Here is a 57,357-nt window from a genome sequence, read left to right as displayed (position 1 = left end):
GTTGAGGTTCATACAGGCAATGACGTCATACTCGGCCGGACGCAGCAGGATCTGTTGCAGGAAGGCATCGGCGATGACGTCCTTGACCACGATGGTCTTGCCGGTCTTCGGGTTCTTGAAGGAGCACCAGGGGCCGCCGTCGATGAGCTGGGCATCGTACTCTTTCTGGGCCAGGGCATAACCCCAATCCTTGAAGGCACCCTCGGTGAACTTCATGATGTTGCCCTTGTGCACCAGGGTCACGGAGTCGCGATCGTTGTCGATGGCGTACTCGATGGCGGCACGGACCAGACGCTCGGTACCGGCCTTGGACATGGGCTTGATGCCGATGCCACAGGACTCGGGGAAGCGAATTTTCTTCACGCCCATCTCGTTTTGCAGGAAAGCGATCACCTTCTTGGCTTCATCGCTGTCCGCCTTCCACTCGATGCCGGCGTAGATGTCTTCGGCGTTCTCGCGGAAGATCACCATGTCGGTCAGCTCGGGGTGCTTGACCGGGCTCGGGGTCCCTTCGTAGTAACGGACCGGGCGCAGGCAGACGTAGAGATCCAGCTCCTGGCGCAGGGCCACGTTGAGGGAGCGAATACCGCCGCCGACCGGGGTGGTCAGCGGGCCCTTGATGGCCACGCAGTATTCACGAATGAAATCCAGGGTTTCGGCCGGCAGCCAGGCACCTTCGCCATAGACATGAGTCGACTTCTCGCCGGTATAGATCTCCATCCAGGCGATCTTGCGCTCGCCTTTGTAGGCTTTCTCGACCGCAGCATTCACCACATTCAACATGGCCGGGGTCACGTCCACACCGATACCATCCCCTTCGATAAACGGAATGATGGGGTTGTGGGGAACCTGCAGCTTGCCGCTGGCATCGACTGTGATTTTCTGGCCCTGGGTCGGGATAACTACTTTGCTTTCCATCGGCATCTCCTAACTTCCGTTTGTTATCAATCTGATCGTTGCGCGCGGCCATCTTAAGCCCATCCATTTGCATAATCAAATAGCGGGCATGCATGTCAGACCATAGTCGGGGAGTGGATCACAGTGCGCCTGAGGATCCCCTCCTCCCTCGCCGCCCTCAGGTCCTGACGAGGCGCAGGCCCCGTCCATCCGGGCCTCTTCATCTAGTGATGACAGCGTCTCCCTGCCCTCGCCGCCCCGAAGGCGCCACTCCCCCAAATCCCGTTCGCCTTTACATCGTCGTAACCCCTTTGGCGAGGCAAGGCGCGCCGGGGGACAGGCTGCCGGATCCGGACTAGGCTCTTTGCCAGTGATCGGGGCGCCCGGGGCGTGGCCGGTCATGAAGAGAGCACGACAACAAGGAGAACACCATGTTTATCGTCACCAACCGGATGGTCAACGAGCAGGGCAAGACCCCCAGCGAGATCTTTGGCGAAAAACCCGCAGAGGGCCCCAACGAACTGCGCCTCGCCGAGGCCCGGCGTCAGGGCAAGCAGTGGCAGCTGGACCTGCTGCCGGATCAGATCACCGCCGAGATGGCCGCCAGCGTCGGCCTTGACCCCGACCTCCCCCACCCGGCCAGCGCCTATGTGGCGCGCAAGCTGCTGGAGCGCTGCGCCGGGACCGGCAGCACGGCCAAACAGAAGCTCAAGACCGGCAAACACCTGCTGCTGTTCGTACACGGCTTCAACAACGATCTTGACGATGTGCTGGAGCGAGCCGTGGGGCTCGAGGCCCGGTACGGCGTCGAGGTGCTCTGCTTCAGCTGGCCCGCCAATGGCGGCGGCGCCCGGGGCGTGCTGAGCTACAAGAGCGACAAGCGCGATGCCCTGGCCTCGGCCGGGGCCCTTGACCGGGTGCTGGAGAAGATGAAGGGGCTGCTCGACGAGTTCAACGGCCAGTATGTGACGCAGCTGGAAGAGAAGGCCCAGAAGAAGTTCGCAGACAACGGCGAGGCCTGGGATCGCTACTTTGCCAAGGAGGTAAACAAGCGATGCCCCTTCACCATCAACCTGCTGCTGCACAGCATGGGCAACTACCTGTTCAAGCACCTGCTGGGCAGCACCACCTACCACGCCAACCAGCTGCTGTTCGACAACATCATCATGGCCGCCGCCGACACCAACAACGAGCTTCACGCCCAGTGGGTCGATCGCATCCAGTGTCGCAACCGCCTCTACATCACCATCAATGAGCGCGATGGTGCCCTGATGGCATCGCGCATGAAGATGGGGGAGCAGCAAAAGGCGAGGCTCGGCCACTACACCCGGCGGCTGGATGCCAGAACGGCCACCTACGTGGACGTGACCAATCAGCCCCATGTGGGGGACTCTCACGCCTACTTCGAAGGGGATGCCCTCGCCAACGAGAAGGTGCTGCGCTTCTTCCACACCGTCTTCAACGGCGGCACCGGCGAGAGCGCGGAGCTGTTCGATGCGGCCCCTCTATCGCCTCTAGCCACTGCGCAAAAAAACCACCGCCCCGAACAGGGCGGTGGTTTTTCATTATGCGCTCACTTGGTGGCCACAAGGCCGCCAGGGGCTAGTGTTCTGCCGCTTCCGGCTGGGGCGCTTCGCTGCGCTCCCGTTGCAGTTCATCGACCCTGGCCTGCCATCTGTCCTGGGCCTGTTTTTGCCCCTGGGACTCGAATTCCTGGCGCATGGTGTCGATTTTTTGGTCAAGTTTTTCCATCAGGATGTCTCCTTACATCTCGGGTTACACACTGGCTGACGGCACTGTTTGGCCAACCTGCTCACCCGATTGGACACCAGGTTTTCCCCAATTGTCCAACAAAATAAACGATTGATTATGCAAAAACCAATCTAGAAAATGGGTTAAAGCTCCTTATGAAACCCCATAAGCCACCCTGAAAACGCCTGATAAAAGCACTGTTTTTGCCATTGATATCAATACCTTGATATTTATAACTTGCTCAATGACTCCCTTGAGATCGGCATGACGAGGATATGCACATTTTTTTTCACAAAAACTCCCCGCTCTCCGCAATGCTGTTCACTTAAGAGAATTTGAGTTCCAGTCCACGTAGTATCAGGACAAAAAATCGAGGGAGGCATGATGCCTCCCTCTTTCTATTGCAAGCCCCGCTGGATAAAGGCTGGAGGAAGATCGACTGGACACAGCCTTGCCCCCTCAACTCAAATCCAATTTATGAATAATCAGTCAAAAAAGTGCTTATCTGAACAGCATTGCCCGCTCTCCGGGCTTTGCGACCGGAAAGGCCCCCTTGTCCATCCAAAAATGCGATAGGTTATGACGCAACCCATCTCTTTAATGGATAGATAATCCCCAACCCCGGCCCTGCGGCTTGCCAGCCCGACCACCAGCAGGTTCGCTTGTTACCCATCCGGGCATATCCCGCCCCACTCCCGCCCCGATAAAATGGGGCCGCACCGCGCCTGCTGAGCGGGTTGTTGCCGCCCTCATCCCCTCTCGTCGGAGTCATGACATGGATCTCTTCTGGTGGTTTGCCCTGCCCGTCGCCGCAGGCACCTTCTATGGGTGCTATTTCTGGAACCAGCGCCATGCCCAGCCCGACTGGCTGCGTCTGCCTACCCGCGCCGACTACCTGCACCAGCATCCCGAATGCGCCATCGACGATGAACTGGGGGCGCGCTGCTGCGCCTGCGGCTCCGACAAGGTGCTGGGCCACCCCCAGACCGGCTGGCCTGATCATCGCTTTCGCCACACCTGCCTCGCCTGCGGCAAGGCGCTCTTTCGCACCGAAGAGCCCCCTATATAAGTATCCACATTCGCCCTTTTTGTATGGCGATGTATGGCGATGGCAGATGCTGACACCCGCAAAGCAGCAAAGAGCACATGCTCGGGACAGGGAGATGGCGCAGGCGTCTTGACAGGGAGAGCGCCTACCAGGTCAGAATGGGTTGTCGTTTGTGACCCTCTTTCGTACTATTGCCCGCCACTGCAAACCCCCTTTTCCGGCCCGGGCGTCATGCACGGCGCGGGCCCACAAACGGATAGCGATCCCATGACATCTCTGACCCACTGCTCGGTGCTGGCGATGACGCTGGTTGCACTGCCCGCCCTCGCCTCCGGTGACGGTGACGGGTGCGGCTTCTGGCTCACCGACTGCCCTCTCCCTACCTATCCGCTCTATCTCAACGAGAACGACACCCGGGGCAACCTGCTGATGCTGCTGGGGGATGCACAGCATCACCCCCTCCCCTTCACCCTGCCGGCGGATCCGCTGAACGAGCGCAGCCAGCCGCTGTTCTACCTCACCCGCCTCCCCCAGCCGGAGGAGGTGGAGGACCCGGCGCTGCGCGAGCAGCTCGGCAGCCGGCTGGCCGCCTACGACCCGTCCCTCCCACCGCTGCTCGAGCACTACGCGGGCCACGACTCCCTCTACGGCCACGCCATCTCCAACTCCCTCTCCTCGGTCAGCGCGTTTCTGGACGCCCTCGAGCAGAGCGAGGTGCCCGCCCCGGAGCGCACGTCGCTGCTGCGAAGCCGTCTGCTGATCCTGGGACAACAGGAGAGCCCGGCCCCCGCTACCGAAATGAGCGATGCTGCCCTGGAGTGGCAGGGGTATCTGCAGGCCGCCCGGCACTTCTACGAGAGCCGCTTCGAGGAGGCCCGCGCAGGCTTTGCCGCCTTGCAGCAGGCCAAGGCCCCCTGGGTGGCCGAGAGCGCGACCTACATGGTGATGCGCACGGAGATCAACCTCGCGATGAAGGAGGCGAAGGACGAATACGGCGATCAGGACGTGACCAGGAGCGACAAGGAGGCCCTTCGCCGCGCCATGGCCCAGGGTCAGGCCTATCTGGCGGCCTACCCGCAAGGGCGCTACGCCAGCTCGACCAGAGGACTGTTCAGACGCATCCAGTGGATGGCCGGTGATCTCGGCGCCCTGCGGGATGCCTATGACGAGGCCATGGCAACCCGCCAGCCCTTGCCGGCGCTGGAGGCCCTGGTCAACGAGATCGATCTCACCCTGCTCAGTGGCGATGCCTATCGCCATCAGGCGGCCTATCAGGACTCGGCCCAGCCGGCGCTGCTGTTCGTCAATGCCCTGCGGGGTCTCAGACCGACCTATGAGCGGCCGCGGGACTGGCAAGATGCCCAGCTGGACGACGCCATCGCGCACCTGCAAAAAACCGGTCACCAGGCGCAGGCGGCCTATCTCAAGGCCTACGCCCTCTTTTTGGACAAGCAGTTCGAGCAGGTGCTGGCCCTGCCCTCCCCCGGGCAGGAGGACGCCACCCTGGCATTCAGCCACCAGATGCTGCGCATCTGGGCCTGGCAGGGCATGAAGGCCTTCGACAAGGCCGAGCAGGCCCTGATGGCGCTGGTGGCCTCCCCCCTGGGTCAGGCCCAGCAGGCGTTCGTGGAGAACGTGCTGGCGGATCACTGGGTGCGCACCGGCAACACGGCCGCCATCTTCCAGCCGGGCAGCCCCATCACCCAGCTGCGCATCCGCGCGGCCGTGCTCAAGCAGGAGGCCGAACCCGCCCTGTTGCGCCAGCAAGCCAGTCAGGGCCCGAGCGCCGCGGAGCGGCAGATTGCGCTCCATACCCTGCTGGTACGGGATCTCATCGCCAGCGACCCGGCCACCTTCTTGCAGGATGTGGCCCTCATCCCCGCCGATTACAAGGAGGCGACCCCTCCCGCCGACGCGCCCTGGGAACCCGTGCCCAACGGGGATGTGCGCCTCTCGGCGTTCCAGTGGCGCGGAGAGGGGACGCCCCAGGGCTACCACTGCCGGGATCTGGCCCAGACCCTTGGCACCCTGGTGCAGCGCCCCGACGATGGTCATGCCCTCAACTGCTTCGGGGAGTATCTGCGCAGCCGGGATCCCCATATCGACCTGTGGCAGGATCGCGAGATGATCTGGGGGCTGGCGCAAGACGAGCGCCCCACGTTCCCGAGTCGCCTCGCCCTCTATCAGGCCGTGATTGCCAACCCCAAGGCGGAGCCCGAAGACAAGAGCTATGCCCTCTATCGCGCCATCCAGTGCTATGCCCCCTCCGGCTACAACAGCTGCGACAGCCAGGAGATCCCCAAACGCACCCGGCAGGCCTGGTTCAACACCCTCAAGCAGCGCTATGGCAACTCGGTGTGGGCCAGATCCCTCAAATACTACTGGTGAGCCATGAGCAGACCCCCTGAACGCGCCCTGCTGGCGCTGCTGCTGACGGCCCTGGCCACCCCCCTTGAGGCCAGTGTCGATGCCAGCGCCTATCACGGGTTCTGGCTCTGGTCCGCCACCCGCCACCAGCCGGTACTGGAACAGGCCAGCACCCTCTATCTGCATCAGGGGGAGATCCTGGACAGGCCCGGCGGTCCCCGCTTCGTCAAGCTGGGGCGGGTTCCCTCTCCCCTCAAGGCCGGGCAGGTCTGGCTGGTGGTGCGTGTCAACGCCCTCCCCCTCTCCCCCGCCCACGAGCAGGTGCTGGTGCGCCTCTACGAGGGGTGGCGCGCGGCCGGGGCCAGGGTGGCGGGCATCCAGATCGACTTCGATGCGGCGACCCGCCAGCTCGATCGCTATGGCAACGCCCTGCAACAACTGCGGCGTGCCCTGCCTCCCGGGTGCAAGCTCAGCGTGACGGGGCTGCTCGACTGGGCGAAAACGGGGGACGTGGCAGAGCTCAATCGCCTGCCCGTGGACGAGCTGGTGATCCAGACCTATCAGGGCACGCGCACGGTGCCGGGCTATCAGGCCTATCTGCCCGCCATGGCTCACCTGACCATCCCGTTCAAGGTCGGGCTGGTGCAGGATGGGGAGTGGGATCCCGCCTGGCAGACAACACTGGCCGCCTCCCCCCACTACCGGGGCGAGGTGGTCTTCCTGCTCAACCGCCCGGCGCCGATCCCGGGGACCAGCCCCCCTGTTCCCCGGCATGACGCCCACTGAGATGCGGGTGAACCCTATCGGGGACAGGGGCAAGGGCGTGCCCGCGGCAAGCAGCAGTGGCAGACCCAGATCCGGCTGGTGGCATCCACACCGGGCGAGATGCCGTGCGAGAGGAACGCCGCCCGGGCCACCACGTCGGTCAAGCCCGCCATCGTGCTGCGCGCCGCGCGCCGTCACAAACAGGGAGAGAAACAAGGATGACGTTTGTCGAGATGAACCCCGCCCACCTGCCGCTGGCCCTGCTGCTGGAGGCCGATCCCGCCGCGTCGCGCATCGCCGCCTACCTGCCCGGGGCCTGGGGCTTTGCCGCCCTGGCGGACAACGAGGTCGTGGGGGCCTGCGTGGCGGGCCTGGTGGGGGAGCAAACCGCCGAGATATTCAACATCGCCGTTGCCCCCAACTGCCAGCAGCAGGGCATCGGCTCCGGCCTGCTGCGCTTCGTGCTGGCGAACCTGACCGGGAAGGGGATAGGCCGTGTCGAACTCGGTACCGGCAGCTTCGGCCACCAGCTCACCTATTACCAGCGCCACGGCTTTCGCGTCCATGCCGTCGTGAAGGATCACTTCCTCATCCACTATCCCGAGCCCCTGATGGAGCACGGCATCCAGCACAAGGACATGCTGCGCCTCTCCCTCGCACTGGCGCCGGACATCGCCACCCCCTGACCCGAGAGGCAAGCCCCGCTCTCCCCCTGATGGCCGCCCCCTGTGGTACACTCCGCCATCCCCTGTTTTTGGTAGGCATGCGATGAAATCAGCCCGTCCCCGTCTCTCCCTCTCCGCCCGCCCTGACGCAGGCAGCACGGCCAGCGGGCCCACTACGGTGCGCCCATCCCAACGCCGGGAGGCCCGGCACCCAGGGAGGGTCAACGAGCGCAAACCGGCCCCCGCCCCGGCGGATCGCAAGCTGCTGCTCCTGAACAAGCCCTACATGGTGCTCTGCCAGTTCACCGACGAAGGGGGCCGCGAGACCCTCAAGGATTACATCACCGAGCCCGGCATCTATGCCGCGGGCAGGCTGGATCGAGACAGCGAAGGGCTCTTGCTGCTCACCAACGACGGCAAGTTGCAGGCACGCCTCACCCAGCCGGGAGAGAAGACCCCCAAGACCTACTGGGTGCAGGTGGAAGGCATCCCGAGCGAGGAGAAACTGGCGGCCCTTCGCGCCGGTGTGGAGCTCAACGACGGCATGACCCTGCCCGCCGGGGCGCGCATCATGGATGACCCTGCGGTGTGGCCACGCAATCCGCCCATACGCGAGCGCAGGGAGATCCCCACCTGCTGGCTCGAGATAACAATCGTGGAGGGGCGCAACCGCCAGGTGCGGCGCATGACCGCCCACATCGGCCACCCCACCTTGCGCCTCATCCGCTACGCCATCGGGGAGTGGACCCTCGATGGTCTGGCGCCGGGAGAGAGCCGCGCCCTGCCCGCTCCCGAGCTGGCCCCCGCGCCACGACCAGCCTCCACGCAAGGCAAACCACGGGCATCCGCCGCAGCCGGGGGCACTGGCCGCAGTGCCCCCGGCACCGCCCGGCCAACAGATCAGGAGCCACCCCTGGGGCGGGACCGCCGCGGGGCAGACCCGCGCCCCGGCAATCGCAGCGGCGGGCGCACCACCGCCCGCCGTCCGGCTCGCCCCAAGCCCTCTGAATGAAGGCGACAGCGGATCTGCATCGAGCGCCCCTGCCGGGGCACAGACAACAAGACAAGGAGTCCTTATGAGCGATCACCCACCGCTGCCCACCCGCCTCACCGTGGCCGCCCTGGTGCACTGGCAGGGGCGTTTCTTGCTGGTGGAAGAGGAGATTGCGGGCAAGCGCCGCTTCAACCAGCCCGCCGGCCACGTGGAGCCGGGAGAAGATCTCATCCAGGCGGCCTGCCGCGAGCTGAAGGAGGAGACGGGACTCACCGCCGCCCCCACCGGCTGGCTCGGGGTCTACCTCTTCAAACCGGCGGACAGCGAGGCCACCTTTGTGCGCACCGCCGTCATCTTCGACCTTGAAAAGTCGCCCGGTCAGCACCATCCAGAGGATCCCGACGGTGACGTACTGGCCTGTCACTGGCTCAGCCTGGAGGAGATTGCCGAGTGCAAGCCCGCCCTGCGAAGCCCCCTGGTGTGGCAGTGCATTCAGGACTATCTGGCAGGCACCAGGCTGCCGCTGTCGGCCCTCAAGGCCTTCATCTGAGAGCCTGCCCACGCTCTTACTGCGAGACCGTGATCAAGGCTCATGTGCTGCTCGGAATCCTCACGTATATCTATACGTTCCGGTTCCTGCGCTGCTCTTTACCTTGCTGACGGCCTCTCGTGACAGATCGTGAACAGGCTATGCGGGACCGTTTGGCGCCATTTTTTCATCATGGCGCCGACAAATAGAAAAACGATTTCCCGCCGCCGGGCTTCCAAGGGGAACGGCGGCAGGGAGATGTGACCGGGGGCGCAAAACTCTGGTAGAATACGCCCCGTTTAAACGAACTGGTAACTTCGACTAATGACAGACAACAGCCAAATCAAGGTGATCGTCGGCATGTCCGGCGGCGTGGATTCTTCCGTCTCGGCCTACCTGCTCCAGCAGCAGGGCTATCAGGTCGAAGGCTTGTTCATGAAGAACTGGGAAGAAGACGACACGGACGAGTACTGCTCTGCCGCCCAGGATTTGGCTGATGCCAAGGCCGTCTGCGACAAGCTGGGGATGAAACTCCACACCATCAACTTCGCCGCCGAATACTGGGACAACGTCTTCGAACACTTCCTGGAAGAGTACAAGGCGGGTCGCACCCCGAACCCGGACATCCTGTGCAACAAGGAGATCAAGTTCAAGGCGTTCCTGGAGTTTGCCGCCGAAGAGCTGGGGGCCACCTACATCGCCACCGGCCACTATGTGCGCCGTGACGACAGCACCGGCCGCCCGCGCCTGCTGCGCGGCCTCGATACCAACAAGGATCAGAGCTACTTCCTCTATACCCTGAGCGAAGCCCAGGTGGGTCAGAGCCTGTTCCCGGTCGGGGATCTGGAAAAACCCGAGGTGCGCCGCATCGCCGAGCAGCTGGATCTCATCACCGCCAAGAAGAAAGACTCCACCGGCATCTGCTTCATCGGTGAGCGCAAGTTCAAGGACTTCCTGGCCAAGTTCCTGCCCGCCCAGCCCGGCCCCATCGAAACCGTGGACGGCAAGATCATCGGCGAGCATCAGGGGCTGATGTACCACACCCTGGGCCAGCGCAAGGGGCTTGGCATCGGCGGTCGCAAAGATGCCACCGAAGAGGCCTGGTACGTGGTGGACAAAGAGGTGGAGCGCAACACGCTCGTGGTGGCGCAAGGGGAACACCCCCGCCTCTACTCCGACGGCCTGGTCGCGAGCCAGCTGCACTGGGTGGATCGCACCCCCATTCGCGCGCCGCGCCGCTGCACCGTCAAGACCCGTTACCGTCAGGAAGACATCCCCTGCCTGATCCAGCCCATCGACGATGAGACCATCCGGGTCATCTTCGACGAGAAACAGGCTGCGGTGACCCCGGGCCAGTCCGCCGTCTTCTACGACGGGGAAGTGTGTCTGGGCGGCGGCATCATCGAACAACGTTTCAGCCATCCGGTCTAAGGGCTGGGCGCTCACGAGCGTCCGCGCTGTATTCCCTTCTCCCCTCGCGGGAGAAGGGTTGGGGATGAGGGGGCAACCACCCTCACCCTGACCCTCTCCCTGAGGGAGAGGGGACAAAGAAAAACAGTACCAGGCAGCGATACATGATTGGCAACGTCCAGGCCGGATCATGGCATCGGCCGGTGAAAGAACAGAACAGGGCCGTGAAGATATGAGCGACAAATTCCAAGACAGAACCATGGCCTTCGCAGGCATCTGCCAGGCCGCCTATCTGGTGCAGAAAGTGGCCCGTGACGGCTCCTGCGACGAAGCCTCCCTGCGCGAGAGCCTGCAAAGCATTCTGGTCACCAACCCCACGCAGCCGCTGGAAGTGTTCGGCAGCCACCTGGCCATTCGCGACGGCTATCGCGCCCTGGTGGAACAGCTGGGGGCCGACGGCAGCCAGAAGAATGCCGAGCTGACCCGCTACGTGGTGAGCCTGATCGCGCTGGAGCGCAAGCTCGCCAAGCGCAAGGACATCCTCAACATGCTGGGGGAGCGGATCAGCCAGATCGGCCGCCAGCAACAGCATTTCGATCTGCTCGACGAGCAGATCCTGGCCAACATGGCGAGCATCTACAGCGACCTTATCAGCCCCATCGGGCCGCGCATCCAGGTGGCGGGCACCCCGCTCTTCCTGCAGCAGCCCCTGGTGCAGCACAAGGTGCGCGCCCTGCTGCTCGCAGGCATCCGCGCCGTGGTGCTGTGGCGCCAGCTCGGCGGCAGCCGTACCCAGATCATCTTCGCCCGCAAGAAGATGGTGGAACTGGCCAAACGATTTTAACCCCCACACCAATCATCAGGAGTTCACCCCATGGAGCTGTCCGCGCTGACTGCCGTTTCCCCGATTGACGGTCGTTATGGCGACAAGGCCGATGCCCTGCGCCCTATCTTCTCCGAATTCGGTCTGCTGCGTTTTCGCGTCGAAGTCGAGGTGCGCTGGTTGCAAAAACTGGCCAGCCACGCCGGGATCCCGGAAGTCCCTGCCCTGAGCGAGGCAGCCAATGCCGTGCTTGACGGCATCGTCAGCAACTTCAACGAGCAGGATGCCGCCCGCATCAAACAGATAGAGCGCACCACCAACCATGATGTGAAAGCGGTGGAGTACTTCCTGAAAGAGAAGGTGGAAGTGAACCCGGAGCTGGCCGCCGTCAGCGAATTCATTCACTTCGCCTGCACCTCGGAAGACATCAACAACAACTCCCACGGCCTGATGCTGAAGACCGCCCGGGAAGAGGTGATCAAGCCTTATTGCGAAAAGCTCATCGGCGAGATCAAGCGCCTGGCCGTCGAGTACCGCGACATGCCGCTGCTGTCACGCACCCACGGTCAGCCGGCGACCCCGAGCACCATGGGCAAGGAGATGGCCAACGTCGCCTACCGTCTGGAGCGCCAGCTCAAGCAAATCATGGCGGTGGAGCTGCTGGGCAAGATCAACGGTGCCGTGGGCAACTACAACGCCCACATCAGCGCCTACCCGGATGTGGACTGGCACCAGTTCTCCGAGGAGTTCGTCACCTCTCTCGGCCTGACCTGGAACCCCTACACCACCCAGATCGAGCCCCACGACTATATCGCCGAGCTGTTCGACGCCCTGGCCCGCTTCAACACCATCCTGATCGACTTTGACCGTGACGTCTGGGGTTACATCTCCCTGGGTCACTTCAAGCAGCGCACCATCGCCGGCGAAATCGGCTCCTCCACCATGCCCCACAAGGTCAACCCCATCGACTTCGAGAACTCCGAAGGCAATCTGGGTCTGGCCAACGCCGTGTTCCAGCACCTGGCGAGCAAACTGCCCATCTCCCGCTGGCAGCGTGATCTCACCGACTCGACCGTGCTGCGCAACCTGGGTGTGGCGGTGGGTTACTCCCTGATTGCCTATCAGGCGACCCTGAAGGGCATCTCCAAGCTGGAAGCCAACGCGGACGCCATGGCCGCCGATCTGGACGCCAACTGGGAAGTGCTGGCGGAACCCATCCAGACCGTGATGCGCCGCTACGGCATCGAGAAGCCCTACGAGAAGCTCAAAGAGCTGACCCGTGGTCGCCGCGTCGACGCCGAAGGGATGCGCACCTTCATCGACACCCTGGAGTTGCCGGAAGCGGTCAAGGTCGAGCTGAAGAAGCTGACCCCGGCCAACTACATCGGCGACGCCCAGCGTCTGGTCGATCTGCTGAAATAAGTGATGTAACCGAACCGGCGGGGGCTCTGTCATGACGGCAGGGCCCCCGTTGATTTTGGCCCATTTGATATGATCACCCTCTATCGGGCCATTTCAGAGCCCTTGCCCAAGCCCGCCTTGGGCAAGCCCTCTCACAAGATACGAGAAGCACCATGTACCAACTCAATCTGGATATCGCTCACTTCCTCGAGCACTACTGGCAGAAGCGCCCGCTCCTCATCAAGGGCGGTTTCACCGACTTTCAGGATCCCATCAGCCCGGACGAGCTGGCAGGTCTGGCCATGGAAGAGGTGATTGAGTCGCGCCTGGTCACCCGCTTCAACAACAAGTGGGAGGCGGCCCACGGCCCCTTCGAATCCTACGATCACCTGGGGGAAGAGAACTGGACCGTGTTGGTGCAGGCGTGCAACCACTGGGTACCCGAGGTGCACGAGCTGGCGGTGCCGTTCCAGTTCATCCCGGGCTGGCGCTTTGACGATGTGATGGTGAGCTTCTCCACCCCTCACGGCGGTGTCGGCCCCCACATCGACAACTACGATGTCTTCATCACCCAGGGTCAGGGCAAGCGCCACTGGCGGGTCGGCGATGCCAAGCCCTTGAACGAGTTCGCCGCCCACGCGGCCCTGCTGCACTGCGAGCCGTTCGAGGCGATCATCGACGTCATCATGGAGCCGGGCGACATCCTCTACATCCCGCCCGGATTCCCCCACGAGGGCTACGCCATCGAGCCCTCCCTGAACTTCTCGGTGGGTTTCCGCGCACCGGACGCCAAGGCCCTTGTCTCCTCCTTTGCCGATCACCTGATCGACAACGAGATCCGCACCGAACGTTACGGCGACCCGGACCTCCAGCCCCGCGCCCGCCACGGGGAGATCCAGCCCCATGAGCTGCACCGCCTGCGGGAGCTGATGCAACAGGCCCTCGACGACGAGACCCTGTTCAAGGAGTGGTTCGGCACCATGATCTCCGAGGCCAAGCACGATCTGGACGTCAATCCGGTGGAGCCGGACTACAGCGCCGACGAGGTGGCCGACCTGCTGAGCCAGGGGGAGCCCGCCATCAAGGTGCCGGGGTTGCGCAGCGTCTGGTTCAGCGGCGAGAGCCGCACCTGCTACATCGACGGCGAAGCCTGGACCCTGCCAAGCGAGGATCCGGCCGCCATCGCACTCCTGTGCGACAAGGACATCATCACCCAGGACGCGCTGGTGGAACTGGCCGATCAGGCGGGCTTCCTGCAACTGCTGACCCGGCTGGTCAACCGCGGCTACTGGTTCTTCGGCTGATCCAGAGGGCTGCCGCCCCTCCCGGCGTGCCGGGAGGGGCGGCGTTTTTTTCCGCTGTAGGCCTACCGGCTCCAGCCTTGCGTTGCTTCGTCCTGACGCCGCGGGAGGGAGTGACTACACTGGATGACGGCCAACGGCATCGGGCCGGATCGCCCCCGCAATGGGGCCCTGTTGTTTGTCATTTAACAACATGGGATCGGGCAGGATGCGGGGCCAGAAATGGGAACCAAATGGCCTCAGTTGCGGAAAATCAATTATTTTAGCCCCTAAAATGAGCTGTGATCGAAAACGTTATCTTTCAAATTGAGGCCGTTTTCGCTCAAAACGTTGTTTCTGGATCATAAAAAGTATCCAAAAACTGGTGTATATTGCACGGCGGAAATTCCTTAACCATGAAGACTGACATGAAAAAGACCAAAATCGTCTGCACCATCGGTCCCAAGACCGAATCCAAAGAAATGCTGGGCAAGATGCTGGATGCCGGCATGAACGTCATGCGCCTGAACTTCTCCCACGGCGACTACGCCGAACACGGTGGTCGCATCAGCAACCTGCGCGCTGTCATGGCCGAAACCGGCAAGCACGCAGCCATCCTGCTGGACACCAAGGGTCCGGAAATCCGCACCATCAAGCTCGAAGGCGGCAACGACGTCTCCCTGGTCGCCGGCCAGACCTTCACCTTCACCACCGACCAGACCGTGGTGGGCAACAAAGACAAAGTCGCCGTCACCTATGCCGGTTTTGCCAGCGACCTGCGCGTCGGCAACCGCATCCTGGTTGACGACGGCCTGATTGGCCTGGACGTCATCGAAATCACCGAGCGCGAAGTGATCTGTAAAGTGCTCAACAACGGTGACCTGGGCGAGAACAAGGGCATCAACCTGCCGGGCGTCTCCATCAAGCTGCCGGCCCTGGCCGAGAAAGACAAGCGCGACCTCATCTTCGGTTGCGAGCAAGGCGTTGATTTCGTTGCCGCCTCCTTCATTCGCAAGAAAGAAGACGTGCTGGAAATCCGTGAGCACCTGAAAGCCCACGGCGGCGAGAACATCCAGATCATCTCCAAGATCGAAAACCAGGAAGGCCTGGACAACTTCGACGAGATCCTGGCTGTCTCCGACGGCATCATGGTTGCCCGTGGCGACATGGGTGTCGAGATCCCGGTAGAAGAAGTGATCTTCGCCCAGAAGATGATCATCGAGAAGTGCAACAAAGCCCGCAAAGTGGTCATCACCGCCACCCAGATGCTGGACTCCATGATCAAGAACCCGCGTCCGACCCGCGCCGAAGCCGGCGACGTGGCCAACGCCATCCTGGACGGTACCGACGCAGTCATGCTGTCCGGTGAGTCCGCCAAGGGCAAGTACCCGCTGGAAGCCGTGACCATCATGGCCACCATCTGCGAGCGTACCGATGCCGTGATGCCGTCCAACCTGTCTGCTGCCAACGACAGCAACAAGCTGCGCATCACCGAAGCGGTCTGCAAAGGCGCGGTAGAGACCTCCGAGAAGCTGGACGCCCCGCTGATCGTGGTTGCCACCGAAGGCGGCAAGTCTGCCAAGGCCATCCGCAAGTACTTCCCGAAAGCCTGGATCCTGGCCATCACCACCAACAAGAAGACCGCTGCCCAGCTGGTGCTGACCAAGGGTGTGGTTGCTCACGTGGTTGACTCCATCGCCTCCACCGACGACTTCTATCGCATCGGCAAAGAAGCCGCGCTGGAAATCGGCATGGGCGTGAAGGGTGACGTGGTTGTCATGGTCTCCGGTGCCCTGGTACCGAGCGGTACCACCAACACCGCCTCCGTTCACGTACTGTAATCAGTCCTGAACCGATGAAAGCGGCGCCTGCGGGCGCCGTTTTTTTTTATCTCTCCCCCTGCTGCCCCTCTTGCGCCGGTGCTAGAATCCACGCGGATTTTACCCTGGTGGAAAATCCCCCGAACATCGCATAATCACCCGGACGCTTTATGCTCTCAACACGCTTCAAAAGAGCCTCGGCCACCCTGCTGCCGCTGCTCTGTTTACTCATTACCTTCTGGACCCCGAGCACCCTGGCGCAGGATCTGCCCCAGCGCGCCACCGTGCAGCGGGCGCTCGACGCCCTCGGCAAATCGGACACCCCCACGGCCAGCCAGCAGGCGGACCAGAAGTTCCTGACTGACACCCTCTCCCTCCTCGACAGCATCGACAAGGAGAAGAGCAAGGCCAAAACCCAGAGCGAACGCCTGCGCACCCTGCCGGCAGAGCTCAAGGAGATCGGCGCCAAGCTCGACGCCCTGACCCAGGGCAAGAGCCCGGAGCAGCTCAAGAGCGAATACGCCACCATGAGCCTGGCGGAGCTCGATGCCCGCCAACCCGAGATCATGGCCAACATGCAGGCGGCCCAGGAGGCCCTTGGCACCATCGGCAGCCAGATCACCAACCTGCAGACCCTGCCGGAGCGGGCCCAGGCCAGCATGAGCCGCGCCTATCAGCGCAGCCAGGAGATCCGCACCCGCCTCAACGCCGGGGACGGGGTGAGCAGCGCCGAGAAAATGAAGCTTAATGCCGAACTGGCCCTGCTGGATCTGCAACTGGCCAACCTGCAAAAGGAGCTGGACAACCGCACCAGCATGCAGGATCTGGTGGTCAAGCAACGGGACTACCAGAGTGCCCGTCTTGCCAGTGAAGAGCAGAAACTGCAGGCATTGCAGGAGCAGAGCAGCGCCAAGCGCCTGGGGGATACCGAGAAGACCGCCGAAGAGACCGGCGAACTGGTGGCCGCCGAAGACAACCCCCTGGTGCAAAAAGAGCAGGAGCTCAACTACCAGCTCAGCCAGCAACTCATCAGCTCCACCAACAGCCTCAACACCCTGGCCCAGAAGAACCTGCAGGCGAAGAGCATGCTGGAGCGCGGCACCCAGACCGAGCGCAACCTCAACGAACAGGTGCAGATGCTCAAGGGCAACCTGCTGCTCTCGCGCATCCTCTATCAGCTCTACCAGCAACTGGAAGCGGCCCCCTCCACCCTGGTGAAGAACCTGGAGGAGCAGATCGCCGACCTGCATCTGGCCCAGTTCGAACTGAGCCAGCAGCGTGACCAGCTGTTCCAGAAGAACCAGTATCTGGACAACCTCATTGCCAGCAGCGGCGAGACGGTGAGCGACGAAGACAGGGCCAGCCTTGCCAAGCTCATCGACACCCGCATCGGCCTGCTGGATCAGCTCAACCGCCAGATGGATGCCCAGCTCACCAACGCCATCAGCCTGCAACTGACCCAGCAGCAGCTGACCCGGGTCTATGCCTCCATCGAGTTCACCCTGCAGCAGCACATCTTCTGGGTGAGCAGCAACAAGCCCATCGATGCCAAGTGGTTCATCACCTGGCCGGCCCAGGCCTTCAAGCAGGCCTCCGACTGGGTGCTGAAACCGGACTGGAGCGGCTGGGGCGACATGCTGCTGGCGGTCTCCCTGCTCTCCCTGCCGCTGCTGCTGGTGGGCGGCCTGCTGCTGTGGAAGCGCGGCACCCTGCTCGAGCGCCAGAAGAAGATCGTCAAGGATCTGGGACGTTTTCGTCAGGACAGCCAGTGGCACACCCCCCGAGCCCTGCTGTTCACCGTGCTGCAACGCCTGCCGGGCACCCTCTTCATCCTGGCCGCCGGCCTGCTGCTCGCCTATTGCGGCCTGCTGAGCCCGAGACTCATCTTCCAGATCACCCTGAACCTGGCCCTCGGCTACCTGGTGTTCAGTGTCTACCTGTCGGTGATGCGACCGGGGGGCATCGGCGAGACCCACTTCCGCATGCCGCGGGACGAGCTGCAGGCCAAGCGCAACAGCATGCGCTACCTCTGGCTGCCCCTGCTGCCCCTCATCATGCTGTCGACCAAGGCGGTGGTGGAGCCCTCCTCCCTTGGCAACGACGTCATCGGCCAGGGCATGACCATGCTGCTGCTGGGGCTGACCGCCTACCTGGTGCTGCCCATCTCCCGCGCCCGCATCAAGGGCGAGGCGAGCATGTTGCAGACCCTGACCGCCGTCGCCCTGGCGCTGGCGCCGGTGGCCCTGATGGTGCTGGCAGCCCTTGGCTACTACTACACGGCCCTGAAACTCACCGGCAGGCTCATCGAGTCCTTCTACCTCATCATCATCTGGGGTCTGGTCTATCGCACCGCCCTGCGCGGTCTTGAGCTGGCGGCCCGTCGTCTGGCCTATCGCCGCGCGGTCGCCAAGCGGGAACACAAGACCCAGGAGGATGCGGAAGGGGGCGAAGCCATCGAAGAGCAGCCCATGGATCTGGAAGAGGTCAGCCAGCAGTCCCTGCGTCTGACCCGCATCATGCTGCTGCTGGTGTTCGGCGTCGCCTTCTACTGGCTCTGGTCTGATCTGGTGGCGGTCTTCACCTACCTCGACAGCGTGGTGCTGTGGCACAAGAGCGAGGGGACCGGGGCCAACGCCGTGCTCTATCCCATCAGCCTGAGCGACGTGCTGACCGGCCTCTTCGTGTTTGGTGCGGCTCTGTCGCTGGCCCGCAACCTGCCGGGCCTGCTGGAGGTGCTGGTGCTCTCCAAGCTGCGCCTCGCCCAGGGCACGGCCTACGCCTTCACCACCATGCTCAACTACGCCCTGATCGGGGTGGGCAGCCTGACGGCGCTGGCCATGCTCGGGGTCCAGTGGGAGAAGCTGCAGTGGCTGGCCGCCGGTCTCTCGGTCGGTATCGGTTTCGGCATGCAGCAGATCGTCTCCAACTTCATCTCAGGCATCATCATTCTGTTCGAGCGCCCGGTGCGGATCGGCGACACCGTCACCATCGGCACCATCTCGGGCACGGTCAACAAGATCAGGATCCGCTCCACCACCCTCACCGACTTCGACCGCAAGGAGGTGATCATCCCGAACCAGCAGCTGATGATAGAGCGGCTCATCAACTGGTCCCTGTCCGACACCGTCACCCGGGTCATCGCCCGGGTCGGGGTGGCCTATGGCTCGGATCTGGATCTGACCCGCAAGCTGTTGATGCAGGCCGCCATGGAGAACAGCCGGGTGCTGAAAGACCCGGCCCCCATCGTCTACTTCCTCACCTTCGGGCCCAGCACCCTGGATCACGAGCTGCGCTTCTTCGTGAGCGAGCTGGGGGATCGCAACCCGGCCATCGACGAGCTGAACCGCCGCATCGACGTGCTGTTCCGCGAGCATGGCATCGAGATCGCGTTCAACCAGATGGACGTCTACATCAAGAACATGCAGGGAGACGAACAGAAGGTGGAATCCCGCCCGGCGCTGCCGCCGGCAGGGAACCAGCCCGTCTGATCCCGCCCGCTTCACAGGCCCCGTCACGGGGCCTGTTTTTTTCTGCCCGCCCCCCGCCTTGGAAAGCGCAGATCGCCCCCAATATAGGGAAGACAACGGACTGTCTGCATGAGGAACCCAATGGACTCGCTCTACGCCGTGGTGCTCTTTGCCATCTCGGCATCGGTCACCCCCGGCCCCAACAACATCATGGTGATGAGCGCCGGCGCCAGCGTCGGGATACGCAAGAGCCTGCCCCTGCTCATGGGGATCTGCGTCGGCTTCACCCTGATGCTGTTGCTGGTGGGGCTGGGCTTTGGCCAGCTCTTTACCCGCTTCCCCCAACTCCACATGTTCATCAAGTGCGCGGGCACCCTCTATCTGCTCTATCTTGCCTGGCTCATCGCCCGCCCGACGGACGGGATGGCTGACAGCAACGGGACCCGCCCGTTCGGCTTTTTCAAGGGTGCCCTGTTCCAGTGGGTCAATGCCAAGGCCTGGGTGGTCGCCACCGGTGCCATCGCCGCCTTCACCAGCGCGGGAAGCGACCCCTTTGAGCAGCACCTCGTCATCGCCCTGACCTTCTTCATCGTCTCTTTCCCCTGCGTCGGACTCTGGCTCCTGTGCGGTTCCCTGCTCAAGCGCTGGCTGGCAAACGATCTTGCCCGTCGCCGCTTCAACCAGGTGATGGCAGCCCTGCTGGTACTGTCAGTGGTGCCCGTCATTCGCGAGATCCTGATCCCCGCCTGAGACGCCGGGACTCCCCTTTCCCTTGACCCGACGGATGGCCGTCGCAAAGGAGATGCAATGCAACAAGTGGTCTATGTGGCCAACCCGGTGAGCGGGTTGATCCATGTGTTTCGCCTCGAGGCAGGCACCCTCGCCCCGCTGCAGGAAGTGCAGACCGGCGGCGAGGTGCAGCCCCTGGTCATCAGCCCGGACCGGCGCTGGCTCCATGCGGGGGTGCGCCCCGATTTTCGGGTGCTGAGCTTCCCCATCTCCGCCGATGGGCGGCTCGGGGCCCCGACCTCGGCGCCGCTGCTCGGCAGCGCCTCCCACACCTGCACGGACGACAGCGGCCGCCTCTTCTTTGCCGCCTCCTACGCCTTCAACCACGTCACCGTCTCCCGCCAGGATCAGGCGGGCCGGATGCAGCCCCCTCACCAGCGTCTCGACGACCTGATGGCGGCCCACTCGGTCACCTGGCTTGCGGGGCAAAACGGGGAGCAGGAGCTGCTGGTGGCCTGCCTGAAAGAGGACAGGGTGCGCCGCTTTGCCCTGGTGGACGAGAGGCTGGTTCCCCACCCGTTGGGGGACATTCACACCGCACCCGGCGCCGGGCCCCGCCATCTGGCACTGCACCCGGACAACGGCGATCTCTATTGCCTCAACGAGCTCGATGCCACCCTCAATCGCTACCACAGGGAGGCGGATGGACAGATAGTGGCGCGCGAGAGCCTGGACATGCTGCCCCCAGGCTATGAGGGGGAGCGCTGGGGCGCCGACCTGCACCTGACCCCGGATGGACGTTTTCTCTACACCAGCGAACGGGCCAGCAGCCTGCTCACCCTGTTCGGCGTCTCCCCCCAGGATGGCGCCCTCACCCCCCTCGGCCACTTCCCGACCGAGGCCTGTCCCCGGGGCTTTGCCATCGACCACAGCGGCCACTGGCTCATCGCGACCGGGCAGCAATCCCACGAGGTGGCGCTGCATGCCATCGACCCCGAAAGCGGCCAGCTCACCCCGGGCCCACGGAGCGAGGTGGGCAAGGGGGCCATGTGGGTGAGGGTGCTCGCCCTCCCCTGAGATGGCGAAAAACGGGCATAAAAAAAGCCATGGCACTGCCATGGCCTGCGTGAGCCGGCCCCCTCAGGAGCCGGTCACCTCCTTCAGGAAACCGGTGAAACGCTGCCAGGACTTGGCATCGGCATCGGCGCGGTAGTTGTCCGAGCCAAAGACGCTGAACGCGTGGGGAGCGCCGCTGTAGCTGGTCGCCTCGTGCTTCACCCCGGCGCTCTCCAGCTCGGCCACCAGCGCCGCAAACTGACCCAGAGAGACCGCCTCGTCGGCGCTGCCGTGCTGGACAAGCAACTGTCCCTTCACCTCTTTGTAGTCCTGCCCGGCCGGGGTCTCCAGCCCGCCGTGTACGCTCACCACCCCCTTGAGATCCGCCCCGCTGCGGGCCAGCTCCAGTACGGCGGCGCCGCCAAAGCAGTAACCGAGGGCCACCGCATTGTCGAGCCGCCCCCCCTGCCTGCCCGCCTCCGCCAATCCCCCTTGCAGCAGGGTGCGCATCCTGGTCCTGTCCTGATAGAGGGCCCCGGTGAGGCGTTTCTTGTCTTCCACCGTGCCCGGCCTGACCCCGGCACCGAACAAATCGACGGCAAAGACACTGTAGCCCAGGGCCACCAGCATCTCGGCCCGCTTGATCTCGTAACCGTTGAGCCCGTCCCAGTCGTGCACCAGCACCACCAGAGGGGCCTCCTTGTCGGCACCCGCCAGGTAATAGCCCTCGAACGGCTTGCCTTCGACCTCGTAGCGCACCGCACCGGCCTCGGCCGCGCCGCTCCCCATCAGCCCCAGCAGGGCCAGGATCCATGCCCTCTTCATCCTTTCATCCTCTCCCGTCAATGGTGCCCCTGAGTGTAGCCGCTTCACATGGGAGCCCGGGTTCAGTGGTACGCAGGCAAAAAAAGAGAGGCCACCCGAAGGTGGCCTCTTTTTCATCATCTCAACGTACAGCAAGCCAGGCGCTTAATCCTTGGCGCTCTCCATGGCACCCGTTTCGGAGTGCTGGGGCAGGATGAGGTTGAGCAGGATCGCCGCCACCGAGGCCAGCCCCACGCCCGCCAGGGCGAAGTCACCGATCTTCATCTCCAGGGCGCCGACACCCACGGTCAGGGTCACCGCCACGATGGCGATGTTGCGGGACAGCCCCAGATCCACCTTGGACTCCACCAGGGTCTTGAGACCGATGGCGGCGATGGATCCGAACAGCAGCAGCATGATGCCGCCCATCACCGGCATGGGGATGGAGGTGAGCAGGGCGTTGAACTTGCCGAAGAAGGCCAGAATGATGGCAAACACCGCGGCCCAGGTCATGGTGACCGGGTTGAAGTTGCGGGTGATCATCACGGCGCCGGTCACTTCCGCATAGGTGGTGACGGGGGGGCCACCGATGAAACCGGCGAAGCAAACGCCGATGCCGTCACCGGCCAGGGTACGGTGCAGGCCCGGATCCTTGGTGTAGTCCTTGCCGGTCACCCCGCCGATGGCCAGCACGCCGCCGATGTGCTCGATGCAGGGGGCGATGGCCACCGGCAGCATGAAGAGGGCTGCGGCCCAGTTGATCTCCGGGGTCTCGAAGTGGGGCAGCGCCAGCCAGGGGGCGTTGACCATCCCATCGAAACTCACCTGGCCCATCAGCACGGCAGAGACATAACCGGCGATGACACCGCACAGGATGGGGATGAGCTTGATCCAGCCCTTGCAGAACACGGCGGCAATCAGGGTGACCGCCAGGGAGATGCCCGCCAGAGTCAGCGCCGTGGTGGCAGGCACCACCTGCTCACCGCCGGCACGGCCCATGGCCATGTTGCAGGCTACCTGAGCCACCGACAGGCCGATCACCATGATGACGGGACCGATAACCACGGGGGGCAGCAGCTTGTGCACGAAGCCCATGCCCCGGGCGCGGATGATGGCCGCCAGGATGAAGTACATGAAGCCGGCGGCAAACAGGCCGAACATGGTGGAGGGCAGGCCCCAGGTCTGGGTGGCATAGATGATGGGGGCGATGAAGGCGAAGCTGGAGCCGAGGAAGATCGGCACCTGGCGACGGGTGCAGAGCTGGAACAACAGGGTGCCTACACCGGCGCCAAGCAGGGCCATGGAGGGGTTCAGTCCGGTGAGCAGGGGCACCAGCACCATGGCACCGAAGGCGACAAACAGAATTTGCAGCCCGGCGACGCTTTGCTTGACCAAGGAAAACATGGGTATCCTTAATTTTTTGATAACTGACAGGGATAATTGACACTTTTCAGTCATCACAAGACTTTTTCAAGGCAGCTAACGGGCCAAACGGCGTCATTTGTTGCCTTTTACTGCTTGGGGAGGGCATGAAACTGGCTTTTTAGGCGGGATTCGCTGCTACAAGCATCGAGGAAGCGATTTTACGCACTTTTATGGCCAACGCCAATCGTTTTTCCGGCGAGTTGACATGACAAGGCTTTCAACTGGTCGACGCAGATATCGCCCCAACCCCCTCTCTATACTCGAAGGCGTGACCCCACACCGACAAGGAGTTCCCCATGTCACTGCCCTCGTTCAAACCCAGCCAGCGCCGGCTGCTGCTGGGTTCGGCCATCGCCCTGGCCCTGTTCGCCACCCCGCTGAGCTATGACTTCGACCACCACCAATGGCAGGCAAACCAGGCCCATGCCAAGTCCTGCTTCATTGCCGGTACCCGCATCCTGATGGCCGATGGCAGCGAACGCCCCATCGAGACCCTGCGGGTCGGCGATCGGGTGCGGGACAGGCACGGGCAGAGCAACCGCATCCAGGCCATCGAGCGGGTGGCGCTGGGGGGGCGCAGGCTCTACGGGCTCAATCATCTGCCCCCCTTCTTTACCGCCGAGCACCCCTTCCTCACCACCCAGGGCTGGGCGGCCATCGCACCGGCCATGACCCGCACCGAAAACCCGGCCCTCGCCGTGCTGCCGCTCTTTACCGGCATGCACCTGCTGGGTTGGTCAGAGGGGGGCCGCGCGGGCAACCTGGCGCTGGCGCCGCACCCTGTCGAACTGCCGGTGGCCTCCCTCTTCTGGGTTGATGCCCCGCCCGCCACGGCGCTGTTCAACCTGATCCTCGATGGCAGCCACAGCTATGTGGCCAATGGGCTGATCGTGCACAACAAAGGGGGGGATGGCGGCGGCAACAGTGGTAGCGGAGGCGGCAACAGCGGCGGTGGGGGCAGCAACAGCGGCGGCGGAGGCAGCAACAGCAGCGGTGGGGGCAGCGGTGGGGGCAATAGTAGCCACAGTGGAAACAATAGCGGAAATGGAGGCGATAGTAGCCATAACGGAAACAATGGCGGGGACGACAGCGGCCACGGCGGCGATGACCGTGGTCAGGGCGAACATGCCGGTGGCGACCAGCACGCTGGCGGCGATCGCCACGGCGGTGGCGACAAACATGCAGGCGGGGAGCGTCATGCCGGTGGCCGGGTGGACGACAACGGTGTGGACGCCGTCGACGCCAATGGCAACAAGCTTCGAGGCGATGGCAGCGTGGACGACAACGGTGTGGACGCCGTCGATGCCAACGGTAACAAGCTAAGGGGCGACGGCAGCGTGGACGACAACGGCGTGGACGCCGTCGATGCCAATGGCAACAAGCTTCGAGGCGATGGCAGCGTGGACGACAACGGTGTGGACGCCGTCGATGCCAATGGCAACAAGCTTCGGGGCGATGGCAGCGTGGACGACAACGGCGTGGACGCCGTCGATGCCAGTGGCAACAAGCTTCGGGGCGACGGCAGCGTCGATGACCGCCTGGTGCCCCCGCCCGCTCAATAGGTGTCAGCGTCCTGCCCCGCACACACAGCAGGGCGGAAAACAGAGAGGGTGGCCTGGGCCACCCTCTCTTTTTCTATGGCATTGTCATGCCCGCGACACATGCGGGCAGGTCGCACCTCAGACCCGGCGATAGGGCAGGTAGACCGGCTCCCACATATGGCTCAGGATGTGCTCTTGCAGATCCTGACCGATGAGCGGGTGGGAGGGATCCCGGCGCACGATGTCCTTGAGCACCGCGGTCGCCACGTGCACCGAGATGTTGCGTAGCTCGCTGATCCTCGGGTAGACGGTGCCCCGGGCGAGATCCGCCTCGCTCACGCACTCCGCGAGCGCAAAGGCGGCGGTGGTGAAGATGTCCGGGCTTATCTCGCGGATCTGGCTGACGATGGCCGCCAGCCCCACGCCGGGGAAGATGAAGACGTTGTTGCCCTGACCGATGCGATAATCCTGCCCCTCATGGTGCACATCCTTGAACGGGCTGCCGGTGGCGACGATGGCGCGCCCCTGGCTCCAGCGGAAGATGTCTTCCGGCAGGGCCTCGCAGTTGGCGGTGGGGTTGGAGAGGGGGAACACCATGGGGCGCTCGCAGTGAGTCAGCATCAGCTGGATGTGCTCCTCCTGGAAGGCGCCGCCGGCGCCGCTGGTGCCGAGCAGCACTGTGATGGGCACGTGGCGCAGCACCTCGGTCAGCCCCGCCTTGCCCTGCAGATCCCACTGGGCCAGCAAGAGGCCCGGCTTGGCGTAGCGGCGCTTGTACTCATCCAGCCCCTCGCGGTTGTCACACACCAGCCCCTGGGTATCCAGGATATAGATGCGATCCCGCGCCGCCTGCGGGTCAAGCCCCTCGCGGATCATCCCAGCGCAGATCTGATCCGCCACCCCGACCCCGCCAGCCCCGGCCCCGTAGACCAGGTAGTGCTGCTGGCCCAGGGTTTCCCCCTTGGATTTGACGGCCCCAATGATACCCGCCAGCACCACGGCCCCGGTGCCCTGGATGTCGTCATTGAACGACGGCAGCGCCTGCTGATAGCGGGCCAGGTTGTTGAAGGCGTTGGACTTGCTGAAGTCCTCCCACTGCAGCACGGCGTTGGGGAAGTGGCGCTTGACCCCGGCCACGAACTTGTCGATGAAGTCGTCGTACTCCTTGCCGCGAATGCGCCTGTGGGGCTGACCCAGGTACATGGGGTCATCCAGCAGCGCCTGGTTGTCGGTGCCCACGTCCAGCGCGATGGGCAGGCAGCAGGCGGGGTGGATGCCAGCCCCCAGGGTATAGAGGGCGAGCTTGCCGATGGGAATGCCCATGCCCCCCACCCCCTGATCGCCGATGCCGAGGATCCCCTGGCTGTCGGTCACGACGATGATGCGCACCGCCTTGGCATCCATGTGGCGGGCGAGGGAGCCCATGTCCTCGACGTTCTTCGGGGTGATGTAGAGGCCGCGCGGCTTCTGGAAGCGGTGGCTGAACTCCTGGCACGCCTTGCCCACGGTCGGGGTGTAGATGTAGGGAGTCATCTCCTCCACGTGGCGGGACAGGAGGGCGTAGAACAGGGTTTCGTTGCGATCCTGCAAGGCTCGCAGGTTCTGGTACTTCTCGATGTCGCTGCAAGCGCTCAGGAAGGCCTCATAGACCCGCTCCAGCTGGGCTTCGAAAGTCTGCACCTGAGGCGGCAAGAGGCCGCCCAGCTCAAAATCGGCCCGCTCCTGTTCGGTGAAGGCGGTACCCTTGTTGAGGTTGCGATCGTTGAGCAGATTGGTGCCCGTCAGCGCAACGGGGCGAAAATCGTGACCCTGTGCATCTTTCCACAGCAGATATTGTCCGGTAGCCATAGTCATTCTCTTTGATTTACATGAAGTTGCCATCAGGCAGGAGAGCAAGACTCAGAATGCTGGGGATCATATGACGTTTGCCGATCCGGTTTTGTGAGCTTGGACAAACCCTGCGGCCAAAGGCGCCTTTGCCGGGGCAGCCGAAGGTTGCTCCCGCGCCCGCCTTGGCGCAAGATCCCGACACGCCCCTGTGGGCATCCCTTTGCGAGCAACGGAGCACCATGACCCCTCCCTCTTCCCCCGTTTTTCTCGTCAGCGGCGTCATCCTCGCGGGCGGTCGCGCCACCCGCATGGGGGGCGATGACAAGGGCTGGGTGCCCCTCGCGGGCACTCCCCTGATCGAACACGTGCTGACCCGCCTGCGCCCCCAGGTGGACGAGGTGCTGATCAACGCCAACCGCAGCCAGGCTCGCTACCGGCAGCTTGCTCCCGTCATCGGAGATGCGCAGGCCGACTTCCAGGGGCCGCTGGCCGGCATGCTGGCGGGGCTGACGGCGGCCCGTCACGACTGGGTGCTGTTCGTCCCCTGTGACGGCCCCGCCCTGCCCCTTGATCTGATGACCCGCTTTCTCGCCGCCATCACCCCGGACACCGATCTGGTGGTGGCCCACGACGGGGAGCACCTCCAGCCCGTGGTCGCCCTGCTGCGCCGCGCCCTGCGCCCCTCCCTGAGCCAGGCGCTGGCGGACGGGGAGCGCAAGACCGGGGCCTGGTTTGCCCGCCACCGGATGGCGGTGGTGCCCTTTGCCGATCTGCCCGACGCCTTCGTCAACCTCAACAGCCCGGCCGAACTCGCCGCCTGGGAGACGAGGCTGCGGGAAAGGGGCGCGCCATGAGCCCCCTGCCCCTGCTCGGCTTCGTCGCCTGGAGCGGCACCGGCAAGACCACCCTGCTGGAGCGCCTCATCCCGCGCCTGGTGGCCCGCGGTCTGCGCCTCGGGGTGCTCAAGCACACCCACCACGCCTTTGACATGGACCAGCCCGGCAAGGACAGCCACCGCCTGCGCCAGGCGGGCGCCACCCAGGTGATGGCGGCCTCCGACCGGCGCCACGCCCTGATCCGGGAGACCCCGGAGGGGGAGCCCCCCTTCGAGGTGCTGCTGGCCCGTTTCGACTGGGACAGGCTCGATCTGCTGCTGGTCGAGGGGTTCAAGCATCACCATTTTCCCAAGATAGAGCTGTATCGCGCCGCCATCGGCCGGCCCCTGCTCTTCCCCGATGATCCTGACATCGTCGCCCTCGTGAGCGACGTTCCCCAGACCACGACCCTGCCCCGGTTCCCCTTCGAGGATCTGGAGGCCATCGCCGACTTCATCTGCGCCCAGTTGCCCCCGCACGCCCCCCGTCAGGCCCCGTCGCCCCTTCGCCTCTGCGCCCGGCTGCTGGCGGCCCTGCCCCCATCGGCAGAGCAGGGCGTTGTGCCCGGCTTGCTCAGTCAGGACGAGGCGGGCACCCTGCTGGTGCGCCCGGTGGACGGGGGCCACGACAGTGCCAACTGCCGCATCGAACGGGCGCCGGGTAGCGTGGCCCTTCCCCCCGGCGAGCGGGTCATGGTGCGCCTGCCGACAGGTGCGCCCGCATGAACCGGGGAAACGACGCAGGTCAAGGCAAATGCCGTCCTCCTTGCTATCCTCACACCCCTGACCCGAGATAAGAGAACGCCCTTGCGCCTCAATGCCCCGCTCTCCCGCTTCGATCTGCTCATCTATGGCCGCTACCGCCTGGTCCACGGCCTGCGCATCGCCCTGGCCTTCACCCTCACCTTCCTGCTGACCCGGGAGCTCAAGCTGCCGGAGAGCACCTGGCCCCTCATCACCCTGGTGGTGGTGATGGGCCCCATCTCGTTCTGGGGCAACGTGCTGTCGCGCGCTCTGCAACGGGTGGTGGGCACCGTCTTCGGCGCCGCCTGCGGGGTGGTGGCCCTCTATCTGGAGCTCTACTCCCTGCCCCTGATGCTGGCCTGGTGCTGCGCCATCATGTTCCTGTGCGGCTACCTGGCGCTCGGCAAGCGCCCCTATGTGGGGCTGCTCATCGGTATCACCCTGGGGGTCATCGTCGGCGGGGTGCCCGGGGACATCGAGACCGCGCTCTGGCGCAGCGGCGACGTCATCCTGGGGTCGGTGCTGGCCCTGCTGTTTTGCAGCATCTACCCCCAGCGGGCCTATACCCACTGGCGTCTGCAGATGCACGACACCCTGCAGCAGGCCGGGCGGCTCTACCACACCCACCTCTCCCCCAACGTGCTGGAGCGCCCCAAGCTCACCCGAAGCCACGCCCGCCTGCTCGCCAAAATAGTCAGCCTGCGCCCCCTGCTGGCCCCGGCGGTCAAGGAGACCCGCCTTGGCAGCCCGCTGTTCGAGGCGACCCAGACCACCCTTCGCAACAGCGTCTGCACCCTGGAGATGCTGGCCAACACCTATTGGCGGGATCGCCAGAGCCACTTCCTGATGCAGAGCCACCCGGGGCTTCGCGCCTGCCAGCAGGCGACGAAGTCGGTGCTCACCGAACTCGCCCTCATGCTCAAGAGCGGCGATACCACGGCGGCCGACCAGGCCATCGGCCGCCTGCAAGAGGCCGCCGCCAGGCTCGATGGGGAAGCAAGCCAGGCGCCAGGCCTGGGACACGACCCCACCCTTGGCGGCTACCTCTGGCTCAATCTCCATCTCATCGAGCAGCTCGCCCACCTCCATCGCCTGCTGGGACTGGTGCTGCAACCCTATGCCAAGCCCTCGGCCCGCCCCTGAGCGCGCCTCCTGCAACCGCCCACAAAAAAGCCCCGCCGATGCGGCAATGCTGTTCACTTAAGAGAATTTGAGTTCCAGTCTACGTAGTATCAGGACAAAAAATCGAGGGAGGCATGATGCCTCCCTCTTTCTATTGCAAGCCCCGCTGGATAAAGGCTGGAGGAAGATCGACTGGACACAGCCTTGCCCCCTCAACTCAAATCCAATTTATGAATAATCAGTCAAAAAAGTGCTTATCTGAACAGCATTGCCGCCGATGCGGGGCTTGTTTGTCTCGGGCTCGCGCCTTAGCTTGCACGAGCCAGGGGCTGCTCCGGAGTGAGGTAGAGGGAGAAGTCCTCTATCCCCGCCTTCAGGGCGGCAAAGCAGTCGGGGTCGATGGCCGTGCCCAGGTTTTCCGCCATCATCTCCAGGGCCCTCGGCACCGGGATGGCATCCCGATAGGGACGCTTGGCGGTGATGGCATCGAAGATGTCGGCGGTGGTGATGATGCGCGTCTCCAGGGTGATCGCCTCCCCCTTGAGCCCCTTGGGGTAGCCCTTGCCGTCGAGTCGCTCATGGTGGGCGCCAGCCACCTGGGCCAGCTCCTCGAAGGCGCCGATGCGGCTCAGGATCTCCTCGGTGTAGGCGGCATGCATCTGCACCGCCGCCCACTCCTGCTCGTCAAGCTTGCCCGGCTTGTCGAGGATGGCGTTGCTCACCCCGAGTTTGCCCACGTCGTGGAGCAGGGCACCCCGCTTGAGCCAGCGTCGCCGTGGCTCGGACAGCCCCATCTGGGCGGCGAGGATGTCGGTATAGAGCGCCACCCTGCCGCTGTGCCCGGCGGTATAGGGGCTCTTGGAGTCCACCACCTGGCCGAAGGCCGCAGCAATCTCATCCAGATAATCCTCATCCAGCGCCACCTCCCCCTGCCCCGCCGGGTGGGCGAAGACCCGCTCCGCCAACGCGGGATCCGCCAGCCCTTGCCAGAAGGCGTCATCGGCCAGCGCCTCGAAGGCCTTGACCAGGGCGGGATCAAACCAGTTGCCGCTGCGCTCGCGCAGCTCCCTCATCGCCGCGTCCGGCCCGGCGGCGGCGTGAAACACGTCCACCACCTGACAGAGCAGGGCGATGCGGGAGAAGAGCGGAATGGCCTCCCCCGCCAGTTGTTGCGGCCGCCCTTTGCCGCTCCAGTGCTCATCCAGGGAGAGGATCCCCTGGGCCACCTCGTCGCTGAAACGCAACTGGCGGGCGATGTCCGCCCCCCGGTGGCAGCGGGTCAGGATCAGCTCGTTGGCTATCTGATCCCCGTTGCGAAAGATGTGGAACAGGCTGCGAAAACGGCCCAGCAGATCCGCCTGCAAGCCGGTGTGGCCCAGCACGAAGTTGACCACCTCGGAGAGGGAGCCATCCACCAGCTTGAAGTCGCGCTTGAAGTGAAGATCGTCGGTGAGATAGAGCTCGCAGATGCGGGCGGCATTGCTGCTGCACCCCAGATCCTTGAGCAACAGGGTGTAGTAGAGGTCGTGGCGCTGCCGGGCATCCAGTCCCAGTTGCTCCCCCAGACGAGAGCCTATCCAGCAGCAGCGGATGCAGTGGCCTCTCGGCTGCCCTTCCGTCATGTCCAGGGCATGACTGAGAGAACCAATCAGCTCTGCCAAACGCAACCCGTTTACCGTCATAGCCCACTCCCTCTACATCGGGGCGTACTTGCCCGCAGGCATGTATAGCATTTGTCGGGAGTAAAGGATCAGGGGCGCGACAAATTATGCCTGCACCGCTCCCCGACTTGCCGCCGCATCGAGCTGCTCGCGGCTCAGGGTCGAGACCAGTTTGTCATCCAGATAGAGATCCAGCCGCTCCCCGCGCATCTCTCCCCGCATCAGGCTGCGCTGACCGTCGATGTAGTGGATCTCCATCTGGGCGGTGCGCTCGTCCGGGTAGCTCACCTGTACCTCGCGCACCCCTTGAGGCAGCAGGGCCAGCGGCACCTGGTTGAGGGCAGGATCCAGGTGCGGGTTCACCTTGATGATCGCATCGCTCTTCTGATCCACCAGGGCGGGCGCCTTGCCGGTAATGGGGTTCTTGCCGGACCAGAATTCGATGGTGTTGAACACGAAGAGATCCGCCGTGGCCGCCAAGCCATAGACGGGGGAAAGGAGCACGAAGACGCCGGCACGGCCGTAGCGATTGTCCACCACGCTGAGGTTGCCCTTGGTCACCATGGAAGAGAGGCCCATCTGGCCCATGCAACCACCGAGCCCCAGGCTCGCCCCCATTCCCAGCAGCAGGGCCAGTGCCCTGCCTCTCTGTCGTACTGCCATTGTTGTCTACCTGCTCAATAAAAAGGAGGCGGCAGCCTAAACAAGGGGGCCGGGCGGCACAATGACGAAGGGGGGCGTCATACAGCCAGGGTTCAGCCTGGCCGTCCGATCGCTCACTCTGTTGGCAATCTTGCGGTCAGCCCCTCAGATGGAGAGGGCGGACACCGTCTGGGAGACCCTGTCCGCCTCCTGGTGGATCTCGCTCATCAGCTTGTCCACCCCGGCGATCTGCTGCTTGCCGAGTTCGGCGCTGCCCGCCACCCCGGCCATGTCGTCGGTCACCCTGGCGGTCAGCTCGCGGTTCTTCTGCACCACCTTGGCGATCTCGTCGGTAGAGAGCGACGTGCGGGCGGCCAGCTGGCGCACCTCGTCCGCCACCACCGCAAACCCGCGCCCCTGCTCCCCCGCCCGCGCCGCCTCGATGGCAGCGTTCAGGGCCAGCAGATTGGTCTGATCGGCGATGGCGCTGATGGTCGAGACGATGGCCTCGATGCTTCTGGACTGCTCGTTGAGCTGGCCGATGAGGGCGATGGCCTCATCCACCTGGGAGGCGATGAGGGAAGAGGTCTGCACCACGGCGCGTAGCAAGCCCGCCCCCTCCTCTGCGCTGTGCAGGGTCTCCTGGGCGGTGCTGTGGGCCAGGCGGGCCGCCTCCCGGGTGGCGTGGTTCTGCTCGATGCGCGCGGTGATGTCGCTGGCGAACTTCACCACCCGCACCACCTTGCCGCTGCCATCCCGGATGGGATTGTAGGTCGCCTCCAGCCAGACGGCCTGCCCCCGGCTGTTGTGGCGCATGAAGAGGCCGGATTTGAACTGGCCCCGGGCCAGCTCCTCCCAGAAACGGGGCTGCTCGCGCAGGAAGGTTTCGTCACAGAAGATCCTGTGGTGCCTGCCCGCGATCTCCCCCAGGGTGTAACCCATGACGCTCAGGAAGTTGGCATTGGCATGAATGATGTCGCCGTTCGGGGTGAACTCGATCATGGCCCGGGAACGGTCCAGCGCCTCGGTCAGCGCCTCGAGTCGCTCCAGCCGCTGGTGCTGTTCGGTGACGTCGCTGGCCATCTTGAGTACCCGGGTCACCCGGCCCTGGTGCTTCACCGGGAAATAGGTCGCCTCCAGCCAGCGCGTCTCCCCCTGCCGGTTCACGCGCTCGAAGGTGCCAGACTGCACCTCCCCCTGGGCGAGGCGGCGCCAGAACTGGCGATAGTCACCGGACTCCCCCCAGGCCCTCGGACAGAGCTGGCTGTGGGGCTGCCCAATCAGTTCGGCGGCACCATATCCCATCAGGGCCAGGAAAGGGGTGCTCGCCTCCTGGATGATCCCCTCCGGGCTGAAGATGACGGTGGCGGCACCCGCCTTGATCGCCTCTATGATGCCCTGCTCCTCGTCGAGCCGGGTCTGGCATGCCTGCAACTGCGCTTTGAGCTTCTGATTGAACATGACACTTCTTCCTCGTTGACCATCCCCATGGGCACCACGGCCTCACCCACAGAGGGTATCGGCACCGCCAGCGCCGACATAAGTGGTCGGACGACTGAAACGAATGGGGCGCGCAGTGTATAGAAAAGCGGCGATGCCGCCAAGGGCTCCCAGTACGCAGCCCTTGTGAAAGAGGATCAGCCCGGTGCAGAAAAAGAGGAGGCTAACGGGCAGGTACGCACTCGAGACAGGCAGGATTGCCGGCAAAGCCGAACCGTTCGTAGATAGCGCGCCCATCACTGCTGGCATGGAGCCACAGCTTGCCCAGTTGCTGCTCGCGGGCATACGCCACCATGGCCACCAGCAGGGCGTTCGCCATTCCCCGTCTGCGCCAGGCCGGCCGGGTGTAGATGTTGAGCAGGTACCCTTCCCGCCCCGCCAGATTGCCCGGGTAGGGCGGGCGCACGAAGAGTGCCAGGGTGGCGCACGCCACCACCTCGCCCTCCTCCTCCACCACCCAGCTACGGGCGCGACCCTCTTCCTGCGCCTGAATGAAGTAGGCCTGCGTCGCCTCCCTGAGGACCGGATCCTCATCGGGCCGGGCAAGTTCCCCCACCTCGCAAAAGAGCGCCATGCGCAGTGTCGTCAGGGCAGGAATATCGGCCGCCAGGGCCTCGCGAACCTTCATCTCTTCTCCTTTGCATTCCTTGCCCACCCGTCAGTCAGGCAGGGCTCGTGTGCGGCCACCTTACGCCGGAGGCGAGCGACGGGCAAGGCGCCAGCTGTCGAGCCCCAGGGGGCCCGCCCCCCACACGGCCAGGGTCAGCAGCATCCAGCCCCACAACTGGTGATCGTGAAAGCCTCCCGCCCAGAGGGCCGGGTAGGAGATGACCGCCATGGCGTTGAAGCCAAAGAGCAGCAAGGCGACCGGACGGGTGAAGAGGCCCGCCAGCAGGAAGAGGGGCAGCAACAGCTCGGTCGCCGTGCCCGCATAGGCCGCCCACTGCCAGGGCAGCAGGGGCACCTGATATTCGAACTCGAACAGATAGAGGGTGCTGTCCCAGGCCGTTAACTTGAGCCAGCCGGATCGCAGAAAAATGGTGGCGACCCAGAGCCTGGCAAGCAGCAACAGGCCACCGCTGCACCAGGGCAAGATTCGTTCAACAAGGGGGCCAAGGGGCCTGGCAAGGGTTTGCGTTGTCATGGGGCAAGCTCCAGATCGACCAGCAGGTCGAGGGTGATGAGGGGGGCCAGGTGTTCGGCCATGGCGGGATCCTGAGCCAGCAGGCTGGCCAGCGGCCTGCCCTGCAGGCAGCCTTGCAGCAGACGCCAGGCGGCGGCATCCAGGGGAATGGGGTCGACCCGGTGTCCGGGGCGTTTCTTGAGTGCCAGGGAGCAGACAGCATCCAGCTCCCTGACCGTCTCACCGCCGTGCAGGGCCATCTGCCAGAGCGCCAGCACCGGATGGGGGCTCTCCAGGAGCAGCAGATCGCAGGCAGGATGCAGCACCAGCCGCTCCCAGTGGTCAGGGGTCATGGCGGCAAGCCGCTCGGCGGGCCAGCGCCGCGTCTCTGGTGCAAGCAGCGAGACCCGCCAGGCGGGCTGGTTCGGCAACTGGACCCTGCTCTACTGGGCCTGGTGGATCTCCTGGTCCCCCTTCGTCGGCCTCTTCATCGCCCGCATCTCCCGCGGACGCACCCTGCGCGAATTCATCCTCGGCGTCCTGTTCGTGCCCACCGCCTTCAACCTGCTCTGGATGACTGTGTTCGGCAACGCCGCCATCTGGGCCAGCCAGCATGAGGGGGGCATAAGCCTCATCGACTCGGTCGGCAACATCGACACCCTGCTGTTCAACTTCTTTGACCTCTTGCCGGGAGCGGACATCACCTCGGCCCTCGCGGTGATCCTCATCAGCGTCTTCTTCGTCACCTCCGCCGACTCGGGAGCCTTCGTCATCGACAATATCGCCACCCAGGGCAAGGAGGGCTCACCGGTCTGGCAGCGCCTGTTCTGGGCTCTGCTGCTCGGGGTCACCGCGGGTACCCTGATGAGCACAGGGGGGCTGGCGGCACTCCAGTCCATGACCCTCATCGCCGCCCTGCCGTTTGCCTTCATCATGGTCCTGCTCTGCCTCGGACTCTGCCGCGGCCTTGTCGCAGACAAGGAGCACTCGGCCAGGCGCCTCTCCCCCGCCACTGACTTCTGGAACGGCAAGCAGTGGCGCACCCGGATGGATCACCTGCTACGCCCCTCCACCGAGCAGGAGGCCCGCGCCTTTATGGACAAGGTCGCCCTGCCCGCCCTGACGGCCCTGAGTCAGGAGTTCGCTGCCCGGGGAATCACCAGCCGGGTCGAAGAGGATGGGCCGGATCAGTGCCATCTGCTGGTACCCCAGCAAGGTCGCCGGGACTTCTGCTACGGGGTGCGCATCGAAGCCCGCCCCGCCCCCGCCTTCACCCCCCTGGAGGCGGCCCACAACCACGATCCCGAGGCCCGCATCTTCGAGCCCATCACCTATTTTGCCGATGGCCGCGCCGGTTACGACATCCAGTACCTGACCCGGGACGAGCTGAGTGCCGACGTCTTGCGCCAGTACGAGCGCTATCTGGTGCTGAGCCAGGACGAGGGGCAGGATCTGCTGAGCAGCGCCCCCGAACATACCCAGCCAACCCAGGGAGAGTGATGACCAGGCAGGGATCAAGTCAGCTCCCCGCCCAGAGCTTATGGCCGGGCACACTGGCGGCGAGGGCTGTCCCCACCACCCATCACAACAGAGAAAGGGGCCCCAGGGCCCCTTTCTCGTCACTGCCTCAACCTGCGTTGATTTCAGAGCCTCAACCGGCTCAGGCGGTTTTCACGCACTTCTGGATAAAGCTGTTCTTGGCCGCCCCGGCAAGCTTCTTGTCCGTCGCCGCCTTCTCGCACTGGGTCGCCTTGTCGGCAGCCCCGTCCGTCTTCAGGCACTTTTGCACGAAGCTGTTCTTGGCCGCGCCAGCCAGCTTCTTGTCGGCGGCCGCTTTCTCGCACTGGCTTGCCTTGGCACTGGCGGAGGCATCTTTGACGCACTTGCCCACAAAGCTGGTCTTGGCGGCGCCCGCCAGCTTCTTGGCCGCGGCCTGGGCCTCGCACGCCTGCTGCGCCCCCGCGCCATCACTCGCCATTGTTGCACTCTGGGCCACCCCCATTCCCATGCCAAACACCGTCACACACAGACTCAACACCATCAGGATCCGCTTCATATGACCAACTCCCTTCGTTCTATCCATTGTGGTTAGCCCCACTCACGCGGGCCAAACGAGGCACCCTCGCCTCGCTGCACTATAGTCCCCCGGCTTGATGACAACCAAAGTGCCGCCGTACTCGCACAGCCTTCCTTCCCCCTGATCGCCTCCACTCGGCCAAGAGACAAGAGACAAGAGACAAGAGACAAGATTGGTGAGCTGGCGCAAAAATTCAGCGCTTCTCGCCAGTTGCGTCAATTTTCGACTGGTTTGCGTATGAGGCTTGAGGCTATGCTGGCCATTCGGCGCCTACAGCACCATCCGGGCCCCGCCCGCTGGTTAATGGAGCGCATTGGAAGCTGTAATCCAGGGGCGGTAGCGTGGGTTGGGGTCGGAAACACTCGATTTTGCAGGTGAACGTTGAAGATAATAAGGTTAAAAAATGGATAGGCTAATTAGCAACGAAAGTTTGCCGGATTCTGTCTGGTGTTCCAATAGTTCTGAAATGAGATTACCTGATAACTTGGGAAGGTGCGAATAAGTCATATGGCACGAGAGCATTTACTGGTAACCCATTGATATTAAATGACTAAAATTTTCATTTTTTGTTCGTGGGATACTTGTTCGCACTTTCCTTAATGGAGTCTACAGATAGATATATCAAAGAGCTGGCATCATTGCATGGCGTAGGAAATTGTCGACATAGGGATATTATCTTGTCTTGCTTTGATCGAAATGAAGATCTTGCTATCGATATATTGAATCAAGTACAAAGCTCCAAAAGTGGGTGAGCTTGTATTCACTCCACCGGACCGCCACTTACAAGAACAATCTGGGACACTCCCCTTTCTGAGCCAGCCATTCCTTGGCTGGCTCACGATTTAGCCCCTATCCCTCCAACCAATACTCCCTTTCAACCCCCACCCCGGCCACAAAGTCAGGATCGTGGGAGACCAGCAGCAAGGTGCCCGGATAGTCGGCCAGCACCTGAATAAGCAGTTGGCGCGAAGCGTGACCCAGATGGTTGTCCGGCTTATCCAGCAGCGGTCTGTCACTTATAGGATTACATCCAGCAATGAAGTCCCATAGGAGTTATCTATGGTGCAACGCCACTGGCCATCGGGCTCTTTGCGAAACACATAGGTGGCGCGCCGGGTTTCATCAATCCACCCCTCCCTGCCCGGGTAGCGCAGCCGGGTCTCCATGATCACCAGGGCGTTGTCGGCCCCCTCGATCACCTCCATGGCCCCCTGGGTCACCTCAAGCTGACCGTCAAAGTAATCGGAGATGGCAGTGAAGGCGCAGCGGATGGCGGGAATGCCGCGCACCACCATGCCGGGTTTGACCACCAGGGCGGCGTCTTCGGCGTAGAAGGTCATCAGGGCGTCGAAGTCGCGCCGGGAGATGGCGGCGTCACAGGTCTCGATCAGGGTACGAAGGGGATGCGGGCTCATGCGGTGCTCCTTGTTTCAGGGGTATAGGGCGGGCTACCCGCCCTATACCGGACATCAATACCGGACATAAAAAAATCCCCCGCTCTCGTGAAAAAGCGGGGGATCGTCAGCATCTCATGACGGCTTAACCGAGCAGGAAGGCCTTGAGGCGGCCAAAGTCTGCGGGCAGATCGTGAGACAGGAGCGGCAGCGCGGCGTGCTTGGCGAGCGGGCCCGGCAGCGGCACATCCAGATTCAGGATCTCGTCCACCGACTCCTTGAACTTGGCCGGATGGGCGGTGCAGAGGAAGACCCCAACCTCGTCTTGCCCAAGCTGCTCGTTCAGCAGATCCCAGGCAATCGCCCCGTGGGGCTCGCACAGGTAATCCAGCTGATGCAGGCGTTTGAGCGCATCGCGGGTCTGGGCATCATCACGCATCCCTGAGCCCAAGGTTTCCAGCGCCCAGCCCTTGCGACGGCACAGCTCTTCCACCCGCGGCCAGTTGTTGGGGCGGCTCACGTCCATGGCGTTCGACAGGGTCGCGACCGTCTGGTGCGGCTCCCACTGGCCGGTTTTCAGGTAGCGCGGTACGGTGTCGTTGGCGTTGGTGGCGGCGATAAAGCGCTTCACCGGCAGCCCCAGCGCCTTGGCGATGAGACCCGCGGTGAGGTTGCCGAAGTTGCCGGACGGCACGCTGATGACCGCCTTGGCGCGATCGGCTTTCGGCAACTGGGCCACGGCTTCGAAGTAGTAGCAGACCTGGGCCAGCAGGCGGCTGATGTTGATGGAGTTGGCGGAGTTGAGGCCGATGGCGGTCTTGAGCCCTTCATCGTCGAAGGCATCCTTGACCAGCGCCTGACAGGCATCGAAGTCACCGTCGATGGCGAGGGTGCGGATGTTGCCGCCCAGGGTGCAGAAGAGCGCCTCCTGCAAGGGGCTTATCTTGCCCTTGGGGTAGAGGATCACCACTTCAATCCCCTCCAGGCCGTAGAAGGCGTGGGCCACGGCGGCACCAGTGTCGCCGGAGGTGGCGGTGAGGATGGTGATCTTGTCATTGGTTCTGAACGCAGCCAGACACTGGGCCATGAAGCGGCCGCCGAAATCCTTGAACGCCAGGGTCGGGCCGTGGAACAGCTCGAGGGCATAGGTGCCATCTTTGAGCTTCACCAGGGGCGCCGGGAAGGTGAAAGCGGCGTCGATAAGCTCGCTCACCTTGGCAGCCGGTACTTCGTCACCCAGCAGGTGGCTCAGGATGCGGGCCGAGCGCTCGGCCAGCGGCAGATCCAGCAGGGCATCCACATCGGCCAGCGGCTCCAGGGTCTCTGGGAAGAACAGCCCCTGCTCGCGGCCCAGACCCTGACGCACCGCCTGGGCGAAGCTCACCTGTTCACTCTTGTCCTTGATGTTGTAAAGATTCATAGCTCGCTTCCTGTTACCCGTGCCCCGGCCATGTCCAGTTTGCAGACCCGGGCAAATCCATCTTCATTGCGCACGAAGTGCGCTTCCATCCACTCTTTCATGCGTTCGGCCTGGGCCAGATCCTTCATCACCACGAACACGGTGGGACCGGACCCCGAGATGCCGGTGGCCAGCGCCCCGTTCTGGGCCCCCTGGGCCCGCACCTCGTTGAAGCCTTCAATCAGGGCCGCGCGATAAGGCTCGGCGATGACGTCTTTCAGGACGCTGGCGGCCAGCCCTTCCTGGCGGCTGTAGCTGGCATGCACGAAGGCGGCCAGCCGGCGGCCATAGGTGAGGCAGTCCTGGCGGCGATACTGGGCCGGCAGGATGGCGCGGGCGGCGGCGGTGGAGACCACGGTGCCCGGGTAGCAGACCACCCAGTACCACTCGTCAAACACCGGGATGCCCTGGCTGATGACGCCCCCCTCCTCCAGCACCAGCTGCATGCCGCCCAGATAACAGGGCGCCACGTTGTCGTAATGGACGGAGCCGGAGATCTTCCCTTCCATCTCCCCCATCAACAGCAGCAGGTCGTGTTCATTCAGGGGCGCACCGTGGAAGGCGTTGAGTCCTTCCAGCGCCGCCACCACGCTGCAGGCGCTCGATCCCAGGCCCGAGCCCACCGGCAGGTTCTTCTCCAGCACCATTTCCAGCGGCTTGAGACCAAGGCCGCGCTTCTCAAGCGCCTCGCCATAGGCGACCCAGCAGTCGTGGAGGATGTTCTTTTTCGGGTCGTCCGGCAACTTGTGGGCGTAACGGCCCACGGAAGAGAGAGCGAAAGGCACCTCTGCCGATTTGACCTGGACGCGGTCACCCAGCAGGGAGCCATCCACGGGGGCAAGCGCCGCCCCCAGGACGTCAAAGCCCACGCTCAGGTTGGCGCTGGAGGCCGGGGCATAGGCCACCACGCTGCCGCCGATTTCTACATTCGGGTTCATCTCTGAACTCATGTTACAGCTCCTGCTTCCAGTTCTGGGTGCGCAGCACATCGGCGAAGACACCGGCGGCGGTCACTTCGGTCCCTGCGCCATAGCCGCGCAGTACCAGGGGGATGGGCTGGTAATAGGTGGAGAAGAAGGCGAGCGCGTTCTCCCCGTCTTTTACCTTGAACAGGGGCTCGTCACCACCCACCGCCTTGATGGCCACCTTGCACTTGCCACCCTCGATGGAGCCGACGTAACGCAGCACCTTGCCTTCACGCTGGGCCGCCGCGAACTGGTCGCGGAACCAGCCGTCGGCCTCGGGCAGGCGGGCCATGAAGGCCTCCACGTCGCCGCTCACGTCAAAGCCCGGCGGCAGTGCCTGCTCCACCTCCACATCGGAGAGCTCCAGCGCCATGCCGGCCTCGCGGGCCAGAATGAGCAGCTTGCGAGCCACGTCCATGCCGTTCAGGTCATCGCGGGGATCCGGCTCGGTGAAGCCGTTGCCGCGGGCGATCTGGGTAGCCTCGGAGAAGGCCATCCCCTCGTCCAGCTTGCCGAAGATGAAGGAGAGCGACCCGGACAGGATGCCGTCGAAGGCGCGCAGCTTGTCACCGGCCTTGATGAGGTTTTGCAGGTTCTCAATGACCGGCAGGCCCGCGCCCACGTTGGTCTCGTACAGGAACTTGCGGCGGGTCTGGCGGGCGGTGCGACGCAGCGCCTTGTAGTAATCGAGCGACCCGGTGTTGGCCTTCTTGTTCGGGGTGACCACGTGGAAACCGGCCCCCAGGAAATCGGCGTACTGGACGGCCACGGCTTCGCTCGAGGTGCAGTCGACGATCACCGGGTTGATGAGGTGGCTCTCTTCCACCAGCTTCTTCACCGCCTCCAGGCTGAAACTGCCTTGTGCTTCCACCAGCTGTTCACGCCAGTTGGCGAGGGCCAGGCCATCCTTGTTGACCGCCATCTGACGGCTGTTGGCGATGCCCACTACTCGCAGGCCGGTGCCCTGCTCGGCCAGTACCGGCTGCTGGCGGGCAATCTGATCCACCAGGGCTGCACCGACGCCGCCCACCCCGACCACGAAGAGATCGATGAACTGCTGGCTGCCAAAGAAGTTCTGGTGGCACGCCTTGATGGCTTCCGCCACCTTGCCGGAGCGCACGACCGCGGAGATGGAGCGCTCGCTCGACCCTTGTGCGATGGCGACGATGTTGATGGAGGCCTGGGCCAGGGAGGTAAAGAAGCGCGCCGCCATCCCCTTGGAGGTGCGCATGCCGTCACCGATGAGGGAGATGATGGCCAGATCGGTCATGATCTCGAGCGGGTCCAGCAACTGGTTCTTGAACTCCAGCTCGAACTCGCGCTCCAGCACCTTGCGGGTCTTGTCGCTGTCGTAGCTGTGGATACAGAAGCTGACGCTGTACTCGGAGGACGACTGGGTAATCAGCACGATGCTGACCCCGGCGCGGGAGACGGCGGAGAAGATGCGACCGGCCATGCCCACCATGCCCTTCATGCCGGGACCGGAGACGTTGAACATGCACATGCCGGAGAGATCCGAGATGGCCTTCACCTTCAGATCGTCATCCCCCTGATCGACCCCGATGAGGGTACCCGGACCCTGGGGGTTGAAGCTGTTCTTGATGAGGCAGGGAATGTGGAACTGGGCCACGGGGGCGATGGTCTTCGGGTGCAGCACCTTGGCACCGAAGTAGGAGAGCTCCATCGCCTCTTTATAGGAGAGGGTTTTGAGCAGGTAGGCATCCGGTACCAGGCGCGGGTCGCAGTTGTAGCAGCCCTCCACGTCGGTCCAGATCTCGCAGCACTCGGCATCGACGCAGGCGGCCAAGACGGCGGCGGAATAGTCGGAGCCGTTGCGGCCCAGCAGCACGGTCTCGCCCTTGTCGCTGCCACCGGTGAAGCCCGGCATCAGGTAGAGACAATCAGAGCGCAGGCCCTTGGCGGCGAAGCGCACCCGGGAGGCTTCGATGTCCACATGGGCTTCGAGGTAGCCGCCATCGGTGACCAGCAACTGCTCGGGCACGATGAGATCCAGCTCGAGGCCGCGCACCCGCAAGAGCTCGTGCATGAAGGCGATGGAGAGGTTCTCGCCACGGCTCAGGATGCGGGCCTGGACGTTGTCCGGGCAGAGCCCCAGCAGACGGATACCCTGCATCAGCCGCTCGACCTGATCCAGTTCGCTGGTCAAACGAGCCTGCAGCGCCTTGTCATCCAGCGCGGGATAGGCGGCCTTCAAGCCGGCCAGCAGGCGGGAGAAGATGCCGTTGATCTCGAACAGGGTACTGCTTGCATCCATGCCGCGACTGGTCTGTTCCACCAGGGCGACCAGGTGATTGGTCACCTTGGCCGGTGCCGACAGCACCAGGGCCACCTGGGATTGGCCGTGGGTATTCACCGCGATATCGGCAACCCGCAAGAAACGCTCTGCGTCGGCCAGTGACGACCCGCCAAATTTCAACACTCTCATCGCTATCTCCCTGTATTCCCTGCAAATTGATCTGCTAATTGGTCTAAAAACAATCCAACAAAAAAGGCCCGTACTGGGTGGGTACGGGCCTTTTTCTGATTTCTGTGCTTGTTCGTCAGCGCATCAACCGGCCCCAGTGCCACCTGTGGTGGTACCGGTAATAATGGTGGTGGTGATGATGTTGGTGAATAGCTGCATGACGAACACTCTTGAACGAATCTGGTTGTTAGCAATACCGCGCCCGGCGAGGGGCTGTCAACCTAAACCTCCTTGCCAAACTTGCGGGCAAGGTCTTTGCAGAGCAGATGGAGCATATTGAGATCCCGCTGCGGCAGCATGGGCACTCGGTCCATCACCCATTGATGCAGTTTTTCATCCTGCGAAACTCCGAGTTCACCAAGCAATTCTGCTGTTTTTGATTTCAGCACGCGAACCTGCCCGGCACTCTCGAAATTTTCTGCTACGTCCTGCTCGTCGCTCACTTTCTGGTCATCGAGCAGCGGACTCAGCTCATAGGCATACAGCATGATCGCCTGACCCAGGTTCAGGGACGGGTATGAGACCTTGAGAGGCAGGTAGCTGATGAGATCCACCTGGGCGAGCTGTTCGTTGGAGAGTCCGGACTCCTCGCAGCCAAACACGATGGCCACCTTCTCGAGGGAGGGCTTGGCCCGGATCTGGTCGCGAATGTCCGCCGGGGTGAGGTAGTGCTGGTAGCGGCCGCGCTGCCGGGCGGTGGTGGCGACCACCAGATCCATGTCCGCCAGGGCCTCTTCCAGGGTGTCGAAGGCTTGCGCATCCGTCAGGATCTCCTGCGCCCCGTGGGCAACCCAGCTCGCCTCCTCCTCTTTGTGCACCCGGCTCCCCACCAGTCGCATGGCATCGAAGCCCATGGTCTTCATGGCGCGGGCAGCAGCCCCCACGTTGGCGGCACGGGCGGGCGACACCAGCACAAAATAGAGTTTCATCGGGTTCTCTCCAGGATGGGGCCGACGCCGCGAACTGCGGCGAACCGTCGGCAAAACAGGGGCGCAATCTACCGTTTATCCCGAAATATTGCCACTTGAACAGATGTTTGGATGTTGCCATAGTGGCCTTGGACGCGAGTCCGCCGCCTCAGGGCACTGATGCCATGGGCCCGACAGATCACAAGGAAGAGAGAGATGCAGCAGCCATTGGAGCAGGCGGTCGCCGAGACGATCCTGCAACGTTTTGAGTCGTTTTACAGCCGCTTTCTCGAGATAACCCAGGGCAGCAAGAGCCGTTTCGAGAACAGCGACTGGCTGGGGGTCCAGCTCGCCGGTCGAGAGCGCATCCGCCTCTATGATCACCATGTCGGCGCCACCACGGCGCAGATCAAACAGATGATGGGGGAGCAGCTGCCGACCCAGGCCCTGCTCAAGCAGGTGAAAGGCGCCTTCAGCGATCTCCTGCCCCGCTGCGAGAACTTCGAGGTGGCGGAGTCCTTCTTCAATTCCGTCTATCGCCGCATCTTCCGCCATCGCAACATCCGCGACGAGAACCTTTATATCCACCCCTTCGTGAGCCGGGGTGACAATCCTGACCTGGGATCCTTGCTGCGTATCTATCGCACCGATCTCTCCCACCTGCCCCAGACCCTGAGCCAGTTGCTCGGGGATTACAGCTTCACCCTCCCTTTCGAAGACAAGCAGCGGGACATCATGGACATCCACCGCCATCTGGCAGAGAGCGGCCCGGCCATCCTGCACGAGGAGCCCTTCGCCATCGAGCTGCTCAGGGAGGTGTTCTATCGCAACAAGGGAGCCTATCTGGTGGGGCTCATCCGGGTGAAGGGAGAAGTCTATCCCTTCATCTTGCCCCTGCTCAGCACCGGTCAGAGCATCTATGTGGACACCGTCATCTTCGAGCCGGAGCTGGCCTCCATCGTGTTCGGCTTCGCCCGCGCCTACTTCATGGTCTATGCCCCGGTACCGGCGCTCTTTGTGGCCTTCCTTCGCCAGATCATGCCCCGCAAACCGGACTATGAAATCTACAACGCCATCGGCTGCCAGAAACACGGCAAGACCGAGCTCTATCGTCACTACCAGCAGCACCTGGCCCAGAGCCGGGAGCAGTTCGTCATTGCGCCCGGCATCAAGGGGATGGTGATGAGCGTGTTCACCCTCCCCTCCTACGATGTGGTGTTCAAGGTGATAAAAGACGAGTTCACCCCGCCCAAGGAGGTGAGCCACGAGCAGGTGAAGGAGAAATACCGGCTGGTAAAACAGCACGATAGAGTGGGCCGCATGGCAGATACCCAGGAGTTCACCAACTTCGAGTTTCCCCTCGATCGCATCTCGCCGGAGCTGTTGGCCGAGCTCAAGGCGGTGGCGCCCTCTGCGCTTACCCTCACCGCCGACAAGCTGGTGATCAAACACCTCTACACCGAGCGCAAGATGATCCCGCTCAACCTCTATCTGGATCAGGCGGACGAACAGCAGACCCGCCTCGCCCTGGAGGAGTACGGCAACGCCATCCGCCAGCTCGCGGCGGCCAACATCTTCCCCGGCGACATGCTGTTCAAGAACTTCGGGGTGACTCGCCACGGTCGGGTGGTCTTCTACGACTACGACGAGATCTGCTACATGACGGAATGCAACTTCCGCCAGATCCCGCCGCCCCGCTACCCGGAGGACGAGTGGAGCGCCGAACCCTGGTACTCGGTGGCCCCCAACGACATCTTCCCCGAGGAGTTCGCCACCTTCCTGCTGCAAAAGCCCCAGGTGCGGGAGATCATGATGCAGGTGCACAAGGACTTGTTCGATGCCAACTACTGGAAGATGCTGCAGAGCAACATCAAGGAGGGGGTGTTCGAGGATGTCTATCCCTACCGGCGCAAGAAGCGGTTTCGCTTCCAGCGAGGGGGATGACCCGGCATCAGGCACAAAAAGGGACGCCATGGTGTCCCTTATCACATTCTTATGCACGCTGGCGCAGGGGTCGCCTGCGACAGCCTTTGACGAGATCCCGGCTTATTTCACGGCGTCAAAGGTCAGCAAGGTGGCCTTGTCGGCATCCTTGAGTACCAGCTGTTTGCCGCTGATCTGGAAGCTCGCCACCTTCTCCAGGGTCTGCAGGTAGTTCATCTCCTTACCGGCCAGATCCCCCGCACACATCATGCGCGTCGAACCCATGGCGCCCAGAGTCAACACGCCGTCACCCTGCTCTGTGATGCCGCCAAAGTAGCGGTTGCAGCCGCCCTTGCCCGCCACCTTGTCACCGGCGACCTGCAGGGTGAAGGTATCACCGCTCGCCCCTTGCAGTTGCCAGGTCGATGCCTGCAATTGTGCCAGCGTAGAGCCCGTAGTCATGGCGCAGCCTCCCAGGGCCAGAGCGGCCAGCAGGATCAGTTTGTTGTTCATCAGTTCACCTCGTGATGGAACGTGTCGTAACGACACGGAGTGAGGGGCCTGTGTACCATGACTGCGGCGTCAATCAAAACTCTTTTATTGTGATCGGGGTTCCCTTTACTCCCCGCTGGCATGTGCCATGCTTGTAGTCCTGTTCGGACCCAGGGAGGGGAAACGAATGGTCAAGTCTCTCGTCATCGCAATGGCATCCAGCCTCGTCTTTTCGGCTCAGGCCGCCGACTGGAGTTTTCTCCAGATCGAATCGGACAACCCGCTCTACATCAAAAGCTATTCCGGCGTATTGCTCGGCAACCAGAGCCACCTGGGCGACAACTTCGACCTCTGGCTCATCAATACCGGCTATCAATACCCGCTTCAGGATGACATCAGCCTCTACATGGAGGCGGGCCCCGCCATCGGCCCCCAAAGTGGGCAGGCCGGGTTCAATATCAGCTCTGGGGTGCGCTATCGCCTCTCCCCGTCACTCAACATCGGCAGCCAGCTCAAGCAACTGGAGGTGAGCAAGGCCAGCACCCTGGTTGAGCTCAACAGCAGCCTGCTGGTGACCCCTTCCCTGGCCATCACCGCCAATTACGGACTCAGTGCCTTCAACACGGAACACTTTCTCACTCTGGGAGTGGGCTTCAACTTCTGAGGTTCAGAGGAGCCTGGCGCCGCTCACCAGCACACCGTTGAGGTCGGCGTAGACATAGTCGCCGGGCGCTATGGTCACACCGGCAAAAGAGACCACGGCATCCAGCGTGCCCAGACCCCGTTTCTCTGTCTTGACCGGGCAGGGGGCCAGGGCCTTGACCCCCAGCGCCAGGGTCGCCAGCGTCCCCACATCCCGCACGGCCCCGTTGATGAGGATCCCCTCCCACCCCTGCTCCACCGCCTTGATGGCCAGCTGATCCCCGAGCAGCGCCCGACGCAGGGAGCCGCCCCCGTCGATCACCATCACCTTGCCATGGCCGGGACGGTTGACCAGCTCACGCACCAGGCTGTTGTCTTCAAAGCAGGAGAGGGTCACGGCCTCGCCGTAAAACAGCGCCTTGCCGCCATAGTCCTGAAACAGGGGATCAGCGATCCTAAGGGCATCGCCATGTTCATCGCAAAGGTCGGGCAGCAGGTCCAGCATGATCATCATCCTTCCATGGAGTGAAATGTGTCCGCTCATTCTTTCATCATGTCGGGGCGCTGACAATCCACCGGCCGGGTGCCCTGTCCGGATGGCGGGGGGTCATGTCAGCCCAAAGGCCTGAACCGCCAGCGGGACGCAAGCGCCCCCAGATGACAGGGCGGCCCTTCCAGCAACACGGGCACCAGCCAGAGCTCTCCTTCACGCACCCAATAGAGGGCATTCTGGCCAAATCGGGCGGCCAGCCGGATCGCTTCTGGCAGCGAAAGCGGCAACAACAACGACGCCTCCTGCCAGCGCCCATCCTCATCGCTCCCCCAGACCTCTCCCATGACGGGACAGTCGCCCACTTGCCGGACAAGGGCTCGCTGGCGACGGGCATTGCGGCGCAGCCCCACCCACCGGCTGGCCGGGTTCCAGGCCGTGACAATGGCATAGGCTGGGCAGCTGGGAGGCGCAAAGGGGGCGATGAAGCACACTTTTCTGTAGTTTTCCCACAAAGTCATGTCAACCACATGTTACATCCCATTACATTTATTAAGGGCGAAAAAGCGGGTCAGCCCAAGTATGATGCAGCGAACTCGGGGATTGACTTATATCAAAGCTGAGTTAAAAAGTTGCTATCTGACGGCAAAGAGTGTTGTTATGCGCCTGTTAACTGATAAAATGCAGCAACTTTTGTAATGGACTACCTCTCCGGGCTTCTCTTGTTCAGACTTGTTGAGAGCCCATGTACGGCACAGGGATGCTTGCCGACATAGTTACCAAATTCGCGATGATTCGACCTGATATTCATACCCAGGATGACGTAATAAATTTTCAGGACCGGTCGGATAACGCCAAAGAGTGTTAAAATTTCGATAATTAACTGATAAGAATCTGGGAATACTCATGCAAACACCACATATTCTGATCGTCGAAGACGAGCTGGTCACCCGCAACACCCTCAAGAGCATCTTCGAAGCCGAAGGCTACATCGTGCTGGAAGCCAACAACGGTGACGAGATGCACCAGGCCCTGACCAGCCACACCATCAACCTGGTGATCATGGACATCAACCTGCCAGGCAAGAACGGCCTGCTGCTGGCGCGCGAGTTGCGTGAAGATGACAACATCGCCCTGATGTTCCTGACCGGTCGCGACAACGAAGTGGACAAGATCCTGGGGCTGGAGATCGGTGCAGATGACTACATCACCAAGCCGTTCAATCCCCGTGAACTGACCATCCGTGCCCGCAACCTGCTGAGCCGCACCATGAACGTGGCCGCCGGTGGCGAAGAGAAGAAGCTGGTGGAACGTTATCTGTTCAATGGCTGGGCCCTGGACATCAACAGCCGCGCCCTGGTCAGCCCGGCTGGCGACATGTTCAAGCTGCCCCGCTCCGAGTTCCGCGCCATGCTGCATTTCTGCGAGAACCCGGGCCAGATCCAGACCCGTGCCGAGCTGCTCAAGAAGATGACGGGCCGCGAACTCAAGCCCCACGACCGCACCGTGGACGTGACCATCCGCCGTATTCGCAAGCACTTCGAGAGCGTGGGCGACACCCCGGAGATCATCGCCACCATCCATGGCGAAGGCTATCGCTTCTGCGGCGAGTTGGAGCAGGAGTAATCCTCCCCACTCCCGAGTTGAAGAGGCGCCCTGTGGCGCCTTTTCCATGTCTGCGCCTTTCAGCTTGGCCGCTCTGGCACTCTCGCCGGCATCAAAAAACAGACAACAAAAAGCCCACTCGCAGGAGTGGGCTTTTTGTGTGAAGACTGGAGCGGGCAGCGGGAATCGAACCCGCATCATCAGCTTGGAAGGCTGAGGTAATAGCCATTATACGATGCCCGCTAGGCATCAAAACGTGCTTGGTGTGATGGGGAATCCCCACGACAGACAGCCATCTGGCTGATATGGACAACGGCGCGTGCCGCTATCTGGAATGTGGAGCGGGTGATGGGAATCGAACCCACGTATGCAGCTTGGGAAGCTACCGTTCTACCATTGAACTACACCCGCGTCAGTGGCCTCTACTATATGCATTTTGCCGCCGAGCGCAATCACCGACCTCGCATTTTTTGCCATAAATCAAGCTGTTCGGCCAACTAATGAGCATGAAGCCGATTTTTCACACAATGATGTTCCTCCGCCCGGTTCTGCAAGGTTGCCAAGCCGTGGGGGCGACGATAGTCTTGCGCCACTCGTTTGAGGAGGGTGGTAATGGACAAGAACAGACAGAAACATCTCTATGGCTGGTTGCGCAAACAATCGGGCCATGGTCGGCGCTGGATCGGCATCTCCATCGCCTTCGGGCTGGGTCAGGGCGTCCTGATGGTGATGCAGGCCTGGTTGCTGGCGACCCTGCTGCACGGTTTCATCATCGAAGGCTCCACGCCGGAGCACTCCGCCCCCCTCTTCATCAGTCTGTTGCTGGTGACCCTGACCAAGGCGGCCCTGGCCTATGGCCGCGAGGTGGCGAGTTTCAAGGCGGGCAGTGCGGTTCGCCAGGCCGTCCGCGAGCTGGTGCTCACCCGCCTCGCCAGGCTCGGCCCTGCTTATATCCAGCGTCGTCCCGCCGGTAGCTGGGCCAGCCTGCTGCTCGAGCAGATCGAAGAGATGCAGGACTTCTTCTCCCGCTATCTGCCCCAGATGGCCATCGCCGTCTTTATTCCCCTGGTGATCCTGGTCTCCGTGTTCCCGGTCAACTGGGCGGCGGGCCTCATTCTGCTCGGCACGGCCCCCCTCATTCCTCTCTTCATGATCCTGGTGGGGGTGGGTGCCGCCGATGCCAACCGCCGCAACTTCCAGTCGCTGGCGCGCCTCTCAGGCCACTTCCTCGATCGCCTGAAGGGACTGCGCACCCTGCAGCTTTTCATGCGTACCCGGGCGGAAGGGGAGGCCATCCGCGATGCATCGGAAGATTTTCGCGAGCGCACCATGGAGGTGCTGCGCCTCGCCTTCCTGAGCACGGCCGTGCTGGAGTTCTTCGCCGCCATCGCGGTGGCCCTGGTGGCCGTCTACTTCGGTTTCTCCTACATCGATCACCTCAACTTTGGCAGCTATGGCGTCAAGGTCACCCTCTTTACCGGCCTGTTCGTGCTCTTCCTCGCCCCCGAGTTCTACGCGCCGCTGCGGGAACTCGGTGCCCACTATCACGCCAAGGCACAGGCCATTGGCGCCGCCGAACAACTGCTGGAATTTCTCGAGGCCGACGTGAGCGAACCCGCCTCCGGGACGCTCCCCTTCCATGCGGATGGCCCCGTCAAGGTAGAAGCCCGCAGCCTGGAAGTGCTGAGCGCCGAGGGCAAGGTGCTGGTCGGTCCCCTCGATTTCACGCTGGAAGCCGGCACGCGCACCGCCCTGGTCGGCATCAGCGGCGCGGGCAAGAGCTCCCTGGTCAATGCCCTGCTCAGTTTTGCCCCCTATCGCGGTTCCCTGTGCGTCAACGGAGTGGAGCTTCGTACCCTGGACATCAGCCAGTGGCGCCAGCAGCTAGGCTGGCTCTCCCAGAATCCCCAACTCTTCCACAGCTCCCTGCGGGACAACCTGCTGCTGGCCAGACCATCCGCCAGCGACGCCGAGCTGGAAGCCGCGCTCAAGCGCGCCCAGGCCTGGGAGTTCGTCAATGAGAAAGGGCTGGACTATCGGGTCGGGGATCAGGCGGGCGGCCTCTCCGTCGGCCAGGCCCAGCGCATCGCCCTTGCCCGCACCCTGCTCAAGACGACCCAGATGATGGTGCTGGATGAACCCACTGCCAGCCTGGATCGCCATTCTGAGCGGGCCGTCATGAGCGCCCTCGAACAGGCCGCACAAGGTCAGACCCTGCTGATGATCACCCACCGCCTCGATCAGCTCAGCCAGATGGACAACATCCTGGTGCTGGCGCACGGCAAGCTGGTGGAGCAGGGACGTTTTGCCGCACTCGGCGAGGCCCAGGGCCCCTTCGCCCGCCTCCTGTCGCAATCCCAAGGTTTCGGAGACTCTCTCGATGACTGATCTATTGCCGTTCCTGCGCCTTTATCGCCAGCACTGGCTCAGCCTCTCCATCGGCCTGCTGCTGGCCCTGGTCACCCTGGTGGCCGGCATGGGCCTGCTCTCCCTCTCCGGCTGGTTCCTCTCCGCCGCCGCCGTCGCCGGGCTGGCGGTCGCCACCCGAGACACCTTCAACTACATGACCCCTGCGGGGGGCGTGCGTTTCTTCTCCATCGTGCGCACCGCCAGTCGCTGGGGCGAGCGGGTCGTGAGCCACGACGCCACCTTCCGGGTGCTGACCCGGCTGCGGGTCTGGTTCTGGCAAAAGCTCTCCCCTCTCTCCCCCGGCTCCCTTGCCGGTTTTCGCCAGGCTGACCTGCTCAACCGTCTGGTGACCGACATCGATGCCATGGATCACGTCTATCTGCGCCTCATTACCCCCATTGGGGCGGCGCTGCTGAGCTGCGCCGGGCTGGTCTTCTTCCTCTCCTTCTTCGATGGTCGCCTGGCGCTGACGCTGGGAGCCATTCTGCTCTTTGGCATGCTGGCCTTGCCCCTGGTCTTCTATTTTGCCGGGCGCGCGCCGGGCCGCCAGCTCATCGCCGAGAAGTCCAACCTGCGTACCCGCATGGTGGACTATCTGGACGGCCAAGCCGAACTGCAGATGTTCGCCGCCGCTCCCGAGGCGCTCACCGGATTGCAGCAGGCGGAGCAGGCCCTGATCCGGGCCCAGGCCCGCATGGCCCGCGTCAGCGGCCTGGCCGCCTTCTCGGTGCAGTTGCTGAGCGGCTGGACTCTGACCCTGATGCTCTGGCTGGCCGGTCACGGCGTCGGTGGCAGTGCCCCTGACCCCATCACGGCACTCATGGTGTTCGCTACCCTGGCGAGCTTCGAGGCGCTGCTGCCGCTGGCCGGTGCCTTCCAGCACCTCTCCACCAGCCTCACCTCCGCCCGCCGTCTCAACGAGATCCTGCAAGAGGCCAAGGCGCCGGAGTGGGGAGCACAGCAAGCCCCCGCTGCCCGGGGTGCCGTGCAGATAAGCGACCTGCATTTCACCTATCCAGGCCAGGATGCTCCCGTGCTGCAAGGGTGCACCCTGCAACTGCATGCCGGGGAGAAGCTGGCGCTGCTGGGGCAGACCGGCTGTGGCAAGTCCACCCTGATGGGGGTGCTGACCCGGGAATGGACGGCCCTATCGGGGGAGATCCTGCTCGATGGCAAGCCCCTCACCGATTACAGCGAAGAGGCGCTGCGCGCCTCCTGCTCCGTGGTGAGCCAGCGGGTCCACCTGTTTGCCGATACCCTGCGTGGCAACCTCACCCTGGCCGCCCCAGGAGCCAGCGACGAACGGCTCATCGAGGTGCTCACGCAGGTGGGGCTCGGGACTCTGCTGCGCGATGAGGGTGAGCAGGCCGAACAGGGACTGGATGCCTGGCTCGGGGACGGCGGGCGTCCGCTCTCCGGCGGGGAGCGCCGCCGCATCGGCATCGCCCGCGCCCTGCTCCACGATGCACCGCTCTGGCTGCTGGACGAGCCCACCGAAGGGCTCGACACCCAGACCGAACGGGAGATCATGGATCTGCTGCTGACCCTGGGGGCGGATCGCACCCTGCTGCTCATCTCCCACCGCCTGCTGGGGCTGGAACGGATGGACAGGGTAGCCCTGATGGAAGAGGGTCGCATCCGTCTGTGTGCCCCCCACCAGGAGCTGCTGGAAGATGATCACTACCGCAGCCTGCACCGGCGGCTGGCCCCCGCCTGATCCGGGATCGTCTCGCTACAATCCATTGATATGGCTAAAAATGGGGCTGGTCGCCATCGGCGACTGCCCCCTATAATGGCCCACTCGCCACCCAACAAGATGCCGATATGAAACGCCTGATCCTGATGATGCCCCTGATTGCCTCCGGTTGCGCCGACTTCGCCTTCAACAGCAATCTGGACAAGGAAAACTTCGACGAGTACTTCAAGCCGGGGAGCGTGCGGATCTACGAGCAGAGCGAGCTCGCCGACCTCAACTACCTCTACCTCGGCACCGTCGAGGGGGAATCCTGCCAGAGCGATGCCAACCAGGCGGTGCCCAATGCCGGTGAAGCCCGCACCCTGGCCCGCCGCCGCGTGGCGGACATGGGGGGCAACGGCGTCAGCTTCGACAAGTGCGCCGAGTTCAGCGACGTGCCCGGCTGCCTGAAGCAGGTGATCTGCTACGGTCAGGCGCTGAAAGTGGCCGAAGAGAAGTAAGTCCTGCCATGGCGATCGCCATCGTGCGACTCGGCAGCCCCCGCCTCGAGGATGAGGGGCTTCGCATCGGTACCGTGCGTCGCCCCCCTCGCGGCGTGCCCAAAGCGGCGTTCGCCAGCCAGGATTGGTACGACGTCTGGTTCCCCAATCTGGCCCCCAGCGCCGAGACCATGAAACTCGGTCAGACTGCCGACACCCCGGCCCGGTGGACCGCCTTCTGCAAGCAGTACAAGGCCGAGATGGCCGCCCCGGCCGCGAAGCACGATCTGGCCCTGCTGGCCGCCCTCTCCCACACCACCCATTTCTCGGTGGGATGCTACTGCGAACAGGAGTCCCGCTGTCATCGCAGTGTGCTGAGGACCCTGCTGGCCGACGCGGGTGCATTGCTGCGCTGAGCGCCCGTCATGGATGAACACCCCACATGAGAAGAGGGCCCCCCGGGGTGCCCTCTTCTTTATGATGTCGGCTAGTACGCATTCGATGACAAGGAAACCTCCACTCGTCGTCGCAAAGCCTGTTCCTCGTCATGGGTCATGCCCGGCAGCGGCCCCCGGGGGTTGCTGGCAAGCCATACCACCAGATCGTCAACCGTCTCCTCCAGGGGGCGAAAGTTCAGCCCATGAACGATGGCGGCCTCGGCGCTGATGGTGCCATACCCAGCATACTCGGGCAGCTCGCTTGGCAGCAGCGTGGGATAGCTTTGCCAGGGCGCCACCCCTGCCGCCATCAGGTCACGCCAGGGAGCCCACTCGAGCTGCAAGGGGGTCACTGGCGTCAGCCGGGCAGCGAGGCGCTCCACCCAGTCGTTCAGTGCGATGCCGGGCTTGATCAGGTTGAAGCACCCAGCGAGTCGCTGCTCGGCAGCCCGCAGCACGAACTCGGCGCAGTCGCGCACATCCAGGTATTGCAGCCTGTCCTCTCCCAGCCCCGGCAAGAGCCAGTGCCCGCCCCGCTGCACCCGCCTCACCCACCAGGCAAGACGAGCGGTCGGGTCAAAGGGGCCGCAGAGCACGCCGGGGCGCAGGGTGCACAGGCGATCTCCCCAGCGGGCGCGATACACCGACTCGCACAGCACCTTGAGGGGGCCGTAGTCGGTGGGCGCTCCTGCCATCTCGTGCAGGGGGGCCGACTCATCCATGCCGGGTTGGGAAAAATCGCGATAGACACTGATGGTGGAGATGAAGATGAGCCGATCACAGCGCCCCAGCAGAGCGTCAGAGAGTCCTTCGGCCTGTTCGGGGCGATAGCAGCAGGTGTCGATGACCAGATCCCAGTGCCGCCCCTCGCCCCGCAAGGGGGCCAGGTCCCCGTCTCTGTCCCCGTGAAGCTGTGTCAGCTCCCGCCAATCCGGGTGCTGGCGGTGGCCGCGATTGAACAGCGTCACCTCGTGCCCCCAATCCAGGGCCAGCGTGGTCAGGTGGCGACCCAGAAAGCCGGTGCCGCCGATAATCAACAATTTCATCCCTGTCTCTCCTCTATGGCGCCCTCTCCTTGCAGCCCCTCCACGGGCAGCCGAAACGGCCATGGCCTGGCATGGTGAGCACACGTCCCAGGCACGCCCTGATGCCGCCAGGCATATCGTCATGGTGCGGGGAGCAGGCTCCTTGCCCGCTCCCCCGCCACCCCTTTTGCCGCCCCACCCTACGCAAGTTGGCACCAGGACACAGCCCCCGGGCACCGGGTCTGGGATCGGGATCACAGGGGCCGCGTCCTGGTGCTCCCCCTGCGTTTTCGGCGTGCCTGTGCTACATTGCCCGGGTTTTCAGCCAGGATCCGCCATGAAGTTCGATATCGATACCCTAGGGATCATCCGCTCTCCCTACAAGGAGAAGTTCGCCATACCCCGCCAGCCCGGTCTGGTCAGCGCGGCTCGCGCCCGCCTCGAACTGCTTCCTCCCTACGATCAGCCCGATGTGCTGCGCGGCATCGAGCAATTCTCCCATCTCTGGATCAGCTTCGTGTTTCACCAGACCATGGATCAGGGCTGGCACCCGACGGTGCGCCCGCCGCGCCTCGGCGGCAACGAGCGGGTCGGGGTCTTTGCCACCCGCTCCACCTTCCGCCCCAACCCCCTCGGTCTCTCCGTGGTCGAGCTGCACGGGGTGGGACGTGAGCGCGGCAAACTCTGGCTCGAGCTGGGCGCCGTGGACTTGCTCGACGGCACCCCCGTCGTCGACATCAAGCCCTATGTCCCCTATGCCGACAGCCTGCCCCACGCCCGTGGCGGTTTCGCCCCCGATGCCCCCACCCCGCCGCTGGCGGTGAGCTTCAGCGCCCAGGCCGAGCAGCAGCTCGCCCCCTGGCTCAAGGCCCACCCGGAGCTGCGTGAACTGGTGAGGGAGGTGCTGGCTCAGGATCCCCGCCCTGCTTACAAGAAGGGCAAGCCGGATGACAAGGTGTACGGTGTCAGATTGTTCGATGTGAACGTGCGATTTCAGATAAAAGAGCCGCAATGTCAGGTACTGGCCATCGAACCCGCTTGAAAAAAGCCTCTCGGGCAGCATGAAAAAAGCCACCCTCCCGGGTGGCTTTTTTATGGGCAAAACAGGGTGCTCAGCGCCGCTGCAACAGCAGGCTGCCGATGGAGTAACCGGCCCCAAAGGAGCAGAGCACCCCGCGAGCCCCGCTCGGCAGATCCTGGTTGAAGAGGTGGAAGGCGATGATGGAACCCGCCGAGCTGGTGTTGCCGTAGCGGTCGAGGATGACAGGCGCCTCCTGCTGGCTGGCGTCATGGCCCAGCAACTTGCGACCGATGAACTGGTTCATGGTGAGGTTGGCCTGATGAAGCCAGAGCCGGCTCAAGCCATCGGCCGCCCATCCCTGCTCCGCCAGCTGGGAGGCTATCTGATCGCACACCAGGGGCAGCACCTCCTTGAACACCTTGCGCCCCTGCTGGCGAAACAGCTTGTCGTCGCCGTAGCGGGTGCGCGGGCTGAGCCGGTTCAGGAAGCCGAAGTTGTTGCGGATGTTGTTGGAGTACTGGGTCACCAGCTTGCTGGCCACCAGTTGCCAGGGGTTGGCCACCTGGCAATCGGCCTCCCGCTCCAGCAGCACGGCGGTACAGGCGTCGCCGAAGATGAAGTGACTGTCCCGATCGCGGAAGTTGAGGTGACCCGAGCAGATCTCCGGATTGACCACCAGCGCCAGCCGGGCGGTGCCTGCCGCCAGCATGTCCGCGGCGGTCTTGATCCCGAAGGTGGCGGAAGAGCAGGCCACGTTCATGTCGAATGCCAGGCCGCTGGCGCCGAGATAGTGCTGCAATTCGATGGCCAGCGCCGGGTAGGGGCGCGGCATGTTGGAGGCGGCGACGATGACAAGATCGATCTCCCCCGGTTCACGACCGGCGGCGATCAGCGCCTGTTCGGCGGCCGCCACCGCCATCTCCACCATGATGGAGGGCTGATCGTCCGGGCGCTCTGCCATGAGCGGCTGCATGATGTCGGGATCCAGCACCCCCTCGCAGCTCACCAGATAGCGGCTCTTGATGCCGGAGGCCTTCTCGATGAACTCGCAGCTCGAGTGCTGCTTGGCAGGCAGCTGCCCAGCATCGATGGCGGAGGCGTTCTCCTCGTTGTAGAGATCCACGTACTGGTTGAAGGCCGCCACCAGCGCTTCATTGCTGACGGCAAAGGGAGGGGTATAGAGGCCTGAGCCACTGATTACGATAGAGGTCATCTTTGCTCCTGGCCGGGTGCAATCCCGGCTTGTCTGTTTTTTAGGGTTCAGAGGGTCACAGCTGGTCGATGGCCGCAGCCAGACCCGCCAGGGTCAGCGGGTGCATCCGCCCGCCGATCAATTCGTTCATCAACTTGTTGACATCCTCCCCCACCTTAGCGCTTCGCGTCACAGGAGGGGGATTCCCATTACTGGGTGATAGCTGCTCGCGCAGTACCGGGGTCCTGCTTCATCGGGCGGCCTGATTGCACCACGCCTCCACAGGCTAAAACGGCGTGTCCCGCCGCTAAAATATTGCGAGCGCCGTTCACATCGGCGTTCGCCTCATAACCACACGCAGCGCATTTAAACTGGCTTTGCGTCTGGCG

At 63.4% G+C, this 57,357-nt stretch carries 48 protein-coding genes, 2 tRNA genes, 3 pseudogenes and 1 other annotated feature (1 of these 54 only partly in view); of the genes and pseudogenes, 29 read left to right on the top strand and 24 right to left on the bottom strand.

Annotated elements, in window-relative coordinates:
* Nucleotides 1–918 carry the 5' portion of an NADP-dependent isocitrate dehydrogenase gene (icd, locus tag J9892_RS23325; RefSeq protein ID WP_010673630.1) on the bottom strand. 336 nt of this gene lie to the left of the window's left edge, so only the first 918 of its 1,254 coding nucleotides appear in the window; the start codon lies at nt 916–918; the stop codon falls past the left edge of the window.
* A gap of 410 nt (nt 919–1,328) precedes the next feature.
* On the opposite strand from icd, the pseudogene J9892_RS23320 reads away from it, so the two are divergent.
* The 16 genes and pseudogenes from J9892_RS23320 to J9892_RS23250 all read left to right on the top strand — a co-directional run.
* Nucleotides 1,329–2,264: pseudogene (locus J9892_RS23320) on the top strand (alpha/beta hydrolase); the annotation flags it as partial.
* A gap of 1,160 nt (nt 2,265–3,424) precedes the next feature.
* Nucleotides 3,425–3,718 (top strand): hypothetical protein, encoded by a 294-nt coding sequence (locus J9892_RS23315; RefSeq protein WP_042879347.1) that lies wholly within the window; start codon nt 3,425–3,427, stop codon nt 3,716–3,718.
* A 246-nt stretch (nt 3,719–3,964) separates the two neighbouring features.
* Nucleotides 3,965–6,085, top strand: coding sequence for a hypothetical protein (locus J9892_RS23310; RefSeq protein WP_210539126.1), 2,121 nt, complete (start codon nt 3,965–3,967; stop codon nt 6,083–6,085).
* Between the two features lie 3 nt (nt 6,086–6,088).
* Nucleotides 6,089–6,850, top strand: coding sequence for a DUF3142 domain-containing protein (locus J9892_RS23305; RefSeq protein WP_042864178.1), 762 nt, complete (start codon nt 6,089–6,091; stop codon nt 6,848–6,850).
* Nucleotides 6,851–6,928: 78 nt separating this feature from the next.
* Entirely contained in the window at nt 6,929–7,051 is a 123-nt protein-coding gene (locus J9892_RS25145; RefSeq protein ID WP_257709793.1) for a hypothetical protein, read from the top strand.
* Complete coding sequence (locus J9892_RS23300; protein ID WP_113978179.1) at nt 7,048–7,515, top strand: GNAT family N-acetyltransferase; 468 nt, start codon at nt 7,048–7,050, stop codon at nt 7,513–7,515. Before J9892_RS25145 ends, J9892_RS23300 begins: the two co-directional genes overlap by 4 nt.
* 82 nt (nt 7,516–7,597) lie before the next feature.
* Entirely contained in the window at nt 7,598–8,506 is a 909-nt protein-coding gene (locus tag J9892_RS23295; protein WP_113978177.1) for a pseudouridine synthase, read from the top strand.
* Nucleotides 8,507–8,570: 64 nt separating this feature from the next.
* Nucleotides 8,571–9,038, top strand: coding sequence for an NUDIX hydrolase (locus J9892_RS23290; protein WP_010673620.1), 468 nt, complete (start codon nt 8,571–8,573; stop codon nt 9,036–9,038).
* A 303-nt stretch (nt 9,039–9,341) separates the two neighbouring features.
* Nucleotides 9,342–10,448: a tRNA 2-thiouridine(34) synthase MnmA gene (gene mnmA, locus J9892_RS23285; RefSeq protein WP_010673619.1), complete on the top strand. Its 1,107-nt coding sequence runs from the start codon at nt 9,342–9,344 to the stop codon at nt 10,446–10,448.
* Nucleotides 10,449–10,659: 211 nt separating this feature from the next.
* Entirely contained in the window at nt 10,660–11,271 is a 612-nt protein-coding gene (gene hflD / locus J9892_RS23280) for a high frequency lysogenization protein HflD (protein WP_010673618.1), read from the top strand.
* Between the two features lie 30 nt (nt 11,272–11,301).
* The gene (gene purB / locus J9892_RS23275; RefSeq protein WP_041214787.1) at nt 11,302–12,672 is read left to right on the top strand and encodes an adenylosuccinate lyase; all 1,371 of its coding nucleotides are present in this window, start codon (nt 11,302–11,304) and stop codon (nt 12,670–12,672) included.
* Nucleotides 12,673–12,824: 152 nt separating this feature from the next.
* Nucleotides 12,825–13,955 carry a cupin domain-containing protein gene (locus J9892_RS23270; RefSeq protein ID WP_010673616.1) on the top strand — a complete coding sequence of 377 codons (1,131 nt, stop codon included), beginning with the start codon at nt 12,825–12,827 and terminating at the stop codon, nt 13,953–13,955.
* A gap of 404 nt (nt 13,956–14,359) precedes the next feature.
* Nucleotides 14,360–15,772 (top strand): pyruvate kinase PykF, encoded by a 1,413-nt coding sequence (gene pykF, locus J9892_RS23265; protein ID WP_010673615.1) that lies wholly within the window; start codon nt 14,360–14,362, stop codon nt 15,770–15,772.
* 149 nt (nt 15,773–15,921) lie between these two features.
* Nucleotides 15,922–19,239 carry a mechanosensitive channel MscK gene (gene mscK / locus J9892_RS23260; protein WP_053288265.1) on the top strand — a complete coding sequence of 1,106 codons (3,318 nt, stop codon included), beginning with the start codon at nt 15,922–15,924 and terminating at the stop codon, nt 19,237–19,239.
* Nucleotides 19,240–19,359: 120 nt separating this feature from the next.
* On the top strand, nt 19,360–19,968 hold the full coding sequence (locus tag J9892_RS23255) for a LysE family translocator (protein ID WP_160838016.1): 609 nt from the start codon (nt 19,360–19,362) through the stop codon (nt 19,966–19,968).
* Nucleotides 19,969–20,025: 57 nt separating this feature from the next.
* Nucleotides 20,026–21,024 (top strand): beta-propeller fold lactonase family protein, encoded by a 999-nt coding sequence (locus J9892_RS23250; protein WP_160838014.1) that lies wholly within the window; start codon nt 20,026–20,028, stop codon nt 21,022–21,024.
* A 63-nt stretch (nt 21,025–21,087) separates the two neighbouring features.
* On the opposite strand, the gene J9892_RS23245 is transcribed toward J9892_RS23250, so the two are convergent.
* Together J9892_RS23245 and J9892_RS23240 are read right to left on the bottom strand one after the other, a co-directional pair.
* On the bottom strand, nt 21,088–21,828 hold the full coding sequence (locus tag J9892_RS23245) for a dienelactone hydrolase family protein (protein ID WP_160838012.1): 741 nt from the start codon (nt 21,826–21,828) through the stop codon (nt 21,088–21,090).
* A gap of 144 nt (nt 21,829–21,972) precedes the next feature.
* A complete protein-coding gene (locus J9892_RS23240) occupies nt 21,973–23,211 on the bottom strand; it encodes a uracil-xanthine permease family protein (RefSeq protein ID WP_041213272.1) in 1,239 nt (412 codons plus the stop codon).
* Between the two features lie 317 nt (nt 23,212–23,528).
* Here J9892_RS23240 and J9892_RS23235 point away from each other — a divergent pair, with 317 nt between their 5' ends.
* Nucleotides 23,529–24,794: a Hint domain-containing protein gene (locus J9892_RS23235; protein ID WP_244813001.1), complete on the top strand. Its 1,266-nt coding sequence runs from the start codon at nt 23,529–23,531 to the stop codon at nt 24,792–24,794.
* A gap of 117 nt (nt 24,795–24,911) precedes the next feature.
* On the opposite strand, the gene J9892_RS23230 is transcribed toward J9892_RS23235, so the two are convergent.
* Entirely contained in the window at nt 24,912–26,621 is a 1,710-nt protein-coding gene (locus tag J9892_RS23230) for an NAD-dependent malic enzyme (protein WP_042016259.1), read from the bottom strand.
* 221 nt (nt 26,622–26,842) lie between these two features.
* Here J9892_RS23230 and mobA point away from each other — a divergent pair, with 221 nt between their 5' ends.
* From mobA to J9892_RS23215, 3 genes and pseudogenes are all read left to right on the top strand, one after another.
* On the top strand, nt 26,843–27,457 hold the full coding sequence (mobA, locus tag J9892_RS23225; RefSeq protein WP_210539125.1) for a molybdenum cofactor guanylyltransferase MobA: 615 nt from the start codon (nt 26,843–26,845) through the stop codon (nt 27,455–27,457).
* A pseudogene (mobB, locus tag J9892_RS25300) lies at nt 27,454–27,939 on the top strand (molybdopterin-guanine dinucleotide biosynthesis protein B); the annotation flags it as partial. The gene mobA and the pseudogene mobB, both read left to right, overlap by 4 nt.
* 345 nt (nt 27,940–28,284) lie before the next feature.
* A complete protein-coding gene (locus J9892_RS23215) occupies nt 28,285–29,364 on the top strand; it encodes an FUSC family protein (protein ID WP_210539123.1) in 1,080 nt (359 codons plus the stop codon).
* 287 nt (nt 29,365–29,651) lie between these two features.
* On the opposite strand, the gene J9892_RS23210 is transcribed toward J9892_RS23215, so the two are convergent.
* The 6 genes and pseudogenes from J9892_RS23210 to J9892_RS23185 all read right to left on the bottom strand — a co-directional run.
* Nucleotides 29,652–31,025 carry an HD domain-containing protein gene (locus J9892_RS23210; RefSeq protein ID WP_210539122.1) on the bottom strand — a complete coding sequence of 458 codons (1,374 nt, stop codon included), beginning with the start codon at nt 31,023–31,025 and terminating at the stop codon, nt 29,652–29,654.
* A gap of 84 nt (nt 31,026–31,109) precedes the next feature.
* On the bottom strand, nt 31,110–31,667 hold the full coding sequence (locus J9892_RS23205; protein ID WP_210539121.1) for a DUF3332 domain-containing protein: 558 nt from the start codon (nt 31,665–31,667) through the stop codon (nt 31,110–31,112).
* A gap of 144 nt (nt 31,668–31,811) precedes the next feature.
* Nucleotides 31,812–33,107: a PAS domain-containing methyl-accepting chemotaxis protein gene (locus J9892_RS23200; RefSeq protein ID WP_210539120.1), complete on the bottom strand. Its 1,296-nt coding sequence runs from the start codon at nt 33,105–33,107 to the stop codon at nt 31,812–31,814.
* A gap of 202 nt (nt 33,108–33,309) precedes the next feature.
* On the bottom strand, nt 33,310–33,774 hold the full coding sequence (locus tag J9892_RS23195) for a GNAT family N-acetyltransferase (RefSeq protein ID WP_210539119.1): 465 nt from the start codon (nt 33,772–33,774) through the stop codon (nt 33,310–33,312).
* 60 nt (nt 33,775–33,834) lie between these two features.
* A complete protein-coding gene (locus J9892_RS23190; RefSeq protein WP_041213281.1) occupies nt 33,835–34,290 on the bottom strand; it encodes a DoxX family protein in 456 nt (151 codons plus the stop codon).
* A pseudogene (locus J9892_RS23185) lies at nt 34,287–34,679 on the bottom strand (DUF2063 domain-containing protein); the annotation flags it as partial. The gene J9892_RS23190 and the pseudogene J9892_RS23185, both read right to left, overlap by 4 nt.
* On the opposite strand from J9892_RS23185, the gene J9892_RS23180 reads away from it, so the two are divergent.
* Nucleotides 34,621–35,769: a BCCT family transporter gene (locus J9892_RS23180; RefSeq protein ID WP_244812999.1), complete on the top strand. Its 1,149-nt coding sequence runs from the start codon at nt 34,621–34,623 to the stop codon at nt 35,767–35,769. The pseudogene J9892_RS23185 and the gene J9892_RS23180 sit on opposite strands and share 59 nt — an antisense overlap.
* A 160-nt stretch (nt 35,770–35,929) precedes the next feature.
* Here J9892_RS23180 and J9892_RS23175 read toward each other — a convergent pair whose 3' ends face one another.
* From J9892_RS23175 to J9892_RS23150, 6 genes are all read right to left on the bottom strand, one after another.
* Nucleotides 35,930–36,271, bottom strand: a complete 342-nt coding sequence (locus J9892_RS23175; protein ID WP_244813003.1) for a hypothetical protein — start codon at nt 36,269–36,271, stop codon at nt 35,930–35,932.
* Nucleotides 36,272–37,362: 1,091 nt separating this feature from the next.
* Complete coding sequence (locus J9892_RS23170; protein WP_210539117.1) at nt 37,363–37,761, bottom strand: DUF4440 domain-containing protein; 399 nt, start codon at nt 37,759–37,761, stop codon at nt 37,363–37,365.
* Between the two features lie 124 nt (nt 37,762–37,885).
* A complete protein-coding gene (thrC, locus tag J9892_RS23165; protein WP_049636630.1) occupies nt 37,886–39,160 on the bottom strand; it encodes a threonine synthase in 1,275 nt (424 codons plus the stop codon).
* On the bottom strand, nt 39,157–40,149 hold the full coding sequence (gene thrB / locus J9892_RS23160) for a homoserine kinase (protein WP_029314022.1): 993 nt from the start codon (nt 40,147–40,149) through the stop codon (nt 39,157–39,159). Before thrB ends, thrC begins: the two co-directional genes overlap by 4 nt.
* Before the next feature lies 1 nt (nt 40,150).
* Entirely contained in the window at nt 40,151–42,610 is a 2,460-nt protein-coding gene (thrA, locus tag J9892_RS23155; protein WP_041214768.1) for a bifunctional aspartate kinase/homoserine dehydrogenase I, read from the bottom strand.
* 57 nt (nt 42,611–42,667) lie between these two features.
* Nucleotides 42,668–42,798 (bottom strand) — a sequence feature (Thr leader region).
* Nucleotides 42,799–42,870: 72 nt separating this feature from the next.
* The gene (locus tag J9892_RS23150) at nt 42,871–43,578 is read right to left on the bottom strand and encodes a tRNA/rRNA methyltransferase (RefSeq protein WP_052814839.1); all 708 of its coding nucleotides are present in this window, start codon (nt 43,576–43,578) and stop codon (nt 42,871–42,873) included.
* A gap of 195 nt (nt 43,579–43,773) precedes the next feature.
* Here J9892_RS23150 and aceK point away from each other — a divergent pair, with 195 nt between their 5' ends.
* Nucleotides 43,774–45,501: a bifunctional isocitrate dehydrogenase kinase/phosphatase gene (gene aceK / locus J9892_RS23145; protein WP_128297169.1), complete on the top strand. Its 1,728-nt coding sequence runs from the start codon at nt 43,774–43,776 to the stop codon at nt 45,499–45,501.
* Between the two features lie 102 nt (nt 45,502–45,603).
* Here the strand turns inward: aceK and J9892_RS23140 are convergent, their stop codons facing one another.
* Nucleotides 45,604–45,993, bottom strand: a complete 390-nt coding sequence (locus tag J9892_RS23140) for an META domain-containing protein (protein ID WP_039039356.1) — start codon at nt 45,991–45,993, stop codon at nt 45,604–45,606.
* A gap of 166 nt (nt 45,994–46,159) precedes the next feature.
* Between J9892_RS23140 and J9892_RS23135 the strand changes: the two genes are divergently transcribed.
* Nucleotides 46,160–46,636, top strand: coding sequence for a hypothetical protein (locus tag J9892_RS23135; protein ID WP_052814842.1), 477 nt, complete (start codon nt 46,160–46,162; stop codon nt 46,634–46,636).
* A 3-nt stretch (nt 46,637–46,639) separates the two neighbouring features.
* Here J9892_RS23135 and J9892_RS23130 read toward each other — a convergent pair whose 3' ends face one another.
* Together J9892_RS23130 and J9892_RS23125 are read right to left on the bottom strand one after the other, a co-directional pair.
* Nucleotides 46,640–47,119 (bottom strand): putative 4-hydroxy-4-methyl-2-oxoglutarate aldolase, encoded by a 480-nt coding sequence (locus tag J9892_RS23130; protein WP_198497378.1) that lies wholly within the window; start codon nt 47,117–47,119, stop codon nt 46,640–46,642.
* Nucleotides 47,120–47,226: 107 nt separating this feature from the next.
* Nucleotides 47,227–47,625, bottom strand: a complete 399-nt coding sequence (locus tag J9892_RS23125) for a DUF3293 domain-containing protein (RefSeq protein WP_198497379.1) — start codon at nt 47,623–47,625, stop codon at nt 47,227–47,229.
* Between the two features lie 385 nt (nt 47,626–48,010).
* Between J9892_RS23125 and arcA the strand changes: the two genes are divergently transcribed.
* Nucleotides 48,011–48,730, top strand: a complete 720-nt coding sequence (arcA, locus tag J9892_RS23120) for a two-component system response regulator ArcA (RefSeq protein ID WP_010673581.1) — start codon at nt 48,011–48,013, stop codon at nt 48,728–48,730.
* 147 nt (nt 48,731–48,877) lie between these two features.
* Here arcA and J9892_RS23115 read toward each other — a convergent pair.
* Nucleotides 48,878–48,952: transfer RNA gene (locus J9892_RS23115), tRNA-Gly, on the bottom strand.
* 94 nt (nt 48,953–49,046) lie between these two features.
* Nucleotides 49,047–49,120: transfer RNA gene (locus J9892_RS23110), tRNA-Gly, on the bottom strand.
* A gap of 201 nt (nt 49,121–49,321) precedes the next feature.
* Here J9892_RS23110 and cydD point away from each other — a divergent pair.
* The 4 genes from cydD to J9892_RS23090 all read left to right on the top strand — a co-directional run bounded on the left by cydD (nt 49,322) and on the right by J9892_RS23090 (nt 53,709).
* Nucleotides 49,322–51,097, top strand: a complete 1,776-nt coding sequence (cydD, locus tag J9892_RS23105) for a cysteine/glutathione ABC transporter permease/ATP-binding protein CydD (protein ID WP_210539116.1) — start codon at nt 49,322–49,324, stop codon at nt 51,095–51,097.
* Nucleotides 51,090–52,835 (top strand): cysteine/glutathione ABC transporter ATP-binding protein/permease CydC, encoded by a 1,746-nt coding sequence (gene cydC / locus J9892_RS23100; protein ID WP_210539115.1) that lies wholly within the window; start codon nt 51,090–51,092, stop codon nt 52,833–52,835. The genes cydD and cydC overlap by 8 nt, the downstream gene beginning before the upstream one ends.
* Before the next feature lie 107 nt (nt 52,836–52,942).
* Nucleotides 52,943–53,314: an Rcs stress response system protein RcsF gene (gene rcsF, locus J9892_RS23095; protein WP_010673578.1), complete on the top strand. Its 372-nt coding sequence runs from the start codon at nt 52,943–52,945 to the stop codon at nt 53,312–53,314.
* Between the two features lie 8 nt (nt 53,315–53,322).
* The gene (locus J9892_RS23090; RefSeq protein WP_039039351.1) at nt 53,323–53,709 is read left to right on the top strand and encodes a DUF488 family protein; all 387 of its coding nucleotides are present in this window, start codon (nt 53,323–53,325) and stop codon (nt 53,707–53,709) included.
* Between the two features lie 71 nt (nt 53,710–53,780).
* On the opposite strand, the gene J9892_RS23085 is transcribed toward J9892_RS23090, so the two are convergent.
* Nucleotides 53,781–54,776, bottom strand: a complete 996-nt coding sequence (locus J9892_RS23085; RefSeq protein ID WP_210539114.1) for an NAD-dependent epimerase/dehydratase family protein — start codon at nt 54,774–54,776, stop codon at nt 53,781–53,783.
* A 316-nt stretch (nt 54,777–55,092) separates the two neighbouring features.
* Between J9892_RS23085 and tsaA the strand changes: the two genes are divergently transcribed.
* Nucleotides 55,093–55,797 (top strand): tRNA (N6-threonylcarbamoyladenosine(37)-N6)-methyltransferase TrmO, encoded by a 705-nt coding sequence (gene tsaA, locus J9892_RS23080; RefSeq protein WP_041214760.1) that lies wholly within the window; start codon nt 55,093–55,095, stop codon nt 55,795–55,797.
* A 70-nt stretch (nt 55,798–55,867) separates the two neighbouring features.
* On the opposite strand, the gene J9892_RS23075 is transcribed toward tsaA, so the two are convergent.
* Nucleotides 55,868–56,989 carry a beta-ketoacyl-ACP synthase III gene (locus J9892_RS23075; RefSeq protein ID WP_048208085.1) on the bottom strand — a complete coding sequence of 374 codons (1,122 nt, stop codon included), beginning with the start codon at nt 56,987–56,989 and terminating at the stop codon, nt 55,868–55,870.
* Nucleotides 56,990–57,177: 188 nt separating this feature from the next.
* A partial coding sequence (locus J9892_RS23070) for a zinc ribbon domain-containing protein (RefSeq protein WP_210539113.1) occupies nt 57,178–57,357 on the bottom strand: 180 nt, incomplete at its 5' end.

It is taken from the genome of Aeromonas sp. Prich7-2 (assembly GCF_017939255.1).
GTDB lineage: Bacteria > Pseudomonadota > Gammaproteobacteria > Enterobacterales > Aeromonadaceae > Aeromonas > Aeromonas caviae.
Note: the sequence above shows the minus strand (reverse complement) of the source record. Positions and strands in the feature narration are given on the sequence as shown.

Coding starts and splice junctions, on each gene's coding strand:
- J9892_RS23315 (WP_042879347.1), top strand. CDS start 3,425: ATGGATCTCTTCTGGTGGTTTGCCCTGCCCGTCGCCGCAGGCACCTTC.
- J9892_RS23310 (WP_210539126.1), top strand. CDS start 3,965: ATGACATCTCTGACCCACTGCTCGGTGCTGGCGATGACGCTGGTTGCA.
- J9892_RS23305 (WP_042864178.1), top strand. CDS start 6,089: ATGAGCAGACCCCCTGAACGCGCCCTGCTGGCGCTGCTGCTGACGGCC.
- J9892_RS23300 (WP_113978179.1), top strand. CDS start 7,048: ATGACGTTTGTCGAGATGAACCCCGCCCACCTGCCGCTGGCCCTGCTG.
- J9892_RS23295 (WP_113978177.1), top strand. CDS start 7,598: ATGAAATCAGCCCGTCCCCGTCTCTCCCTCTCCGCCCGCCCTGACGCA.
- J9892_RS23290 (WP_010673620.1), top strand. CDS start 8,571: ATGAGCGATCACCCACCGCTGCCCACCCGCCTCACCGTGGCCGCCCTG.
- mnmA (WP_010673619.1), top strand. CDS start 9,342: ATGACAGACAACAGCCAAATCAAGGTGATCGTCGGCATGTCCGGCGGC.
- hflD (WP_010673618.1), top strand. CDS start 10,660: ATGAGCGACAAATTCCAAGACAGAACCATGGCCTTCGCAGGCATCTGC.
- purB (WP_041214787.1), top strand. CDS start 11,302: ATGGAGCTGTCCGCGCTGACTGCCGTTTCCCCGATTGACGGTCGTTAT.
- J9892_RS23270 (WP_010673616.1), top strand. CDS start 12,825: ATGTACCAACTCAATCTGGATATCGCTCACTTCCTCGAGCACTACTGG.
- pykF (WP_010673615.1), top strand. CDS start 14,360: ATGAAAAAGACCAAAATCGTCTGCACCATCGGTCCCAAGACCGAATCC.
- mscK (WP_053288265.1), top strand. CDS start 15,922: ATGCTCTCAACACGCTTCAAAAGAGCCTCGGCCACCCTGCTGCCGCTG.
- J9892_RS23255 (WP_160838016.1), top strand. CDS start 19,360: ATGGACTCGCTCTACGCCGTGGTGCTCTTTGCCATCTCGGCATCGGTC.
- J9892_RS23250 (WP_160838014.1), top strand. CDS start 20,026: ATGCAACAAGTGGTCTATGTGGCCAACCCGGTGAGCGGGTTGATCCAT.
- J9892_RS23245 (WP_160838012.1), bottom strand. CDS start 21,828: ATGAAGAGGGCATGGATCCTGGCCCTGCTGGGGCTGATGGGGAGCGGC.
- J9892_RS23240 (WP_041213272.1), bottom strand. CDS start 23,211: ATGTTTTCCTTGGTCAAGCAAAGCGTCGCCGGGCTGCAAATTCTGTTT.
- J9892_RS23235 (WP_244813001.1), top strand. CDS start 23,529: ATGTCACTGCCCTCGTTCAAACCCAGCCAGCGCCGGCTGCTGCTGGGT.
- J9892_RS23230 (WP_042016259.1), bottom strand. CDS start 26,621: ATGGCTACCGGACAATATCTGCTGTGGAAAGATGCACAGGGTCACGAT.
- mobA (WP_210539125.1), top strand. CDS start 26,843: ATGACCCCTCCCTCTTCCCCCGTTTTTCTCGTCAGCGGCGTCATCCTC.
- J9892_RS23210 (WP_210539122.1), bottom strand. CDS start 31,025: ATGACGGTAAACGGGTTGCGTTTGGCAGAGCTGATTGGTTCTCTCAGT.
- J9892_RS23205 (WP_210539121.1), bottom strand. CDS start 31,667: ATGGCAGTACGACAGAGAGGCAGGGCACTGGCCCTGCTGCTGGGAATG.
- J9892_RS23200 (WP_210539120.1), bottom strand. CDS start 33,107: ATGTTCAATCAGAAGCTCAAAGCGCAGTTGCAGGCATGCCAGACCCGG.
- J9892_RS23195 (WP_210539119.1), bottom strand. CDS start 33,774: ATGAAGGTTCGCGAGGCCCTGGCGGCCGATATTCCTGCCCTGACGACA.
- J9892_RS23190 (WP_041213281.1), bottom strand. CDS start 34,290: ATGACAACGCAAACCCTTGCCAGGCCCCTTGGCCCCCTTGTTGAACGA.
- J9892_RS23180 (WP_244812999.1), top strand. CDS start 34,621: ATGGCGGCAAGCCGCTCGGCGGGCCAGCGCCGCGTCTCTGGTGCAAGC.
- J9892_RS23175 (WP_244813003.1), bottom strand. CDS start 36,271: ATGGGGGTGGCCCAGAGTGCAACAATGGCGAGTGATGGCGCGGGGGCG.
- J9892_RS23170 (WP_210539117.1), bottom strand. CDS start 37,761: ATGAGCCCGCATCCCCTTCGTACCCTGATCGAGACCTGTGACGCCGCC.
- thrC (WP_049636630.1), bottom strand. CDS start 39,160: ATGAATCTTTACAACATCAAGGACAAGAGTGAACAGGTGAGCTTCGCC.
- thrB (WP_029314022.1), bottom strand. CDS start 40,149: ATGAGTTCAGAGATGAACCCGAATGTAGAAATCGGCGGCAGCGTGGTG.
- thrA (WP_041214768.1), bottom strand. CDS start 42,610: ATGAGAGTGTTGAAATTTGGCGGGTCGTCACTGGCCGACGCAGAGCGT.
- J9892_RS23150 (WP_052814839.1), bottom strand. CDS start 43,578: ATGAAACTCTATTTTGTGCTGGTGTCGCCCGCCCGTGCCGCCAACGTG.
- aceK (WP_128297169.1), top strand. CDS start 43,774: ATGCAGCAGCCATTGGAGCAGGCGGTCGCCGAGACGATCCTGCAACGT.
- J9892_RS23140 (WP_039039356.1), bottom strand. CDS start 45,993: ATGAACAACAAACTGATCCTGCTGGCCGCTCTGGCCCTGGGAGGCTGC.
- J9892_RS23135 (WP_052814842.1), top strand. CDS start 46,160: ATGGTCAAGTCTCTCGTCATCGCAATGGCATCCAGCCTCGTCTTTTCG.
- J9892_RS23130 (WP_198497378.1), bottom strand. CDS start 47,119: ATGCTGGACCTGCTGCCCGACCTTTGCGATGAACATGGCGATGCCCTT.
- J9892_RS23125 (WP_198497379.1), bottom strand. CDS start 47,625: ATGACTTTGTGGGAAAACTACAGAAAAGTGTGCTTCATCGCCCCCTTT.
- arcA (WP_010673581.1), top strand. CDS start 48,011: ATGCAAACACCACATATTCTGATCGTCGAAGACGAGCTGGTCACCCGC.
- cydD (WP_210539116.1), top strand. CDS start 49,322: ATGGACAAGAACAGACAGAAACATCTCTATGGCTGGTTGCGCAAACAA.
- cydC (WP_210539115.1), top strand. CDS start 51,090: ATGACTGATCTATTGCCGTTCCTGCGCCTTTATCGCCAGCACTGGCTC.
- rcsF (WP_010673578.1), top strand. CDS start 52,943: ATGAAACGCCTGATCCTGATGATGCCCCTGATTGCCTCCGGTTGCGCC.
- J9892_RS23090 (WP_039039351.1), top strand. CDS start 53,323: ATGGCGATCGCCATCGTGCGACTCGGCAGCCCCCGCCTCGAGGATGAG.
- J9892_RS23085 (WP_210539114.1), bottom strand. CDS start 54,776: ATGAAATTGTTGATTATCGGCGGCACCGGCTTTCTGGGTCGCCACCTG.
- tsaA (WP_041214760.1), top strand. CDS start 55,093: ATGAAGTTCGATATCGATACCCTAGGGATCATCCGCTCTCCCTACAAG.
- J9892_RS23075 (WP_048208085.1), bottom strand. CDS start 56,989: ATGACCTCTATCGTAATCAGTGGCTCAGGCCTCTATACCCCTCCCTTT.